The 57671-nt window shown below is 70.5% G+C and carries 41 protein-coding genes (2 of these 41 cut by a window edge); 17 read left to right on the top strand and 24 right to left on the bottom strand.

Annotated elements, in window-relative coordinates; genetic code table 11:
• The 5 genes from OM076_RS05670 to OM076_RS05650 form a co-directional block, all read right to left on the bottom strand.
• Positions 1–294, bottom strand: partial view of an ABC transporter ATP-binding protein gene (locus OM076_RS05670; protein ID WP_270038515.1) — the start only. 774 nt of this gene lie to the left of the window's left edge; the window shows 294 of its 1068 coding nt (coding positions 1–294); it begins with the start codon at positions 292–294; its stop codon lies beyond the left edge, outside the window.
• Positions 291–1352, bottom strand: a complete 1062-nt coding sequence (locus OM076_RS05665) for an ABC transporter ATP-binding protein (protein WP_270038514.1) — start codon at positions 1350–1352, stop codon at positions 291–293. Before OM076_RS05665 ends, OM076_RS05670 begins: the two co-directional genes overlap by 4 nt.
• A complete protein-coding gene (locus tag OM076_RS05660) occupies positions 1352–2263 on the bottom strand; it encodes a carbohydrate ABC transporter permease (RefSeq protein ID WP_270038513.1) in 912 nt (303 codons plus the stop codon). Before OM076_RS05660 ends, OM076_RS05665 begins: the two co-directional genes overlap by 1 nt.
• Before the next feature lie 2 nt (positions 2264–2265).
• Complete coding sequence (locus OM076_RS05655) at positions 2266–3219, bottom strand: carbohydrate ABC transporter permease (RefSeq protein ID WP_270038512.1); 954 nt, start codon at positions 3217–3219, stop codon at positions 2266–2268.
• Positions 3220–3301: 82 nt separating this feature from the next.
• Positions 3302–4531: an extracellular solute-binding protein gene (locus tag OM076_RS05650; protein WP_270038511.1), complete on the bottom strand. Its 1230-nt coding sequence runs from the start codon at positions 4529–4531 to the stop codon at positions 3302–3304.
• Positions 4532–4833: 302 nt separating this feature from the next.
• Here OM076_RS05650 and OM076_RS05645 point away from each other — a divergent pair, with 302 nt between their 5' ends.
• From OM076_RS05645 to OM076_RS05630, 4 genes are read left to right on the top strand one after another with little or no spacing between them, the layout of a single operon-like run.
• Positions 4834–6228 carry an NAD-dependent succinate-semialdehyde dehydrogenase gene (locus tag OM076_RS05645; protein ID WP_270038510.1) on the top strand — a complete coding sequence of 465 codons (1395 nt, stop codon included), beginning with the start codon at positions 4834–4836 and terminating at the stop codon, positions 6226–6228.
• Positions 6229–6272: 44 nt separating this feature from the next.
• Entirely contained in the window at positions 6273–6842 is a 570-nt protein-coding gene (locus tag OM076_RS05640; RefSeq protein ID WP_270038509.1) for a DJ-1/PfpI/YhbO family deglycase/protease, read from the top strand.
• Positions 6843–6852: 10 nt separating this feature from the next.
• Positions 6853–7596, top strand: coding sequence for an alpha/beta fold hydrolase (locus tag OM076_RS05635; protein WP_270038508.1), 744 nt, complete (start codon positions 6853–6855; stop codon positions 7594–7596).
• Complete coding sequence (locus tag OM076_RS05630; protein ID WP_270038507.1) at positions 7593–8795, top strand: iron-containing alcohol dehydrogenase; 1203 nt, start codon at positions 7593–7595, stop codon at positions 8793–8795. Before OM076_RS05635 ends, OM076_RS05630 begins: the two co-directional genes overlap by 4 nt.
• Positions 8796–8899: 104 nt before the next feature.
• On the opposite strand, the gene OM076_RS05625 is transcribed toward OM076_RS05630, so the two are convergent.
• Together OM076_RS05625 and OM076_RS05620 are read right to left on the bottom strand one after the other, a co-directional pair.
• Positions 8900–9547 carry a GntR family transcriptional regulator gene (locus OM076_RS05625; protein WP_270038506.1) on the bottom strand — a complete coding sequence of 216 codons (648 nt, stop codon included), beginning with the start codon at positions 9545–9547 and terminating at the stop codon, positions 8900–8902.
• Positions 9547–10125 carry an HAD family hydrolase gene (locus OM076_RS05620; protein WP_270038505.1) on the bottom strand — a complete coding sequence of 193 codons (579 nt, stop codon included), beginning with the start codon at positions 10123–10125 and terminating at the stop codon, positions 9547–9549. Before OM076_RS05620 ends, OM076_RS05625 begins: the two co-directional genes overlap by 1 nt.
• 202 nt (positions 10126–10327) lie before the next feature.
• On the opposite strand from OM076_RS05620, the gene OM076_RS05615 reads away from it, so the two are divergent.
• The 5 genes from OM076_RS05615 (at position 10328) to OM076_RS05595 (ending at position 22722) form a co-directional block, all read left to right on the top strand.
• Positions 10328–10972 carry an AAA family ATPase gene (locus tag OM076_RS05615; protein WP_270038504.1) on the top strand — a complete coding sequence of 215 codons (645 nt, stop codon included), beginning with the start codon at positions 10328–10330 and terminating at the stop codon, positions 10970–10972.
• Positions 10973–11092: 120 nt separating this feature from the next.
• Positions 11093–13738, top strand: coding sequence for a CocE/NonD family hydrolase (locus OM076_RS05610; RefSeq protein ID WP_270038503.1), 2646 nt, complete (start codon positions 11093–11095; stop codon positions 13736–13738).
• A gap of 240 nt (positions 13739–13978) precedes the next feature.
• Positions 13979–16540 carry a CocE/NonD family hydrolase gene (locus OM076_RS05605; protein WP_270038502.1) on the top strand — a complete coding sequence of 854 codons (2562 nt, stop codon included), beginning with the start codon at positions 13979–13981 and terminating at the stop codon, positions 16538–16540.
• Between the two features lie 134 nt (positions 16541–16674).
• Positions 16675–21822 carry an Ig-like domain-containing protein gene (locus OM076_RS05600; protein ID WP_270038501.1) on the top strand — a complete coding sequence of 1716 codons (5148 nt, stop codon included), beginning with the start codon at positions 16675–16677 and terminating at the stop codon, positions 21820–21822.
• Positions 21823–21939: 117 nt separating this feature from the next.
• Complete coding sequence (locus OM076_RS05595; RefSeq protein WP_270038500.1) at positions 21940–22722, top strand: phosphatase PAP2 family protein; 783 nt, start codon at positions 21940–21942, stop codon at positions 22720–22722.
• On the opposite strand, the gene OM076_RS05590 is transcribed toward OM076_RS05595, so the two are convergent.
• The 4 genes from OM076_RS05590 to OM076_RS05575 form a co-directional block, all read right to left on the bottom strand.
• Positions 22635–23582, bottom strand: coding sequence for a lysylphosphatidylglycerol synthase transmembrane domain-containing protein (locus OM076_RS05590; protein WP_270038499.1), 948 nt, complete (start codon positions 23580–23582; stop codon positions 22635–22637). The two genes, OM076_RS05595 and OM076_RS05590, sit on opposite strands and share 88 nt — an antisense overlap.
• Positions 23583–23607: 25 nt before the next feature.
• Positions 23608–24189, bottom strand: coding sequence for a class I SAM-dependent methyltransferase (locus OM076_RS05585; RefSeq protein WP_270038498.1), 582 nt, complete (start codon positions 24187–24189; stop codon positions 23608–23610).
• A 71-nt stretch (positions 24190–24260) separates the two neighbouring features.
• Positions 24261–25805: a peroxidase family protein gene (locus OM076_RS05580; RefSeq protein WP_270038497.1), complete on the bottom strand. Its 1545-nt coding sequence runs from the start codon at positions 25803–25805 to the stop codon at positions 24261–24263.
• The gene (locus tag OM076_RS05575) at positions 25802–28273 is read right to left on the bottom strand and encodes a hypothetical protein (protein ID WP_270038496.1); all 2472 of its coding nucleotides are present in this window, start codon (positions 28271–28273) and stop codon (positions 25802–25804) included. The genes OM076_RS05580 and OM076_RS05575 overlap by 4 nt, the downstream gene beginning before the upstream one ends.
• 133 nt (positions 28274–28406) lie before the next feature.
• Between OM076_RS05575 and OM076_RS05570 the strand changes: the two genes are divergently transcribed.
• Both OM076_RS05570 and OM076_RS05565 read left to right on the top strand, forming a co-directional pair.
• On the top strand, positions 28407–28568 hold the full coding sequence (locus OM076_RS05570; protein ID WP_270038495.1) for a hypothetical protein: 162 nt from the start codon (positions 28407–28409) through the stop codon (positions 28566–28568).
• 69 nt (positions 28569–28637) lie between these two features.
• Positions 28638–30137: an APC family permease gene (locus OM076_RS05565; protein ID WP_270038494.1), complete on the top strand. Its 1500-nt coding sequence runs from the start codon at positions 28638–28640 to the stop codon at positions 30135–30137.
• On the opposite strand, the gene OM076_RS05560 is transcribed toward OM076_RS05565, so the two are convergent.
• The 5 genes from OM076_RS05560 to OM076_RS05540 form a co-directional block, all read right to left on the bottom strand.
• On the bottom strand, positions 30087–31022 hold the full coding sequence (locus OM076_RS05560) for a S1 family peptidase (protein WP_270038493.1): 936 nt from the start codon (positions 31020–31022) through the stop codon (positions 30087–30089). The genes OM076_RS05565 and OM076_RS05560 overlap by 51 nt on opposite strands.
• Before the next feature lie 92 nt (positions 31023–31114).
• Positions 31115–32599: a PucR family transcriptional regulator gene (locus OM076_RS05555; RefSeq protein ID WP_270038492.1), complete on the bottom strand. Its 1485-nt coding sequence runs from the start codon at positions 32597–32599 to the stop codon at positions 31115–31117.
• Positions 32565–33524, bottom strand: coding sequence for a C45 family autoproteolytic acyltransferase/hydrolase (locus tag OM076_RS05550; protein WP_270038491.1), 960 nt, complete (start codon positions 33522–33524; stop codon positions 32565–32567). Before OM076_RS05550 ends, OM076_RS05555 begins: the two co-directional genes overlap by 35 nt.
• 13 nt (positions 33525–33537) lie before the next feature.
• Positions 33538–34965: a biotin carboxylase gene (locus tag OM076_RS05545; protein ID WP_270038490.1), complete on the bottom strand. Its 1428-nt coding sequence runs from the start codon at positions 34963–34965 to the stop codon at positions 33538–33540.
• Positions 34946–36310, bottom strand: coding sequence for an amidase (locus OM076_RS05540; RefSeq protein ID WP_270038489.1), 1365 nt, complete (start codon positions 36308–36310; stop codon positions 34946–34948). The genes OM076_RS05545 and OM076_RS05540 overlap by 20 nt, the downstream gene beginning before the upstream one ends.
• A gap of 118 nt (positions 36311–36428) precedes the next feature.
• Between OM076_RS05540 and OM076_RS05535 the strand changes: the two genes are divergently transcribed.
• From OM076_RS05535 to OM076_RS05520, 4 genes are all read left to right on the top strand, one after another.
• Positions 36429–37706: an aspartate aminotransferase family protein gene (locus OM076_RS05535; protein ID WP_270038488.1), complete on the top strand. Its 1278-nt coding sequence runs from the start codon at positions 36429–36431 to the stop codon at positions 37704–37706.
• A gap of 10 nt (positions 37707–37716) precedes the next feature.
• A complete protein-coding gene (locus OM076_RS05530) occupies positions 37717–39576 on the top strand; it encodes a primary-amine oxidase (RefSeq protein WP_270038487.1) in 1860 nt (619 codons plus the stop codon).
• A gap of 70 nt (positions 39577–39646) precedes the next feature.
• On the top strand, positions 39647–41614 hold the full coding sequence (locus tag OM076_RS05525; protein ID WP_270038486.1) for an acyltransferase family protein: 1968 nt from the start codon (positions 39647–39649) through the stop codon (positions 41612–41614).
• A 132-nt stretch (positions 41615–41746) separates the two neighbouring features.
• A complete protein-coding gene (locus OM076_RS05520; protein ID WP_270038485.1) occupies positions 41747–42529 on the top strand; it encodes an SGNH hydrolase domain-containing protein in 783 nt (260 codons plus the stop codon).
• Here the strand turns inward: OM076_RS05520 and OM076_RS05515 are convergent.
• From OM076_RS05515 to OM076_RS05505, 3 genes are all read right to left on the bottom strand, one after another.
• Entirely contained in the window at positions 42516–49457 is a 6942-nt protein-coding gene (locus tag OM076_RS05515; RefSeq protein ID WP_270038484.1) for a M36 family metallopeptidase, read from the bottom strand. The two genes, OM076_RS05520 and OM076_RS05515, sit on opposite strands and share 14 nt — an antisense overlap.
• A 136-nt stretch (positions 49458–49593) precedes the next feature.
• Positions 49594–50208, bottom strand: coding sequence for a glutathione S-transferase family protein (locus tag OM076_RS45870; RefSeq protein ID WP_270038483.1), 615 nt, complete (start codon positions 50206–50208; stop codon positions 49594–49596).
• Positions 50205–50924: a dienelactone hydrolase family protein gene (locus OM076_RS05505; RefSeq protein WP_270038482.1), complete on the bottom strand. Its 720-nt coding sequence runs from the start codon at positions 50922–50924 to the stop codon at positions 50205–50207. The genes OM076_RS45870 and OM076_RS05505 overlap by 4 nt, the downstream gene beginning before the upstream one ends.
• A 71-nt stretch (positions 50925–50995) precedes the next feature.
• Between OM076_RS05505 and OM076_RS05500 the strand changes: the two genes are divergently transcribed.
• Together OM076_RS05500 and OM076_RS05495 are read left to right on the top strand one after the other, a co-directional pair.
• Positions 50996–52363, top strand: coding sequence for a gamma-aminobutyraldehyde dehydrogenase (locus tag OM076_RS05500; RefSeq protein WP_270038481.1), 1368 nt, complete (start codon positions 50996–50998; stop codon positions 52361–52363).
• A 1-nt stretch (position 52364) separates the two neighbouring features.
• Positions 52365–53840: an aminotransferase class I/II-fold pyridoxal phosphate-dependent enzyme gene (locus OM076_RS05495; RefSeq protein ID WP_270038480.1), complete on the top strand. Its 1476-nt coding sequence runs from the start codon at positions 52365–52367 to the stop codon at positions 53838–53840.
• Here OM076_RS05495 and OM076_RS05490 read toward each other — a convergent pair.
• The 5 genes in view from OM076_RS05490 to OM076_RS05470 are tightly spaced (at most 50 nt apart) and all read right to left on the bottom strand, a layout consistent with a single transcriptional unit that may run on beyond the window.
• A complete protein-coding gene (locus tag OM076_RS05490) occupies positions 53834–54286 on the bottom strand; it encodes a DUF4396 domain-containing protein (protein WP_270038479.1) in 453 nt (150 codons plus the stop codon). The genes OM076_RS05495 and OM076_RS05490 overlap by 7 nt on opposite strands.
• A 14-nt stretch (positions 54287–54300) precedes the next feature.
• On the bottom strand, positions 54301–54987 hold the full coding sequence (locus OM076_RS05485) for a hypothetical protein (protein WP_270038478.1): 687 nt from the start codon (positions 54985–54987) through the stop codon (positions 54301–54303).
• A gap of 10 nt (positions 54988–54997) precedes the next feature.
• Positions 54998–55744, bottom strand: a complete 747-nt coding sequence (locus OM076_RS05480; RefSeq protein ID WP_270038477.1) for a class I SAM-dependent methyltransferase — start codon at positions 55742–55744, stop codon at positions 54998–55000.
• A gap of 50 nt (positions 55745–55794) precedes the next feature.
• A complete protein-coding gene (locus OM076_RS45865) occupies positions 55795–57342 on the bottom strand; it encodes a LuxR C-terminal-related transcriptional regulator (protein WP_270038476.1) in 1548 nt (515 codons plus the stop codon).
• 8 nt (positions 57343–57350) lie between these two features.
• Positions 57351–57671, bottom strand: the end of a protein-coding gene (locus OM076_RS05470; protein ID WP_270038475.1) for a magnesium and cobalt transport protein CorA. Its footprint extends 654 nt past the window's final position; the window shows 321 of its 975 coding nt (coding positions 655–975); its start codon lies beyond the right edge, outside the window; its stop codon occupies positions 57351–57353.

Raw genomic sequence — 57671 nt, 5'->3', positions numbered from 1 at the left:
CGCGATGTTCTCGGCCGCCGTCTGCTTCGGATACAGCGCGTAGGACTGGAACACCATCGCCAGATCGCGCTCGGCCGGGGTGGCCTTGGTCGCGTCGATCCCGGTCAGGTGCACGGTGCCCGTGTCAGGCGTCTCGAGCCCGGCGATGACCCGCAGCGTGGTCGTCTTCCCGGCACCGGACGGGCCGAGGAGCACGAAGAACGCGCCCTCCGGGATGTCCAGTTCAAGCGCCTTGAGGGCCTCGACGTCGCCGAACGACTTCGAGATCCCGGTCGCGACGATCGCGGAGGTCATCGGCTTACCACCTGCTCGGTCTGGGGGTCATACGCCGGCGGTGCCGCGCCGATGTGACGCACCGACACCGCCTGCTCCTCGGCGAAACGGGCGGTCGGCGGCATGCGCACGTTGAGCAGCCCCGCCTCCGTGTCGACCACGAAGATCGTCTCGTCGCCGAGCATCTCGCGGGACACGACACGCCCGCGGGCGCCGTCGCCGTCCGCCGCCACGGTGAGCCGCTCGGGCCGCACGCCCGCGATCACCTTCTGGCCACGCTTGAGCCCTTCCGGCGCGAGCAACTGCATCCCGCCCGCGGCCGTCAGGTGTCCGTTGGTCACCTCGGCCTCGATCAGGTTCATCGGCGGCGAGCCGATGAAGCGCGCGGCGAACAGGGACGCCGGCCGCTCGTAGACCTCCATCGGGGCGCCGAGTTGCTCGAGCTTGCCCTTGTTGAGGATCGCGATCCGGTGACCCAGTGCCATCGCCTCGGTCTGATCGTGCGTGACGTAGATCATCGTGGTGTTCAGGCGCTGCTGGACGTGCTTGACCTCCGCGCGCATGTCGGCGCGCAGCTCGGCGTCGAGGTTGGTCAGCGGCTCGTCCATCAGGAACGCCTTGGGGTGGCGCACCATCGCGCGGCCCAGGGCGACGCGCTGCTGCTCGCCGCCGGAGAGCTTGCTCGGCTTGCGCGTCAGGTACGGCTCGAGCTGCAGCATCTTCGCCGCCTCGAGGACCCGCTCGTTGATCTCGGCCTCCGGCGCCTTCGCCGCACGCAGCGGGAACGCCATGTTGTCGCGCACGCTCAGGTGCGGATACAGCGCGTAGAACTGGAACACCATCGCGATGTCGCGCTGCGACGGGCGCAGGCCGGAGACGACCTCGTCGCCGATCGTCACCGTGCCGGAGGTCTCTTCCTCCAGGCCGGCGATGATCCGCAGCGTCGTCGTCTTGCCGCAGCCCGACGGGCCGAGCATCACGAACAGCTCGCCGTCGCGGATCTCGAGGTCGAGATGCTCGACGGCGACGGTCCCGTCGGGGAACGTCTTGTTGAGGCTCTTGACGTTGACTTGAGCCATTAGCGGCGCACCGCCCCGAGCGTGACGCCGGCGACGAGGTGCTTGCGCACCAGGAAGGCGAAGAGCAGCACCGGGATGGCGAACACCATCGCCGAGGCGGCCACCAGCCCCCAGTCGATCGTCGTGCCGCCGATCAGGCCCGCGATCGCGGACGGCGCCGTGCGCGTGTCCGGATCGGTGATCAGGAAGATCGAGAACACGAACTCGTTCCAGCTGAAGATCAGCGCGAACACGGCCGTGGCGGCGATGCCCGGGATCAGCAGCGGCATCGTCACGCGCCAGAAGGCCTCAAAGCGCGAGAAGCCGTCGAGCATCGCGGCCTCCTCGTACTCGGCCGGCACGTCGTCGATGAAGCCCTTCATCATCCAGATCGTGAACGGCAGGTTGAAGGCCGCGTACACGAGGATCAGGCCCTGCAGCGTGTCCAGCAGGTTGAGGTCGCGGAACATCAGGAAGATCGGGATGACCACGACGACCGGCGGCATGAAGCGCGTCGACAGGATGAAGAACAGCTGGTCCTTCTTGCCCGGGATCTTGAAGCGCGAGTAGGCCCACGCGGCGGGGACGCCGAGCACGGTCGCGACGATCGTGGACGCGCTGGCGACGATCACCGAGTTCTTGAAGCCCTTGAAGACCGGCGAGTCCGAGCTGAAGACGTCCTTGAGGTGGTCCAGCGTCGGCGTCCAGCCGGTGATCACCTTCGCCGGGGTGGCGTAGATGTCCTTGGTCTCCTTCAGCGCCGTCTCGAGCATCCAGAGGACGGGGAAGAGCATCACGACGGCAAAGAGCGCGAGCAGCACGATCTCGATGCCGGAGCCGAGTTTGCGTTGGCGGCGGGCCGGCGGCGGGCCGGCGGTCTCGCCCGCGATCCCGGCGTCGGCGACGCCGGCGGGCTGGATGTGCGCGGCCATCGCTAGCGCTCCTGGAGATTGTTGAGGTAACGCAGGTAGAACTGCGCGGCAAGGGTGACCACGATCACCATCAAGAGCCCGTACGCGGAAGCGCGGCCGGTGTCGAAGCCGAAGAAGGCGACCTTGTAGACGTTGTAGGACAGCGTCTCGGTCGTACCGCCGGGGCCGCCGCCGGTGAGGATGTAGACCAGGTCGAAGAGCCGGAAGGCCTCGATCGCGCGGAACATCACCGCGATCAGCAGCAGCGGCCAGACGAGCGGGAACGTGATCCGCCGGAACTTGAACCACTCCGAGGCGCGGTCGATCTCCGCCGCCTCATACAAGTATTTGGGCACCGCCGTCAGCCCCGCGAGCGCGATCAGCATGACGAACGGCGTCCACTGCCACGTGTCGACGATGACCAGCGAGAACAGCGCCAATCGCTGTTTCGTCAGCCATTCGACCGTGCCGAGCCCGAGGCTGTTCAGGAACGAGTTCACGACGCCGAACTGCACGTCGAGCATGAACTTCCAGAACAGGCCCACGACGATCGGCGACAGCATCATCGGGATCAGGAAGAGCGTGGTGAGCGCGCCGCGGCCCTTGACGCGTCGCGAGATCAGGAACGCGATCGCGAAGCCGAGGATCGTCTGGAGGCCGACCGCACCGATGACGAAGATCAGCGTCGTGATCGCGCGCTTGTGGACCACTGGGTCCGTGAGCACGTCGGTGTAGTTGTCGAACCCGATGAAGCTGGCGGGTACGTCGCGCGTCACCGAGTAGTCGGTGAACGACAGCCACACCAACCTGATCAGTGGCCAAATCGAGAGGAACAGCAGCAGCGCGAGCGCGGGCGCGATGAACAGCCCGGAGAGCCAGCGGTCAGTGAGGAAGCTGAAGCGCTTCGCCGCGGGCGGAGCTTCGAGCTTCTCGACGCGAGGCGGCGCTTTGGGTGGGGTTTGGAGCGTGTCGGCCATGAGGTGGTTGTGTGGCGAGAGAGGGTCAGGAGGCCGGGCGGGCGGGGGTCTGTCCGCCCGCCCGGCCGTCCTAGATCGCTAGTTAGTGGCCCCCGTCGAGGATGGCCTGCTCTTCGGAAGCGAGCTTGTCCAGTGCCGCATCGGGCTTCTGGGTACCGGAGATGGCCGCGTTGACCTGCGTCGAGTGGACGTTCAGGAGCTTCGCGTACTCGGGCAGGTTCCAGAAGTCCTTCAGACGCGGGACGGACTCCGTGAACACGTGGTTGTACGGCAGCACGTCGGTGAACGCCGGCGAGTTGAGCACGTCGTTACGCGCCGGGACGCCGCCGAGCTCGGCCCACTTGGTCTGGGCCTCCTTGGTCTCGAACCACTTGATGAAGTTCAGCGCCTCAGCCTGGTGATCGGCCGGGATGTACTTCGACACGTGGAGACCCATGCCGCCGAGCGGCACCTTGTCCGTGACCTGCTTGGGCAGGGCCGCGAAGTCGAGCTTCTTGAGGATCTCTTCCTTGGTCTTGCCGAGCTTGGAGCTGGCCGGGTCAAGGAGACCGCCGCTGGCGGCCATCCACTGGAAGCCGACGCAGACCTTGCCCTGCGAGATCGCGGCGTTGACCTCGTCGATGAACCAGTTGCTCGAGCCCTTGGGCGTGAGCGGGACCATCTGATTGACGAGGACGTCCATCGCCTTCTTGCCGGCGGCGTCGTTGATGACGCCGTCGATCTTGCGGTCCTTGGCGTCCCACAGCTGGCCGCCGTAGAGGGCGTTCATGACGTTGTAGGTCACGGCCGCGGCGTCGCTGGTGCCCGCCTGATGGAACGCGAGGCCGCTCATGCCCGGGTTGTCGTCCTGGCACTTCTTGGCGGCGGCGATCATGTCCTCCCACGTGGCGGGAGGCGTGTCGCCCATGAGGTCCTTGCGCCAGACCATCTGCCACGTGTCGCCCAGGAGCGGCAGGCCGTAGGTCTTGGCGTCGGGGTTGGCCTCACCCGTCTGGTTCTGCGGGTACTGGCCGTACGCCGCGAGGAAGTACGGGTCGTACTGCGACGTGTCGATGTTCTTCTTGACGAAGTCCGAGATGTCGAGGATCGACCCGTTCTCGACGGCCTCGCCGATGTTCTGCGAGTCAAGGATCGGCAAGTCGAAGTTCGTCTTGCGTGCGGCGAACTGCGTGAAGATCGCGTCATGCCACTGCGCGTTCGGCACGACGTTGACCTTGACGGTCACGTTCGGGCGCGTCTTCGTGTACTCCTTGCCCAGTTCCTCGAGGGCCTTGGCCGGCGGCCAATCGAACCACAGGAACGTGAGCGTCATGGGCTTATCTGAAAGCTTGCTCGTGGCGTCGACGGCCGCCTTCGTGGCTCCGCCTCCCCCACTGCTGTCACTACCACCGCAGGCGGCAACCGTAAATGCCGCCGCGGCTGCGACGAGCGCTGCCGAGACCTGAAGTCTCCCCTTCATTGCTCCTCCTCCAAGAGGGTTGGTCCTACTCCGATAACCGGCGGCACTGCAAACCTTGCACGAGGCTTGCAAAAACCTACGCCCTCTTTGCATTCTTTGTCAACACCTTTGGCAATTTCTTGCATTGCCTATCACCGCCGCGCTACTGTCCGGCCATGGTCATCGCCACCGAGCGACGTCGCTTTCCCGTGCTCGATCCCGCCGACGGTTCGGTCATCGACTCCCTGGAGTCGGCCGGTCCGGACGACGCGATCGCGGCCGTCGACGCTGCCGCGGAGGCCGCTGAGGACTGGGCCTCACGCGCACCGCGCGAGCGCGCGGAGATTCTCCGTCGCGCCTTCGAGCTGATGACCGAGCGCAACGAGGACATCGCGCGGCTGATCGTCCGCGAGATGGGCAAGCCGCTGGCCGAGGCCCGCGGCGAGGCGTCCTACGCCGCCGAGTTCCTGCGCTGGTTCTCCGAGGAGGCCGTGCGCGCCAACGGCGACTTCGCGGTCGCGCCCGCGGGCACCAACCGCATGCTCGTCACGCACGCGCCGATCGGCATCGCGCTGCTCATCACGCCCTGGAACTTCCCGGCCGCGATGGCCACGCGCAAGATCGGCCCGGCGCTCGCCGCCGGCTGCACGGTCGTCCTCAAGCCGGCCGAGGAGACGCCGCTGACGGCGCTCGCGATCGCCGGCCTGCTCACCGAGGCGGGCGTGCCCGAGGGCGTCGTGAACGTGGTCTGCACGGACGATCCGGCGCCCGTCGCCGAGGCCGTGCTCAGTGACCCGCGCGTGCGGAAGCTCTCGTTCACGGGCTCGACCGGTGTCGGCCGCCGGCTGCTGGAGCTGTGCGCGCCGCAGGTCATCAGCGCGTCGATGGAGCTCGGCGGGAACTCACCGTTCCTGGTCCTCCAGGACGCCGACATCGATGTCGCGGTCGCCGGGGCCATGGCCGCCAAGATGCGCAACGGCGGCGAGGCGTGCACCGCGGCCAACCGGTTCCTCGTGCACGACTCGGTCGCCGAGAGCTTCACGTCCCGGCTGACCGCCGCGATGTCCGCCGTCCGCGTGGGCAACGGCTTCGACAGGACCGCGCAACTCGGGCCGCTGATCAACGCGGCCGCGCGCGACAAGGTCGAGCGGCTCGTCGCCGACGCGATCGAGCGCGGCGCGCGCGTGCGCACCGGCGCGCAGCGCATCCCCGGGCCCGGGTACTTCTACGCGCCGACGGTCCTGGACCGCGTGCAGCCGGGCAGCCAGATCCTCTCCGAGGAGGTCTTCGGCCCGGTCGCGCCGATCATGACCTTCAGCGACGAGGACGAGGCGATCGCGCTCGCCAACGAGACCGAGTACGGCCTCGTGGCGTTCGTGTTCAGCCGCGACCTGCGGCGGGCGATGGCGATCGGCGAGGAGATCGAGACCGGCATGGTCGGCCTCAACCGCGGCGTCGTCTCCGACCCCGCGGCGCCGTTCGGCGGTACCAAGCAGAGCGGCATCGGGCGCGAGGGCGGCCATCACGGCCTGCTCGAGTTCCTCGAGCCCAAGTACTTCGCCTTCGATTAGCCGAAGCTTTCAGGTTCTTACAGAGACAACAGGAGGGAGGTTCCGTGTCGCAACAGAAAGTGCTGGTGCTGGTCGGCGATGCCGCCGAAGAGCTCGACGTGATGTACCCGGTCTATCGCATTCGCGAGGCGGGATACATCGCTGACGTGGCGGCGCTGACGCGCCGCGAGGTCCAGTTGGTGATCCACGACTTCGACCCCAACTCGGACGCCTACACCGAGAAGAACGGTCGCAAGCTGCCGGTCGACATCACGTTCGCCGAAGTCGACCCGACGGAGTACGTCGCGCTCGTCATTCCCGGCGGCCGCGCCCCCGAGTACATCCGCCTCGACGCCGACGTGCGCCGGATCACGGAGTACTTCTTCGAGAAGGACCTCCCGGTCGGCACGATCTGCCACGGGCCGCAGGTTCCCGCCGTCTACGGCCTGCTGCGCGGGCGCAAGACCGCGGCCTTCCCGCCGCTGTGGGGCGACATGGAGAACGCCGGCGCGATCCTCGTCGACGCGCCCGACGTCGTCGACGGGAACATGGTCTCGTGCCGTGGCTGGCCGGACATGCCCGAGTGGTCGCGCGCGTTCATGAACGTGCTCGAGAGCGCCACCGTCCCGGCCTGAGCGTCCTCCGATGCTTGCCGAAGGCTCCGGGCCGCCCGTGCTGCTGCTGCACGGCTCCGGCCCGGGGACGACGGCCGCGGCGTGGGCGCCGCTGATCGCCGCCCTGGCTCCGCACCACCGGGTGATCGCGCCTGATCTGCTCGGCTTCGGGTCCAGTCCGAAGCCCGAGCCGGGACGGTCGCTGCGGTCAGCGTGGACCGAGCAGGTGCTGGAGCTGGTGGACTCGCTCTCGATCGAGTCGTTCGCGGTCGTCGGCAACTCCGCCGGCGGGGCGATCGCGCTCTCGCTCGCGTGCGCGCGCCCGGGAACCGTGACCAGGGTGGTCGCCGTGGGCTCGATGGGCGTTGCGATGCCGCTGCCCGCGGGCCTCGACGCGCTGTGGAACGCGGAGTCCGCGCAGGCCGTCGCGAACCTGATCACGTTCTTGGCGCCGTCGGACGCGTCCGTGGTCGCCCGCGAGGCGGCGATGCGCGCTCAGCCCTGGTACTCCGAGCTCTTCCCGGCGCCGCGCCAGCGCTGGGTCGACGACCTCGCACTCACACGGGAGGAGCTCGCGGGCATCGCGGCGCCCGTGCTGCTGGTGCACGGCGCACAGGACCGCATCGTGCCCATGCGCGACAGCTTCCTCAGCCTGATCGAGGCACTGCCCGACGTACGCGGCCACGTGTTCGGCCGCTGCGGCCACGCCTCGCCGCTGGAACACACCGACGAATTCAACCGACTGCTGACGACTTTCCTGGAGACCGACCGATGACCGACTTCGCCATCCTACGCGCGCCTTCCGAGGTGCTGTTCGGGGCCGGGATGGCCGCGGCCGCCGGCCGTGTAGCCGCGAGCCACGGGCATCGCGTCCTCGTCATCACCGACCCGGTCATCGCCTCGACGCCCGGCTTCGCCACCGTCACCGACTCGCTCTCCGCGCTCGAGGTCACGATCTTCAGCGACGCGGTGGTCGACGTCCCGCGCTCCGCCGTCGACGCCGCGGTCGCGCTCGGCGAATCGGTCAAGCCCGACGTGATCGTCGCCGTCGGCGGCGGCAGCGTGATCGACCTGGCGAAGGTCACGGCGCTCCTGCTCGCCCACGGCGGGCCGCTGGAGAACTACTACGCCGTGCAGTCCGTGCCGGGCCCGGTCGTCCCGCTGATCGCGCTGCCGACGACCGCCGGCACCGGCTCGGAGGCGACCCCGGTCTCGGTCATCACCGACCCGGCGACCGAGATGAAGATCGGCGTCGCCAGCCCGCATCTGATCCCCCGCCACGCGATCTGCGACCCGCTGCTGACGATCGGCGCGCCGCCGATCGTGACCGCGCACTCCGGCATCGACGCGCTGTCGCATGCCGTCGAGGCGTACATGGCCGCGCGCGAGGAGCCGACGGTCGATCTCGTCCTCGGCCGCCCGCAGGTCGGCAAGAACCTGCTGTCGGACACGCTCGCGCTGACCGCCGCCGGCCACATCGCCCGCAACCTGGCCCGCGCGGTCGAGGACGGCTCCGACCTCGAGGCGCGCACTGGGATGCTCTACGGCTCGCTGCTGGCCGGCATCGCGTTCGGCAACTCCGGCGTGAGCGCCGCGCACGCGCTGCAGTTCGCCGTCGGCGCCGCGACGCACACCTCGCACGGCCTCGGCACCGGTCTGCTCCTCCCCTACGTGATGGAGTTCAACCGCCCGGCCCGCACCGCCGAGATCGCCGAGCTCTCGGCGCTGATGGGCGGCGACGCGATCGAGCAGGTCCACGCGCTGGGCCTGCAGATCGGGCTTCCGGCCTCGCTCGCGGAGATCGGCGTCGACCAGGGCGACCTGCGCCCGATGGCCGAGGCCAGCGTCGGCATCAAGCGGCTGATCGACAACAACCCGCGGCCGCTCGACGTCGACGCGCTGGAGGCGATCCTGGACGCCGCGTGGCACGGCGACCCGGAGCGCCTGCGCGCGGTCGGGCTCGCGACGGCCTGACCTGACCGACGACAACCGCGAGGGTCGACTTTCTCGAGCTGTACTCGAGAAACTCGACCCTCGTCGTTTTGAAGGCGCGGTGCGGGGCAGCGCCCCGCACCGCGTCAGCCCTTCGGGTGGGTGAGGTCGCGCACCGCGCGCTCGAGGTGCGCGGTCATCCGCGACTCGGCGGCGGCGACGTCACCCGACTCGAGCACCTCGAGCACCTCGCGGTGCTCGATGCCGATCTCGGCCGGAGACGCCCAGCTCGGGCGCAACTGGGCGACGCAGAGGCGGATCTCGCCACTCAGCGAGCCGTAGAGCTTCTCGAGGCGCGGCGAGCCTACGGCGACGACCAGCGCTTGGTGAAACGCGCCGTCGCCGGCCACGACTTCGCTCCAGCCGGCGTCGTTGGGGAGGGCTTCAAGGCGCGAGATCGCCTCGCGTGCCGGCGCGAGAGGAGCGCTGCGCTCGAGCACTGCGCGCACCACGAGGCACTCCAGAGGGATGCGCACCGAAAACAGATCGAGGATTTCGTCACGGGTCAGAACCGGGATGTGGGCGCTGCGGTTGGGCTCGCGCACGAGGAGGCCTTCGTGGCAGAGCGTCTGGATGGCCGCGCGGACGGTCGGGCGGGCGACGCCGAACTCCGCCGCCAGCTCGAGCTCCGGGAGGCGCACGCCGGCCTCGATCTTGCCGTCGAGGATGCGCGCGCGCAGCGAGACGACAACCGCCTCGGTGGTGGAGATGGGTCGAACGGCGAGCCCACTCATCAGGCCGCCATTATCGTGTGCCGCGGCGTGCGGACAGCCGCTAGCGCTCGCGGGGCCAGAGCCAACCCCAGCTCGTCGGGAGCCACCGCGCGCATGCCGCGCCGGCGGGCCTCCGCTCGGCGCCAGTCGGCCGCGCTCACGTAGAGGATCGACTCCAGCGGCACCGCGATCTCGCGGGGGTCGGAGACGACCGCCTCGAACGCGCCGCCGAACAGATACAGGGCGCCGGGGTTCTCGGCCCGGGAAACGGCGACCAACCGTTTCCCGGACCGGACCGCGTGCGCGACGATTTCGCGCGCGCCTCGGAGGGGGCGCGCCAGTGCGACCACGCGGGCCAGCGATTCCTCGCCGCTCTCTTCCCCGCGATATCCACGTTCCCGGGCCAGGCGTTCGAACCCCCGTGCCAGCCCGTGACCGTCGGCCAGCGTTTCCACACGCCGGCGTAGGGCGGCGCCACGGTCGAGCGGGCTCTCGCCGTTGCAGCGAGCCAACTCGTACGCCACCGCCTCGATCGCGCCTGACCAATCGAGCAGGGTGCCGCGGCAGGCGAACGCGACGACCTCGATCTCCTCCTCCATGGCGCGCAACCTACATTGTCTGACAGTCACACACAAGGGTTGTCAGACAGTCTTACATTGGGGTAGGCTCATGCGACGGTCACGGACGGCCTCCGCCGGTCGCTCGTGATCCTGGGCAAGCGGTCTCGGAGCGCCGGTCTGCAGACCGGCGCTCCGCCGTTTTAAACCGGCGGGCGCGGGCGCTTCTGCCATCGTGATGGCCATGGCCTCCTCGGAACCGCGCAGCGTCAAGATCTCCGATAACGAGCGGACCGGGTGGTCCTCAGACCGGCCGGGTCGCCCCGGCGAGGCCGAACGGCCGCCACGCAAGCTCGACGTGAGCGTGCGCGGGCGCGTGCTCGCCCCCTCCTTCCGGATGCGCTACTCGCCCGGGAGCCTCGTGGTCATCGCGTGCGCGGACGCGCAACTGCGCGCGCGGTTCGTTGCGCGCGTGATCGATGAGCAGAGCGCGGTGCTGTCGCTCGACAAGGTCCGCGCACTGCTGGCCGGCAAGGTCGCCGAGGCCGACCTGGACGCCAAGGCCAACGCGCTGCTCGACGCCGCCGCGTCCAAGCGCTTCGCCGCCGGGCAGACGGTCGTGGTCCCGGTTCAGACGCTGTCGCCCGAGGAGCGCGAGCGCTTCGTGCGCCTCGCCGCCGCGCACCGGCGGGCGCGGCACCTCGTGCTCGTCGAGGCGAGCAAGGACAAGGTCTCAGACGCCGACCGGGAACCGCTCGGCGACCTGCGCACCGCGCTCAACGCGGGCGAGCTCGGCCAGGAGGGCTTCATGACCTCGCTGCGCCTCGGCGGCAACACGATCGAGGAGCTCAAGAAGATCATCTTCGCCCCGCCCCCGGCGGACGACTAGCCCCCGTTTAGCCATCTGCACGGGAAATGAGAGGCATCTGATCCTCATCTGCACCTAAGGTTCCGTTAAGGCTGCCGTCACTGGACGACGTGGAGCCGCAAGCAACGGAGGGTCAGGGTTATGAGGATTGGGTCGAGAGGGCTCGCGGCCGGTGCACTGGCACTGGCGGCGCTGGCTCTGGGGGGCGGCAGCGTCGCACAGGCGCAGAGCGGTCCGGTGCTGGAGAACGGCAAGACGAAGGCCGTTTACAACTACAAGACGGCGATCCGCGAGCGCGTGTTCATCCCGCAGCCGGGGATCGACCAGGACCGCAACGGTCAGATGGACTGGGTCACCGCGGACATCATCCGCCCGGCCGAGGGAACCGCCGCGAACAAGATCCCGGCGATCATCGATCCTTCGCCGTACTACACGACGGTCTGCCGCGGCAACGAGACGCAGTGCATGGCCGACTGGGACAACGACGGCCTCAACGATCGCTGGCCGCTGTTCCTGGACAACTACTTCATCCCGCGCGGCTACGCGTACGTCCTCGGCCAGATGAACGGCACGGGCTACACGACCAACGGCTGCCCGATGCACGGCGGCCCCGGCGACATCGCCGGCGAGAAGTCGATCGTCGACTGGCTCAACGGCCGCGTGAAGGCCTACAAGGCCGCCGACCTGACGTCGCCCGAGGTCGTCGCCGACTGGCACAACGGCTCGTCCGCGATGATCGGCAAGTCCTACGACGGCACGCTCTCCAACGGCGTCGCCGCGACGGGCGTCGAGGGCCTGAAGACGATCGTGCCGGTCTCGGCCATCTCCTCCTGGTACCTGTACTCGCGCACCGGCGGCATCCGCAACAACACCAACTACCCCGGCGGGAGCCTGAACCCGACCGTCACGACGGCCGGCGGCACCAACAACCCGCCCGGCGTGAACCTGCCGGAGCGCCGCACGCTCTGCGCCCCGGTCAACGCCGACATCTCCAACGACGCCAACGTCGACACCGGAGACGGTGACGCCCACGGCGACATCAACACCTTCTGGAACGACCGCGACTACGTCAAGGACGCCTCCAAGGTCAAGGCCGCCGTCTTCGCCACCCATGGCTTCCAGGACGACAACGTCCGCATGGACCACGAGTGGAACTGGCAGCAGGCGCTGAAGGCCAACGGCGTCAAGACGAAGCTCTGGCTGCTGCGCGCGGGTCACACCGACCCGTTCGAGTCACGCCGCGCGGAGTGGGTCAACACGCTGCATCGCTGGTTCGACCACTACCTCTACGGCGTCAACAACGGCATCGAGAACGAGCCGTCGGTGACCATCGAGGACGAGAAGGACGTCTGGAAGGACTACACGAGCTGGCCGATCCCGGGCACCGAGAACGTCAACGTCTTCCTGCGCGGCACGGGCGACAACGCTGCGGCCGGCTCGCTGGGCGGCTCCTCGGGCGGCGCGGCCGACACGGTGAACTTCACCGGCACCGCGGGCTTCGCCAACGAGACGACGATCATGAACACGCCGACGGGCACGCAGGCCAACCGCCGCACGTTCCTCTCGCGCCCGCTGACGAAGGACGTCCGGCTCTCCGGCCAGGCCAGCTTCGACATCGTCGCCTCGGTTCCGGGCACCCAGGAGAACTACGGCGCGCTGCTGGTCGACTATGGCGCCGGCACCCAGGTCACGCGCAGCGGCGAGGGCATCTCCAACACGACCACCCGCACCTGCTGGGGCGACACCAGCACGGGCGGCCCCGACTGCACCGTCGGCCAGCCGTGCACGGCCTCGGTGCGTGAGATCGACACCGCCTGCTACCTCGAGGTGACCAAGCCGACGCAGTCCGTCACGCAGTGGCGCGTCACCCGCGGCACGCTGGACTCGTCCAACCGCAACTCGCTGTTCTACACGGCGGCGACCCCGCTGACGCCGAACGCGATGACGCGGATCACGTTCCCGACGTTCGCGACCGAGCACATCTTCAAGGCCGGTCACCAGATCGGCATCGTGATCGTCGGCAACCTGTTCGGCGCGAACGCCTCCGGCACCGCGGCCACCTCGGCCTCGCCCGCGCAGCCGATCACGATCGACACGAAGCTGTCGAAGGTGATCCTGCCGATCCAGGGCGGCTACGCGGCCCTCGCCTCGGCCCAGGGCACCGACGCGGAGACGGTCGCCCCGGTCATCGGCGCCGCCCCCAACGTGTCGGCGCACACCGCTGACCCGACGGGCACGGTCGTCAACTACACGCTGCCGACCGCCACCGACAACGAGGACCCGAACCCGACGGTGACCTGCACGCCGGCCTCGGGCACCAAGTTCACCGTCGGCTCCACGGTCGTCACCTGCACGGCCAAGGACACCAACGGCAACACCTCGACGAAGTCGTTCAACGTCGTCGTCGGCATCGACTCCACGGTCGGCGGCGCCGTGCCGGCCACGCTGAGCCTGACGCTCGGCGCTCCGGTGCAGTTCGGCGCGTTCACGCCGGGCGTCGCCAAGAACTACACGGCGGGGACCACCGCGAGCGTCATCTCCACGGCGGGCGACGCGACGCTGAGCGTCGCCGATCCCAGCTCCGTGGCCACCGGCCGCCTGGTGAACGGGTCGTTCGCCCTGGCCACGGCGCTGCAGGGCCTGGGCACGATCAAGACCTGGTCTGCCCCGACCTCCAACGAGTCGGTGCCGATCACGTTCACGCAGTCGATCGCGGCCAACGAGCCGCTGCGCACGGGCACGTACAGCAAGACGCTGACGTTCACCCTGAGCACGACGACCCCGTAGTTCACCTGCAAACCAGCTGATTCTCACCCGCGATGCACCGGCTTCTCATAGTCGGTGCATCGCGTGGATTCTCATCCACACCCTGTGGACGAATGATGGTTGCCGGGACCTCCGAACCGCCCATATCGTTGCACGCGCAAGGCCGTCGCGTGGGCCGCGGCGGCTGGGTCTGCTGCATACGGAGGTTCAATGAGGAATGGGGCAAGAGGGCTTGCCGCGGGCGCGTTCGCGTTCGCAGCAATGGCTCTCGGCACCGGTGGCGTGGCACACGCCGCCGATCCCGTCATCACGGTCGGCGCGGACGGGAAGACCGCGCCGGTCTTCAGTTACGCCGACGCCAAGCGTGAGCGGGTCTGGGTGCCCAACACCGGCGTCGACCAGAACAACGACGGGGTCATCGATCGCATCGCGATCGACATCATCCGCCCGAAGGAGTCCGGCCCGAACCTGAAGGTTCCGGCCATCATCGACGACAGCCCGTACTACACGTCGGTCGGGCGGGGCAACGAGACGCAGTTCATCCACACGACCGCGGATGGCGTGCTGGACAAGTTCCCGCTGTTCTACGACAACTACTTCGTCCCGCGCGGGTACGCGGTCATCCTCGCGCACGCGGACGGCACCGCCTTCTCGACGGGCTGCCCGCTTCATGGCGGCCCGGGCGACGTCAACGGCTTCAAGTCGGTCATCGACTGGCTCGAGGGCCGCATCCCGGGTTACACGTCCTCGACGGGTGACACGCTCGCCGTGGCCGACTGGGCCAACGGCAAGAACGCGATGATCGGCAAGTCCTACGACGGCACGTTCGCCAACGGCGTCGCCGCCACGGGTGTCGACGGTCTCACGACCATCGTCCCGATCAGTGCCATCTCCGACTGGTACGACTACTCGCGCATGGGCGGCATCCGGGAGAACACCCACTACCCGCACAGCCTGGACAACAGCATCACCGCGACGCAGTCGCTGGCGACGCTGGGTGTGCTGCCGCCCGATCACCGGACGTCGTGCACGACGGTGTTCAACAACCTGGACCTGATCGACGGTGACGCCACAGGCGACATCAATCCGTTCTGGAACGATCGCGACTACGCCAAGGACGTCAGCAAGGTCAAGGCCGCCGTCTTCGAGTCGCACGGCATCAACGACGACAACGTCCGCCCGGATCAGATGTACCGCTGGTGGACCGGCCTCGCCGCCAACAACGTCCCGCGCAAGCTGTGGCTCTCGCTCGAGGGTCACGTCGATCCGTTCGACTACCGCCGTGACGCGTTCGTCGACACCCTGAACCGCTGGTTCGACTACTGGCTCCAGGGCGTCCAGAACGGCATCATGGACCAGCCGCGGGTCGACATCGAGACGTCCGCCGACACGTTCACGCAGTTCGCCGACTGGCCGCTGCCGAACACCTCGCCGACGAACATCTACCTCGGCGGCCGCGGCGCCGGCAAGTCCGGCTCGCTGCTGCTCAGCTCGGGTGGGGACTCCGACAGCCTCGCGTTCACCGACAACTCGCTGTCCGAGACCAACGCGATCAACACGCCGAACGGTTCGCAGGCCAACCGCCTGTCGTTCCTGACGCCGAAGCTCAAGACCGACCTGCACCTCTCGGGGCAGCCGATCATCGACATCCAGGCGTCGCTCAGCACCACGCAGAGCAACCTGGCGGCGCTGCTCGTCGACTACGGCCCCGGCTCCCACGTGGGTCGCGGCGGCAGCGACGGCGTCACCAACACCACCACCCGCACCTGCGTCGGTGATTCCACCGCCGCAGACAGCGCGTGCTACCTCACGGTCACCAAGCCCGTGCAGACGGTCACGTCGTGGCGCATCTCCAAGGGCATCCTGGATTCCTCGAACCGCGACTCGCTGATCGACGGGCAGGCCAGTCCGGTCGTCGCCGGTCAGAAGTACGAGTTCAAGTTCCCGGTCCTGCCGACGGAGTACACGATCCCCGCCGGTCACCAGCTCGGCGTGATCCTGCTCGCCAACTACTCGATGGGCGTCGCCGGCACCCGTGGTGCCGTCGTCACCGTCGACACGAAGGCGTCGAAGGTCATCCTGCCGGTCACGGGCGGTTCCGCCGCCGCGACCGCGACGGGCGCGTTCGTCGCCGACACCACGGCGCCGACGCTCGCGCCGATCGCCGACGTCACGGCCAACACGACGGACCTGACCGGGACCAACGTCTCGTTCTCGACTGCCGCGACCGACACGCAGGACGCGGCTCCGACCGTGACCTGCGACAAGACGAGCGGCTCGAAGTTCCCGATCGGCGCCACGACGGTCACCTGCACGGCGACCGACGCCAACGGCAACGCCTCGGCGCCGCAGTCGTTCAAGGTGACGGTGTTCGACGTCACCACCGCCAACGGCGACACGACCGGCACGGTGCCGGCCACCCTGTCGCTGACCCTCGGCACGTCCGCCGCGTTCGGGTTCTTCACGCCCGGCGTCACGAAGACCTACGAGTCCTCGATGTCCGCCAACGTGATCTCGACCGCCGGCGACGCGCTGCTGAGCGTCGCCGACCCGAGCTCGGACAACACCGGGCATCTGGTCAACGGCGCGTTCGCCCTGCCGCAGCCGCTGCAGGCCCGCGCCCGCAATGCCGCCAACACCGGCACCCCGTACAACAACGTCGGTTCCTCGGCCTCGCCGCTGAACCTGCTGACCTATAGCGGCCCCGCGTCCAACGACGCGGTGACGCTCGGCTTCAGCCAGCTCGTGAACTCCTCGGACCCGCTCCGCACGGGTACGTACAGCAAGACGCTGACGTTCACGCTCTCGACGACCACGCCGTAGTGGCCTGAGCCGCGGCGGTCCAACGACCGCCGCGGCTCATCTGTTTTGCCTCTTATGGGGCAAAAGGTCGTTGACTTGCGCTTCCCTTCATCATAAGGTTCGGGATCCGGGTCCTGGGCTTCTGAGGGGGAGTAATGAGGAAGACGTTCTTGCCATGGTTGGCGTGCGCCGTGATCGCGGTCGTCGTGATCCCGGCGCTGGCTTGGGGCGCGCCCGCGCGCGACGGCCAGCCCGTCGCCGACGCGGCGTTCACCACCAGGGACAACGCCTTCCAGGACGCCGGCGGCAGCAGCCCTGACGACAACGAGGTCACGATCCCGGTCGGCGGAACGGTGACGTTCACCTCGACCGACGGCGAGACCAATCGCGCGTCGCACAACGTCGACTTCGACTTCGAGACGCAGCCGTCGGTGTGCAACCAGACCGACGGGTCCAACCCCGACGTCGAGCTCGATGTGGACGGCAAGGCGCCGATGCCGGGGTACCCGCAGCCCGCGGACTGGGAGGGGTACTGCACCTTCAACACCCCCGGCACCTATCACTTCTTCTGCCAGGCGCACACGGCCGAGATGACGGGAACGATCGTGGTCACCGGAACCGCGACGCCGACGCCGACCGCGACCGCCACTCCGACCGCGACAGCGACGCCGACCGCGACCGCCACGGCCACGCCACCCCCCACCGCGGCCAAGTTCGACGCACACGACGGACTGCCCAACTACTGGCAGGACGCGGCCACCCCGGGCTCGGGTGATCACAGCGTGACGATCACCGTCGGCCAGCGGGTCACGTTCGGGTACCCGAGCGGCGGCAGCGTCCACAACGTGACGTTCAACGGAACGCTGAAGCCGACCTACTGCCCGCAGACCAAGGCCTCGCCGCTTGGCGGCGGCATCGATCCCGACGATGCGCCGCCGCTGCCCCAGAACTTCCTACCGGCGGGCTGGGAGGGCTTCTGCCAGTTCGACGCGGCAGGGACATATGCGTTCGTCTGCGGCGTCCATCCCGAGATGACCGGAACAGTGGTGGTCGAACCGGTGGCCACACCGACGCCCACCGCCACACCCACGGCCACCGCCACGCCCACTGCGACGGCCACGCCTACCGCCACGCCGACACCGCCGGACACGACGATCACCGGCGGGCCAAGCGGATTGACCAATACGACCTCGGCATCCTTCACCTTCACGTCGACCGCGCCGGCCGCGACGTTCGAGTGCAAGCTCGACACCCCGTCCGGCGCGGGGACGTACGCGTCCTGCACCTCGCCGCAGGCGTACGCGACGACCGCGAACGGGACCTACACGTTCTCGGTCCGATCGACCTTCCCGGCCGGGTACCCCGACCTGAGCCCGGCGACGAGATCGTTCACCGTGGACTCCGCCCCACCGGACACGACGATCACGAGCGGCCCGACGGGCACGACCGCCTCGACATCCCCGTCGTTCGCGTTCACCAGCACCGAGGCCGGCTCGACGTTCGAGTGCAAGCTCGACACCCCGTCCGGCGCCGGCACGTACGGCAGCTGCACCTCGCCGCGGGCCTACACGACGACCGCCAACGGCGCGTACACGTTCTCCGTCCGCGCGACCGATAGCGTCGGCAACGTCGATCCCAGCCCGGCCACACGGTCGTTCACGGTCGACACCGTCGCTCCGGACACGACGATCAACACCGGCCCCACCGGCGCGACGAACAGCAACACGCCGTCGTACACGTTCTCCGCGAACGAGGCCGGCTCGACGTTCGAGTGCAAGCTCGACGGCCCGGGTGCCACGACGGGGACGTTCGCGCTGTGCACCTCGCCGCGGGCGCTCGGCCCGCTCGCCGACGGCGCCTACACGCTCTCGGTCCGCGCGATCGATGGCGTGGGCAACGTCGACGCCAGCCCGGCGACCCGCACGTTCACCGTGGACACGGCCGCGCCGGACACGACGATCACCAGCGGCCCGACCGGTTCGACCAACGTCGCTTCGCCGTCGTTCGCCTTCACGGGCAGCGAGGCCGGCTCGACGTTCGAGTGCAAGCTTGACGGACCCGGCGCCACGACCGGCACCTACGTCAGCTGCACCTCGCCGCGGACCGTCGGCCCGCTCGCCGACGGCGCCTACACGTTCTCGGTGCGCGCGACCGACGGCGCCGGCAACGTCGACCCCAGTCCGGCCACGCGCTCGTTCACGGTCGAGACGTCCGCGCCGGACACCGCGATCACCAGCGGCCCGACGGGCCTGACCAACGTCGCCTCGCCGTCGTTCGCGTTCACGTCCACCAAGGCCGGCTCCACCTTCGAGTGCAAGCTCGACGGCCCGGGCGCCGCCACGGGGACGTTCGCGGCCTGCACCTCGCCGCGGGTCCTCGGCCCGCTGACCGACGGCGCCTACACCCTCACGGTGCGCGCCACCGACAGCCTCGGGACGCCGGACGCGACCCCGGCCACGCGGTCCTTCACGGTCGACGCGACCGCGCCGGACACCACGATCACCGGCGGGCCGACCGGCGTCACGAACGCCAACAGCCCGCAGATGACGTTCTCCGCGACCGAGGCGGGCTCGACGTTCGAGTGCCGGCTCGACGGTCCCGGCGCGGCGGTCGGCTCGTTCTCGCCGTGCACCTCACCGCGCATCCTCGGCTCACTGACCGACGGCGCGTACACGTTCATGGTCCGCGCGACGGATGCCGCGGGCAACGTCGACGCGACCTCGGCGTCGCGCTCGTTCACGGTTGACACCACCGCGCCGGACACGACCATCACGGGCGGCCCGACGGGCACGACGTCCGGCACGGCGCCGTCGTTCACGTTCACCGCGACCGAGGCGGGCTCGACGTTCGAGTGCAAGCTCGACACGCCCGCCGGCGCCGGCACGTACGCCACCTGCACCTCGCCGCGGGCGTACACGACGACCGCCAACGGCGCGTACACGTTCTCCGTGCGCGCCACGGACGGCGCCGGCAACGTCGACGGCACCCCGGCGACCCGCTCGTTCACCGTTGACACCGCGGCGCCGGACACCACGATCACGGGCGGCCCGACGGGCACGACGTCCGCGACTGCGCCGTCGTTCACGTTCACCGCGACGGAGGCGGGCTCGACGTTCGAGTGCAAGCTCGACACGCCTGCCGGCGCCGGCACGTACGCCGCCTGTACCTCACCGCAGGCCTACGCCACCACCGCCAACGGCGCGTACACGTTCTCCGTGCGCGCGACCGACGGCGCCGGCAACGTCGATCCAAGCCCGGCCACACGGTCGTTCACGGTCGACACCGCCGCGCCCGATACGACGATCACGAGCGGTCCGACCGGGACCACGAACGTCGCCTCGCCCTCGTTCGGCTTCAGCAGCAGCGAGGCCGGTTCGACGTTCGAGTGCAAGCTCGACGGCCCCGGCGCGGCCACCGGCACGTTCGTGAGCTGCACCTCGCCGCGGGTCGTCGGCCCGCTCACCGACGGCGCCTACACGTTCTCCGTCCGCGCCACCGACGGCGCCGGCAACGTCGACGCCAGCCCCGCCACCCGGTCATTCACCGTCGAGACGACGGTCCCCGACACCACCATCACCAGCGGCCCGACCGGAACCACCAACGTCGCCTCACCGACGTTCGCGTTCACCTCCACCAAGGCCGGATCGACCTTCGAGTGCAAGCTCGACGGCCCCGGCGCCACCACCGGCACCTACGCCAGCTGCACCACGCCGCGCACCGTCGGCCCCTTGGCTGACGGCAGCTACACGTTCTCTGTCCGCGCCACCGACAGCGCCGGCAACCCCGACGCCAGCCCCGCCACGCGGACCTTCACGGTCGACACCGCCGCACCCGACACCACGATCACCAGCGGCCCGACCGGGACCACCAACGTCGCCTCGCCCTCGTTCGGCTTTACCAGCACCGAGGCTGGGTCGACGTTCGAGTGCAAGCTCGACGGCCCCGGCGCGATCACCGGCACGTTCGTGAGCTGCACCTCGCCGCGGGTCGTCGGCCCGCTCACCGACGGCGCCTACACGTTCTCCGTCCGCGCCACCGACGGCGCCGGCAACGTCGACGCCAGCCCCGCCACCCGGTCATTCACCGTCGAGACGACGGTCCCCGACACCACCATCACCAGCGGCCCGACCGGAACCACCAACGTCGCCTCACCGACGTTCGCGTTCACCTCCACCAAGGCCGGATCGACCTTCGAGTGCAAGCTCGACGGCCCCGGCGCCACCACCGGCACCTACGCCAGCTGCACCACGCCGCGGGTCGTCGGCCCGCTCACCGACGGCGCCTACACGCTGTCCGTCCGCGCGACCGACAGCCTCGGCACCCCGGACCCGACCCCCGCCACACGCGCGTTCACGGTCGACACGGCGGCGCCCGACACCACGATCACGGGCGGCCCGAGCGGCACGACGACCGCGACCTCGCAGTCGTTCACGTTCACCGGCACCGAGCCGGGCTCCACGTTCCAGTGCAAGCTCGACACGCCCTCCGGGGCCGGGACATACACGGCGTGCACCTCGCCGCAGGCCTACACGACCACCACGCTGGGGGCGTACACGTTCTCGGTGCGCGCGACCGACGGTGCAGGCAACGTCGACGCCACCCCGGCGACGCGGGCGTTCACCGTCGAGGCGGTGGCCACACCCACGCCGACGGCAACCCCGACGGTCACGGCCACGCCGACGGCAACCCCGACGGTCACGGCCACGCCGACCGCAACCCCGACGGTCACGGCCACGCCGACGGCAACCCCGACGGTCACGGCCACGCCGACGGCAACCCCGACCGCCACGGCCACGCCGACCGCCACGGCGACCCCGACCGCCACACCCACCGTGACGGCCACGCCGACCCCGACGGCGACGAGCACGACGGGCACCGTGTCCGGCAACGTCTCCCCGACGCTGTCGCTCACCCTCGGCAACCCGCCGGTCCTCGGCCCGCTGCGTCCCGGCATCGCCGCGGACTACACGGGCTCGATGACCGCCCAGATCACCAGCACCGCCGGCGACGCGACGCTCACCGTCGCCGACCCGAGCGATCAGGCCCCGGGTCACCTGGTCAACGGCACCCGCGCCCTCGCGAACCCGCTCCAGGCGTTCGCGACCAACGCGGCCCAGCCCACATCGGCGTTCGCGCCCATCGCCGGCAGCGCCACCCCGCTGGTGCTGCTCACGTACCCGGCGGCGATCGCCAGCGACCCCGTGTCGGTCATGTTCAAGCAGACCATCAGCGCCACCGAAGGCCTGCGATCCGGCACCTACGGCAAGACGCTGACGTTCACGCTGTCGACGACGAACCCATAGCCGGAACCTAAGCGCCCATCGGGGGTTACCCACACCCCCGATGGGTTCTTACCCTCACCAGCACCTGGGGTGCCTGCCTCGTGGTTCGAGGAGGGTGGCGAGCGTAATTTGCTGTCCATGATCGCCGCCACGCCCCTCCCCCGTCCGACGAGCGCGATCCGGCTGCCGTTCTCGCCCCGGGCCCGCCTCCAGATCGGGCTGTTCCTCTTCGCGTACCTCGTCTACAGCGCCGCGCGCTTCGTGACGGTCGGCGACCTCCCGTCTGCCCGCGATCACGCGGAGTGGATCGTCAACCTCGAGCGCTCGACCGGCACCGGCGTCGAGGCCTCGGTGCAGCACGCGTTCGCCGGCACGTGGATGATCTGGGTCCTCAACCACCTGTACCTGATCGCCCAGCTCGGCGTGATCCCGGCGGTGCTGGTGTTCCTCTACAAGCGCAACCCGGCGATCTACGCGACGCTGCGCAACACGATCCTCGCGACGTGGCTGATCTCGGTGCCGGTGTACGGCCTCTTCCCGGTCGCCCCGCCGCGGCTGGCCGACATGGGCATCAGCGACACGATCACCCAGGGCACGAGCTTCGCGATGAACTCGAACTTCACGACCTCGTTCTACAACGAGCTCGCGGCGGTGCCGAGCCTGCACGTCGGCTTCGCGGTCGCCGTCGGCTTCGCGCTCTTCGCGGCCCTCGAGCACCCCGCGCTGAAGTTCCTCGCCCTGCTGTGGGGCCCGGTCATCGGCCTGGCCGTGGTCGCCACCGGCAACCACTTCGTGTTCGACATGGTCGCCGGCGTCTTCGCCAGCGCGGCGGGCTACGGCCTGGGCGCCGTGGCCGGGCGCATCCGCATCAAGCGGCCGAGCACGGTCAGCGGGTTCGGCCCGGCCTTCGCCGACGCCTGAGCGCAGATCACCAGCGCCAACACGGTGCCGATCACGGTCAGCACCGTGCTGGTGCCGACGAAGAACGCGGCGACGTGTGAGGCGGAGACCGTGTCGCCCGTGATCGGGCCGAAGGTCGCGGCGAGAATCGCGGCGCCGGCGCCGACGCTCGCGGGCGAGAACGGCACCAGCCGCCCGCTGGACTGCGCGAACACGACGAGCAGCACCGCCGCGGGCGTCGCGGGCAGCCCGAACGCCGCGAGGAAGCAACCGAGCGCGACGAGCCGGAGGACCCGGCTGAGCAGCTGCCACGGCAGCACCTGGCGCGAGTAGGCCTTCGGGCAGCGCAGCAGCGCGCAGCCGTGGGCCGCTTTGGCGAGGAACCGCCGGACCCGGACCGAGCGGCGCGCGAGCAGGTACGCGCCGACGGCGACGAGCAGCACGGCGGGCACGTAGAAGAGGGTCGAGGTCGACAAGCCGAAGCTCGGCCCGAGGCCGACCGCCAGGCCGAACGCGAGCAGCGCCCCGCCGATCGCGGTCTCCCCCACGCACTCGGCGACCAGCGTGCCGGTCAGCAGCGCTCCGCCGGCTTCAGGCGTCCGCCGGTTGAGCACGAGCACTCGCACGGCGTCACCGCCACGGGCGGAGACGACGCCGCCGGCGCCGGCGCCCGCCACCCACGCGGCGACCGAATGGCGCTTGCGTGGCGCGGTGCCGTCCTCGCACGCCGCCTCGACGACCGCGTGCCAGCCGATCCCACGCGCGACCTGGTTGAGCAGGTGGAAGACCACGCCCAGCACCAGCCACGCCGGTGCAACACCGGCGACGGCGTCGACCAGGCCGGCGATGGCGTGCTCGAAAGCCTCGGCCACGGCGTCCATTCGCTTCATAGCCTACCCGCGCCGCCTAAGGAAAAGCCGCGGTGACCAGGTAGCGTTCAGCTTCTGGGGTGTGCGTGCTCTCTCGCGGCTCGAGGCCTGCGGCGCGGAGGTCATCCCGGAGTTCATCGGCCGTGAACGGCCAGACCGTGAGGCGCTCGGTGACCGCGCCGACGGTCACTTCGAGCGTGGTGGGCGTGCCGGGCGACCAGACGCGGGTCACGCGGACACGGCGACCGCCGCGCTCGACCTCCTCGGCTCCCCCCGCCTGCTCGCGCTCCCAGTTGCGGGAGGTGAGGATCAGCGTTCCGCCGGGGCGCAGCGCGCCCGCCATCGCCGACAGCGCGGCGCGGCGGTCCCGCGCGTGGCTGATCGAGTTGCCGACGCACAGGACCGTGTCGAAGTCCCCGGTCGGCGGCAGGTCCTCCCAGCCGCACACGCGGGCGTCGACACCGAGCGCGCGGGTGCGCCGGACCATGTCGGGCGAGAGGTCGGAGGCGTGGGTGTCGTAGCCGGCGCGCGCCAGGCCGGCCGCCAGGAGCCCGATGCCGCACGCGCAGTCGAGCACCCGCGCCGGCGCCGCCGGCAGCCACGGCGCGAACGCGGCCACGTTGCCCTCAGGCGTGAGCAGCGGCTCGGGCGTGAGGAACTCGTAGACGTCCGCGAGCGAGCCGTACTCGGTCAGATGCGCTGCCAGCCTTCGCGCGTCATGGTCACGAGGTACTCGCCGGGTGCCTCGGGCACGTTGCGTCCGACGATGTCCGCCAGCCGCCCGGTGCCGCCGATGATCTCCATTCCGGCCGCCGAGAACGTGCGCTCGTTGAACACGTGCGGAGAGAGCAGCGGGTTCGTCAGCGCCTGCGAGAAGGCGTCGACGCCGACCATCCGGCCGATCAGCGACGGCAGCACCGAGTTCGGGCGCGCGTCCTCCGCGAACAGGCCCGGGAAGAACTCGATCCGGTCGACGTGGCCGTAGAGGTCCTTCAGCGCCGACTGCGTCGCCTCGTCGCCCGTGATCTGGTCGAAGTCGGTGACCCGCGGGAACGAGGCCAGCGCGCGGTAGTCGTTGTAGGGCGCGAGCTGCACGGCGCGCGCCTCGCGGATCGAGGCGAGCTCGACCGGCCGCAGCGCCGGATCGGTGTTGAACACGCCGACGCGGTTGGCGCGGTGGCGCGAAGCGTCGTCGATCAGCGGCCCGACGCCGCGCTCGACCACCAGCGCGGGGTTGAAGATCGTCTTCCACACCGGCTCGCCGTGCAGCGTGGGTGGGATCAGCCCATGCCAGCGATAGAGCAGGTTGAACTCGATCGCCATCCAGTTGGGGCGGATCCAGGCCTCCCGCTTGAACGGGACCGGGTCGGCCTGCAACCGGAAGTGATAGGGCGTGATGTGGTTGATGTACTCCTCGATCACGATCTTTATCAGGAGCACGATCATGATGTTGCGCGCCGTCTGGAACAGCCGCTCGTCGTCCCAGCCGGGGTACGCGTCGGCCAGCACGCCCGCCACGCGGTTGTGCTCGCGCAGGAAGAGCGTGTTCAGCAACGTGAAGCCGACCTGCGAGTTGGTCGTGTCACTCCCCGCGGCGAAGAGCGTGTCCAGCCGGTCGGCCGGGATCTGGTCCGGCCGCACGACCGTGAGCTCGCTGAACTCGGGCTTCTTGACGCCGCCGTCGTAGAGATACGGCGGGAACTCCGCGCCGCCGATCCGCTGGGACTTCAGCCGCCCGCCGGCGTGGGCGCGCAGCTGCTCGGTCCAGGCCGGCGTGACGCCGTAGAGCGGCAGCAGGTCGATCTCGTGGCGCGAGTCGTTGCGCCGCGGATCGCGTGGCGCGTGGCGGTCGGAGCGCAGGAAGCCGTCGGTGAACCACTGCGCGAAGTAGGCGAACAGCACCGTCGACTTGGGGCACGGCGTGCCGGCCCCGGAGCGCGTGAACAGGTCCGCCACGCGCTCTTGGTCAGGAAGCCCGGAGGCCTTCACCGGCGGAAGGTGACGGCCTGAGTACGTCCGGTCGGTCAGTGAGGACCACGACGTGTAGGGCTCCAGCGTGCTGAGGGCGTTCGGCCGTGCCGGCATGGTCGACACGGCCGAGTTGATCAGCGCGTGGTTGGTGATGCGGCGTAGCCGCGGGCGTGAGTGCAGGAACCTCCAGGCCGGCTCGAAGTTCGTGAGCACTGAGAACTGCAGCTGGTTCTGCCAGCCGTCACGCTCGCGGCTGCGCGTCACTTCTTGGTCACCTTGAAGGCGATGGTCCGCGCCGCACCGCGGTTGCCGGCGGCGTCGATCGGCGTCACGACCGCGCGGTAGTCACCGGCGGCGAGCTTGCGCTTGGGAAGGGCCACGATCCCGGACCCTCCCACACCGACCTTCACGGTGGCAAGCTTCGTGATCACGGTGCACTTCTTGCCCTTGTGGGCGCCGGCCTTGCACTTCTTGCCCACCTTGCGGCCGGCGCGGACGCGCTGGAGGTCGATTGAGAGCGTGCCGCCCTCGGTCAGGCCGACCTTGAGCTTCAGCTGTGCGGTCGGCTTGAGCTTGGCCGAGACGGCGCCGAGCGACTGCAGGACCGGAGCGGTCACGTCAGACGCCGGGTTCCCGCCGCCTCCGCCGCCGCCACCGTTGCCGCCGCCGTTGTCGCCGCCACCACCGTTGCCGCCGCCGTTGTCGCCGCCCTGCGGAGTGGGATCGGGAGCCGGCGCGGGCGGGTCGGTCACGACGCCGCTGAGGTTCGTGAAGACCTCGATGCCGGCCGGGAACTTGTTCGAGCCGTTGGAGTCGGCGCCGATGCGCACCCGCAGCTTGTGGCCGAGGTCGTCGGCCTTGATGACGTAGGTCGCCGACTTCGCGCCGGAGATCGTCGAGCAGCCGGTGCCGTCGGCGTCGCACTGCTCCCACTGGCGCGTGTAGGTCGTGCCCGGGAACTTCCAGGTGCCGACGTCGGACACGAGCGTGTCACCCACGTAGGAGGAGCCGCTGAGCTTGGCGGGCGTGAGCTGCGTCGCCGTCTGCGGGAAGATCTCGTTGGAGATGCCACTGCAGCCGAGGGTCGTGCTGCCGCCCGCGTTGGTGCCCGTCACGGTGACGCAGAAGCGATGCGTGACATCGGCGTCGGTGAGCGTGTAGGTCTGCGCCGTCGCGCCGGCGACCGGGTCGCAGTTGTTGCCGGCCGAGTCGCACGAGTACCACTGGAACGAGGTCGACGTCGCCGCCGGGTTGAAGCTCCACGCGGTGGCGGTGAGCTTGCCCCCGGACTGGGGCAGCGAGGGCTCCGGCGAGGTGACGAGGATCGACGCCGTCGAGGACTGGTTGGCGCCGGGAAGCGTCGCCGGGTTCGCGGTGGATGCGCTGGTGATGGCGCTGCTGGCCTTCGAGAGCCCGAACGTCGGGAAGTCGTTCTTGCCGGTCACGACGAGGCGGAAGGCGTACTTCGTCGCCGTCTCCGGGATCACGTAGCTGGAGGTCGTGGCATCCGGGATGTCGGTGCAGCTGGCCCCGACACAACGCTGCCACTGGTACTCGAACTCGATCGTCTGCGTGCCGGTCCAGCCCCCGTTGGAGAGGACGTGCAGCGTCTGGCCCTGCACGGGCGTGGTGTCGTCGATCGTCGGCAGCTGGCCCGCGATCGGGACCGGCGGGGTGAACGTCAGCGCGTAGCCGCCGTCGGACTGCGTGCCGGCGAGCATCGTGCCGGGGGTCGTAGTGAAGTTGGTCAGCGCCCAGAAGATCGTGTTGTTGCCGAGGCCGGTGTTGGTGACCTTGCGCCAGTTGACGGCGCCGGGGATCGGGCCGTTGCCGGTGGTGCCGGCGAACATGCCGTTGGCGGTGCCGACGTACAGGCGCGTCTCGTTGACGCCGGCGAACTGATGCATCGCGCGGACGGTGTAGTCGCCGAGCTGGTGGGAGCCGATGCCATTGATCGCCGACCAGGTGATGCCCGCGTTGATCGAGCGGAAGACGCCGCTGCCGGGCGTCGCGGCGTAGAAGATGTTCGGGTTGTGATCGTCGGCGAAGACGCGCAGCGTCGTGCCCGAGATGCCGTCGCTGGCCAGCGTCCAGTGCGAGCCGAAGTCGATCGAGCGGTAGATGCCACTGCCGGTGGCGGCGAAGATCACGCCCGGGATGAGCGTGCCCATGCTCCACACCGACTCCGAGCGCGCCATCCCGTTGTCCGGGGCCGGCGGCTGCCAGGTCGCGCCGCCGTCGGAGCTCTTGTAGACGCCGCCGCTGGCCACGCCCGCCAGCATCTGGCCGCCGAGGCCGGTCAGGACCGTCTGCACCGGGACATTGAGCTTCGTCGGATGCTTCGGATCGTCCTCCGGGCCCTGCGCGACCGGCTGCCAGCTGCCACCGGCGACCGACTTGAAGAGACCGGCGGTCGTGCCCGCGTAGGCGGTCGTCCCGCTCGTGAACACCGTGCGGACGTTCATCGCGCCGGGTACGGTCTCCAGGCCGCTCGAGAACTTCGACCAAGTGGCACCGTCGGTGAGCGAGCGATAGACACCATCGTCCTCGGTCGCGGCGTAGATCGTCGTCGGAGGCGTGCCGGTCGCGTATTCGCGGACCCAGCTGGCGCCGGAAGCGTCGTTGAGGCCGGGCAGGCCGTTCCAAGTGCCGAGGCCCGCTTGCGCGGGCGCGGCGCCGATCGTGGCGATCAGGAGAGGTACTGCGAGGACAAGGAGTCGGGGCAAACGCATGGTGGCGGCAAGCTATTCCCGGAGCCCGTGGTTTATTCGTGAGCCAGCATGTGTCCAGGTGGCGGTTAACCGCCGTAATGGCCCCAAGCACGCGTCAAGGTTCCGCCAAGAATGCGTTGACAATCTGCAGCCAATGAGCACGACAGCCAAGACGGCCGGCCGCGGTCTGGCCTCCAACTGGGACCTTGCCCTGACCTCCTCCGCCCTGCTGCTGATCGTGGGCGGCCTCGTCGCACCCCGCATCCGGCGCCTGCTCGCCGGTGAGCCCGACAACGCAGCGCCCGCAGTGTCGTAGGAACTCCAAAGGCGCGCCCGCGGGCACGGCCTTAGCTTCGCTCCCGAGTCGTCTGAGGGAGAGAGAGCCATGCAGGAGAACGCGCCCCTGAAGCGCAATGCGATCGGGTACGCGTCGAGCGTCGTCATCGGCGTCGCGTCGACCGCCCCGGGTTACAGCCTGGCCGCCGTGCTGGGCTTGATCGTCGCCGTCGCCGGCGTCGGCGTGCACGCCCCGGGCGTGCTGATCGTCTCGTTCGTGCCGATGCTGCTGGTCGCGCTCGGCTACAAGTACCTCAACAAGGCCGATCCTGACGCGGGCACCACGTTCGCGTGGGCGACCCGTGCCTTCGGCCCGATGACGGGCTGGCTGGGCGGGTGGGCGATCATCGTCGCCGACCTGATCGTGATGGCCAACCTGGCCCAGATCGCCGGCCTGTACTCGTTCCTGCTGTTCGGCGTCGAGGCGCCGTCGACGCTTGCCGTGACCGCGGTTGGCGTGGTCTGGATCGCGATCATGACCGCGGTCTGTGTCATCGGCGTCGAGGTCAACGCGCGCACGCAGCGGTGGCTGCTGGCCGCCGAGATCGTGACGCTGGCGGCATTCGCGGTCGTCGCGCTCGTGCGTGTCGGGCTCGGCGACGGCGCCCTGACACCGCAGCTGGACTGGTTCTCGCCGTTCGCGGTCGGCTCCGTGGGCGCCCTGACGTCCGGCCTGCTGGTCGCGGTCTTCATCTACTGGGGCTGGGACTCGCTCGTGTGCGTCAACGAGGAGACTGAGGACGCCGAGACCGTTCCTGGCAAGGCCGCCGTGATGTCAGTCCTGATCCTGGTCGGCATCTATGTCATCGTCGCCACGGCGGCGATCGCGTTCGGCGGCGTGGAGCGGCTGGCGGGGGATTCCTCCGGCGACGTCCTCGGCCTGCTCGCGGGTGACGTGTTCGGCAGCGCGGTGCTCGGCAAGGTGATGATCGTGGCCGTCCTGACGTCGGCGGCGGCCTCGACCCAGACGACGATCCTGCCCACCAGCCGCACCGCGCTCTCGATGGCGCGCGCGAAGGCCGCGCCCGCCGCTCTGGCCGCGGTCCACCCGCGCTACCTGACCCCGCACGTCGCGACCTGGATCATGGGCGGTCTGTCGATCGCCTGGTACGTCGGCCTGACCGCCGTCTCGACCAACATCCTCTTCGACTCGATCGCCGCCCTGGGCCTAATGATCGCCTTCTACTACGGACTGACCGGGTTCGCGTGCACGTGGTACTACCGGCGGGCGCTGACGAAGAGCGTCTCCGGCTTCTTCCTCGCCGGCGTCGCGCCGTTCGTGGGCGGGGCGATCCTCGCCTTCGTCTTCGTGCGGTCCTGCTTCGACCTCGGCCGCGCCGACGCGGGCTCGACGACCTACTTCGGTCTGGGCTCGCCGCTGGTCATCGGGATCGGGTTCCTGCTGCTGGGCGTGGTGCTGATGGGCATCTGGCGGGCCGCGGGGCATGCCGAGTTCTTCCGCCGCCGCCCCGAGGCCGCCGCTCCCGACGCGCTGGGCTCAACCCCGCTGCGTGTCGGTGCCCACGAGGAGTTGCCCGCCGTCGTTTGAGGCGTAGGCGTTGCAGGTCACGCGGTGCCCGCGCCGCGTGATCGTGTAACTGAGCTTGGTCCCGGGCTCGCGCGTGGCCGCGTGGCAGCGCTTGCCGGTGAGCGTCACCGTCGTGCGCTGCGACGGCCCCCAGGTCGGGTTCGGGTCGAGGATGAAGTCGCGGTAGCGAGCGACCTCGGCGAACACGCTCGGTGAGTGATCCGCGCCGCACTTGTCGCCGCCCCAGCTGACGACCCCGAGCTGCGTCGTTCCTTCGATCAGCGGGCCGCCGCTGTCGCCGAAGCAGCCGGAGCTGAGCGGCTGCTTGCCGTCCGGGTCGCCGGCGCAGAGCATGCGGGCGGGGTTGAAGCGCTCGCCGGTGCCGGGGTGGTTGCGCGCGTAGACCTTGGCGCAGTCGCTGTCACTGACCTGGCGCAGCGTGGCCTGGCGCAGGCCGCCGCTGAGCATCTCGGCCTCGCTGTGGTGGGTGCCCGGGGCGAACGGGCGGCCGGACCCGATGATGCGCGCGAGGCCGGTGGTGGGCTTGTCGGCGAGCGTGACCGGCGTGACGGATGTGACCGGTGCGTCGAGCTGAACGATCGCGACATCGTCCAGGTAGTTCTCGCCGTTGCGATGGCGCCAGCCGGGATGGAGCGCGACCTTGGTGACGGTGCGCAGCTCGCCATTGACCGCGACCTGGCCCATGTCAGATGCCGTGTGGCCGGTGGCGCAGTGCGCGGCGGTGAGCAGCCGGTCGGGTTGCACGAGCGTGCCGCCGCAACCGCTGACGTAGGTGAACCACGGGACGTCTTTCGGGTCGAGCTTCTCGCCGCCGACGACGGCCTGGGCGGGTACCGCCGCCACCAGGCTGATCGCCAGTGCGGCGAGCGTTGAACATCGGAGCATGTGCATGGGTTTCATGGTCCCGGGGCGGACCGTCCGGTTCGCGGGAGAGAACCCTCCTCGTGTGGTGCGCGTGCGGAACGCGCGACGTGCGGTTATCCGCCGGGCGCGTGCAGCGCGAGGGTCAGCTCGGCGATCGTCGCCGGTTGCCGGAGGCTGCGGCCGAGCAGCTTCTCGACGCGTCCGAGGCGGTAGCGCAACGTGTTCGGGTGCACGTGCATCGCCTCGGCGGTGGCGTTGACGTCCATGTCGCGCGCGAAGTACTCGACCAGCGCCTCGAGCAGCGGCGGGTTGGCCTTCAGCGGCGCGAGCAGCTCCTCCACCCGCGGCCGGATGTGTTCGGGCGCGACCTCGGCCAGCAGCAGCGTGGCGAGGTCGAAGTCCTCGTACGCGAGTTGCCCGTCGGTGACCCGCTCGACGGCGAGCAGCGCGTCGCGGAACGACCGCGGCACGTCGGCGACATCGCAGACCGGCCGCCCGATCCCGGCCCGCAACCCGGGCAGCGCGACCGCCCCCTGGAGGAGCGCGACCGCACGGTCGCCGCGCGTGGTCACGAGGTGCGCGACGCCCGCATCGGCGGCCGCGCGCTCGAGCAGGTCCGCCCGCGCGCCGCCGCCGCCCGCCACGCCACCGCCCGCCGCCACGCCACCGCCCGCGCTCCCGCGCGTCTCTCCCACCACCACGACTCTCGCCGCGGTCGTGAAGTCGAGCCCGAACGACCCGGCTCGGGCCGCCAGCGCTCGCACGTCGCGCGTTCCCTCCAGCGCCTCGTCGAGCAGCGCCGAGCGGATCGCGCGTTCCTGGTCGCGCGCGAGGTCGCCCAGCCGCTCAGTCGCCGCCAGCAGCGGCACCGCTGCCTGAGCCGCCGGCCGCGCCAGCCGCGCCGCCAGCACCCGGCCGCGGCTCGCGACCGCCAGCCAGCCCGTCTCGCCGATCGGGACGCTCACGACGTGCCAGCCCTCGTGCTCGAACTCGCGCTCCTCGACCCGCGCAGCGAGATCGGCGTCCGGGACCGGTCCGCTCGCCGCCTCGACGCGCCCGTCGGCGCCGAGGATCAGCACGCCCGCGTCGAGCATGCGCGCCAGTCGCTCGACCATCACCTCGCGCGGACGCGGCTCCTGCAGCGCGTCGACGAGGTGGCGCTGGATGGCATTCAGGCGCTGGTAGGTGTGGAGGTCGCTGGAGAGCAGCGAGCGGTTGATGAAGCCGACGATGTCCCGGAACGGGGTGCCGAGCGGCACCGCGAGGACCGGGAACGAGCGCTCGCGGGCCTCGTCGAGCAGCGCGCTCGGCACGCGCTTGAAGACGAGATCGATCCCGATGCCCAGCGCGGCCATCCCGCCCTCGTCGAGCTCGCGCACCAGCGCCTTCTGCGCGGCGACGCTGCCCTTCAGCCGCAACCCCGCCGTGAGCATGATCCAGTGGCGCTCGAGGAAGCGGCTCGGTTCCTCGACGTCGATGCTGTGCGCGCCCGCGACCTCGCGGTCGAGCGCACCCGCGCCCCCACTCAGCAGTGTGAGCCCGAGGTCCTCCTGGGCGACGAGATCACCGAGGACCAGCGCCGACGTGGCGGTCTGCACCCTCGGAGAGTCTGACGGTCCGGCTACCGGGCGTAAAGGCGGCGAGCGACTGGTCCCACCGCTCTCCCGGCCAGCGGTAGCTCACGGCACGTGCCAAGGGCTGATAGACCGCCGTGTAGAGCGTGCCAAAGCCGCGGGAGAACTCGGTCGCGTAGAGCGGTGGCGCGAGGAAGGCGTCCTCAGTGGCGCGGTGCAGCGCCGCGAGGCGCTCGACGCTGCGGGTCGCCGCCGCGTGCTCGGGCCAGTCGACGTGCTCCTGATGGTTCGTCGCGATGGCCGGGAACACGACGCTCGCCGCACGGTCGGGCCCCACGTGCACGGTGGCGGCGCTCGTCTCGTCCGCCAGCGTGAGGTTGTACGGCGCGTGGACCGGGAGCCGCGCGACGGTCGCGCACGCCTGTTGGACCGTGTCGCAGGTCTCCAGCAGGTAGCGGACGACGAGCGTGATGCCGAAGCCGTCGCTGCGGACCTGGCGCCCACCGAACGCCAGCGCCACCGCCAGCCCCGCGTCGTTGACGCCGTCGAGCAGCCCCCACAGGCAGTCGCTCATCCCGAGCACCGGGCGGGTGATCGCGCTCTTGAACACGACGCCTTCGATGCGATCCGGGTGGTAGTCGTAGTTGCGCACCAGCGCACCGTCGATCACCGCCTGCGAGCACCCGGCCAGCAGTGCGGGCGGGTCGTAGAGCGACAGGACCCGCGCGGCGAGGTCTCCCCCGCCCGCGGCGACGACCAGCTCTTCCCACGTCGGCACCAGTTCCGGCATGTGCTCCAAGAGCGCCCGTCGCGACTGGACGAAGGTCGGCCGCGCGGCGTCGCCGTCGCGCAGGTACCACTCGATCAGGGCCGGCAGCAGCGCGTGGATGCGCGCGGCGCTCGGGAGCGGCTCGTCGATGGCGGTGAAGGTCAGCGAGGCCGCGTCCATGCGGCCTCTGAGGTTAGGCCTTGAAGGCCAGGGCGTCGTGCGGGCGATCGACGACGGCCGCCGGAGCGAGCGGGATTCCCTCGAACTGCGCCCGGATCGCCTCGATCCACTGACGCGCCTTGGGCGTCAGTTCGTTGTCGTCGGTCTGCATCCGTGAGCGGGCGACCAGCAGGCCGAGGTCGGCGCCGGGGTAGCGGTACTCGCCCTCGCCCAGCACCTGCAGGTAGAAGGCCTCGGCCTCTTCGTGGATCGCGTGCCAGTCGTTGCCGCGGCCGCGGAAGGTCGCGCTGCCGTCCTCGTTCAGGCGCCAGATGCCGGTCTGCGGCGCGGCGGTCAGCAGCTCGACGTCGGCGCGCGTCTCCTTGATGATCAGCTGGCTCCACTCGTCGGCGGCGGCCGAGCGCGCCCAGCGGGCGTTGAGCTCGGCGACGTCGAGCTCGTAGTCGAGGTCGAGGTACTCGGCGAGGTGCAGGAGCACGAGCGGCATGTCGGCGTAGGCGCCGGCGCTCACGCTCGTCATCGACGTCACGCCGCTCAGGCGCGGGTTGAGCTCGCCGAGGTAGAGCTCGCCGGTGTCGACGTCGAGCAGGTAGTCGACCTCGAAGAAGCCGCGGTAGCCCTCGGCCGCGAGCCGGTCGCCGAGCTGCTCGGTGAGCACGCGGGCGCGGTCGCGCTGCTCGGGCGCGAGCGCGTCGTCGTAGATGTCGTTCCCGCACCAGCCGCCGCGGTAGGGCGTCAGCTCGGGATAGCCGGTGAGGTCGCGCATGACGGGCCCGACCACGGTCCCGTGACGGGTGATGACCGCCTCGACCGCCGCGGCGCGGCAGTTGATGCGCTTCATGACCTTCAGTTCCTCGTCGACCAGGTCCTCCGCGTGCGCATCCCAGTCGCGTTGCCCCTTGATGAAGAACGTGGTCTTGCCGGAGTCGCCGTAGGGGGTCTGGACGACGAGGTCGTCGCCGAGTCCGTCGGCGAGCGTCAGCAGCTCGTCGTAGTTGCTCGCCCGCCCGAGCCGGTTGGGCACCGACGGCACACCCGCCTCGTTGCCGAGCTGCGTCGTGACGATCTTCGAGTCCAGCCGATGGCGCAGCTCCGCGCTGGGCAGCGCGATCTTCAGGCCGATCTCCTCACACAGCTTCTCCGTCTCCTCGTCGAAGAAGACGAAGAGCGCAAGGCCGCCCGCGACGTGATCGAGCACCTCCTTGTGCGACAGCAGGTAGTTATTGATGTCCTCGATCGACGTGAACTCACGGTACGGGCGCTCCTGGGGGACGAAGACCTGCGGGTGCGCGCCCGCGAAGCTGTCGAAGTAGTTGACGTAGGAGAAGCCGCGGACCCACCGGTCGATGCCGAGCAGGTTGAACGCGGTGGGCGAGATGAAGTAGATCGGGGTCCGGTTGGTCCGGAAGTACCCGCGTAGGTCAGACGTACCGCGCAACATGGAGCAACTCCTCGATGTGCTCTGCCGCCGCGAGGACAGCGCCGTCGGCGCCCCGCGGACCGGTGATCTGTAGGGAAATGGGCAAGCCGTCGCGGCCGCGGCCCATGGGGATCGCGCAGGCCGGCAGCCCCGCGAGGTTGGCGTCGAACAGGTAGGCGCCCCAGTCGGGGACCGTGGGCGGGGCGGCGAGGCTCGCGTCGAACGCCTCGCAGCCGACGGTGGGTGTGAGCAGCAGGCCCGACCGCTCGAACAGCTGCGCGTACGCGCGATGGATCTCCTCGCGGTACATCTGCGCCCGGATGTAGGCCTCGGCCGTCACCGCATCACCCGCCTCCAGGAACGACCGGGCGTACCGGCCGAGCTCCGGGCTCGCGAACGCCTCCGCGTCCGCCCACCGCGCCTCCGCCGTGGCGATCGCCGCCCACGTGGCCGCATTGTTGGGCAGGTTCGGCGCGTCGTCGTTCGCCCCCACCTCCGCGCACACGTTGCGGAACGCGGCCCGCACCTCGTCGTCGAGCGTCCCGAGCGTGTCGCACGCCGCGAACCTAAAGGGGACAGTCCCCTTTAGGTTTCCGTCGCCCGAGATGGGGCCGTCCGCGCCCGCGGCGAAGGTAAAGGGGACAGTCCCCTTTAGGTTGACGTCGACGCTGTGGCGGTCGTAGGGGTCCTCGCCGGCGAGCGTCTCGAACATCAGGCGGGCGTCGGCGACGCAGCGGGCGAGCGGGCCGTAGGCGACGAGGGTCTTCCACCCCTGCGAGCTCGGTTCGCGTGGGACGGCGCCGAAGGTGGGCTTGAAGCCGACGATGCCGCAGAACGCGGCGGGGATGCGGATCGAGCCGCCGCCGTCGCCGCCGAGCGCCAGCGGGCCCACGTGCGCGGCGACGGCCACCGCCGCGCCGCCCGAGGAGCCGCCCGGCGTGCGGGTCGGGTCGTGCGGGTTGTGGGTGCCGGGCGTCGTCCCCGCGTAACAGAATTCCGGTGTGGCGGTCTTGGCGAAGATCACGGCGCCCGCCGCCTCGAGCCGGCGCACCGCGGTCACGGTCTCGGCGGGCACGTACGGCGGGACGGCGCGGGTGCCGTGGCTGGTGGGCACGCCGGCCATGTAATGGGAGTCCTTGACGGTAAGCGGCACGCCGCAGAGCGGGCCGCCCTCGCCAGCCGCGAGCTGCGCGTCGGCGTCGATCGCGGACGCGAGGGCACGCTCGTCGAGCCGGAGCGCGAACGGATTGAGGTCCGCGACGGCCTCCGCACGTTCCAGGACGGCGGCGAGCGCCTCGACCGCGGAGCACTCCCGCGCTCGCAGCGCGGCGGCCAGTTCGACGGCACCCAGCTCCCAGATCTCCATGGCTCGGCAGACTCCTGGTCGCAGGGTCCCACCGGAATGGTGGGAAGTCCAAAGCGGGCGACGGGCTTTGTCGGCGCCACAGTGCGTCTGATCGCGCGAGGCGGGGAGACTGGTCGACATGACCGCATCGCAGATCCAGCCCGAGACGCTGCTGGCCGACCGCGAGCGCTGGGTCGCGCGCGGCGTCAGCGCGCCCGCCATCGTCGCCGTGTCCGCCGAGGGCGCTCACGTCCAGGGCGCCGACGGCGTCCGCTATCTCGACTTCGCCGGCGGCATCGGCTGCCAGAACCTCGGCCACAACCCCGAGGCGGTCGTCGAGGCGATCCACGCGCAGGTCGACCAGTACCTGCACCAATGCTTCATGGTCGCCGCGTACGAGCCCTACGTCGACGTCTGCCGCAAGCTCGGCGAGCTCTCCCCCTGCCGCGGCACCGACCAGAAGTCGATCCTCTTCAACTCCGGCGCCGAGGCCGTCGAGAACGCGGTCAAGATCGCCCGCGCCGCGACCGGCCGCCCCGCGATCGTCAGCTTCGACCGCGGCTTCCACGGCCGCACGCTGATGACGATGACGCTGACCTCCAAGGTCAAGCCCTACAAGAAGGGCTTCGGGCCGTTCGCCCCGGAGGTCTATCGCGCGCCCGCCCCGTACCCGTACCGGGGCATCACCTCCGACGACAGCATCGCGGCGCTCGAGCAGCTCTTCCTCGCCCACGTCGACCCGGCGAGCGTCGCCGCGGTGATCCTCGAGCCCGTCCAGGGCGAGGGCGGCTTCATCGAGATGCCCGCCGACTTCCCCGCCCGCCTGCGTGAGCTCTGCGACCGTCACGGGATCCTGTGGATCGACGACGAGGTCCAGGCCGGCGTCGGCCGCACGGGCCCCGTGTGGGCGATCGAGCACTACGAGGACGCGCAGCCGGACCTGCTCGTGAGCGGCAAGTCGCTCGGCGGCGGGCTGCCACTCGCGGCCGTGACCGGGCCGGCGTCGGTGATGGACGCCGTCGACCCGGGCGGCCTCGGCGGCACCTTCGGCGGCAACCCGGTCTCCTGCGCGGCGGCCAACGTCGTGCTCGACGCCGTTCCCGCCATGCGGGCGCAGTCCGAGGCGCTCGGCGTCAAGCTCCGCGCCGCGCTGGAGGACATGGCGACGCGCGTCGAAGCGATCGGCGAGGTGCGCGGCCTCGGGCCGATGCTCGCGCTCGAGATCGTCCGCGACCGCACCACCAAGACCCCGGCGCCGGACGTCGTCGGCGCGGCGGTCGCGGCGGCCCGCAAGGAAGGTCTCCTGCTGCTCGCTTGCGGCCTGCACGGCAACGTGATCCGCCTGCTGCCGCCGCTCACGATCACCGACGAGGAGCTCGATCGCGGGCTGAAGATCCTCGAAGCCGCGTTGGTGTGAGGATTCGCTCATGCACGCCCTCGATCCCCTCTCCGCGGACGAGTTCCGCCAGGCCGCCGCGATCCTGCGGCGCGACCACGGCGTCAGCGACCGCTGGCGGTTCGCGTCGATCGAACTGAAGGAGCCGGAGAAGGGCGTCGCGAGCGCTGCGCGCGAGGCGATCGTGGTGTGCTGGAACCGGGACGGCGGCGCCGCCTACCGCGCGGTCGTATCGCTCACCGACGACGCCGTGGTCTCGTGGGAGGACCTGCTGGGCATCCAGCCGAACCTCACGCCGGACGAGTGGCACGAGTGCGATGAGGCGATGCGCGCGGAGCCGCGGCTGATCGAGGCGCTGCGCAAGCGCGGGATCACCGACATGGACAAGGTCCTGTTCGACGTCTGGGGCTACCGCGGGTTCCTCGTGCCGGAGCAGTACGCCGGGCGGCGGGTCGGCTGGACGGACACGTGGTTCCGCAGCGCGCCCGGCTCCAACCCGTACGCGAACCCCGTCAACGGGCTGCACTGCGTCGTCGACCTCAACACGATGGAACTGCTCGAGATCGAGGACACCTTCGTCGTCGACAAGCCGGACGGCGTGATGGGCGAGTACGTGCCGCGCCACGTGCCGAACCTCAAGCAGCGCGATGACCTCAAGCCGGTCGAGATCACCCAGCCCGAGGGTGTCTCGTTCACGCTGGACGGGCACGCGCTGACGTGGCAGAACTGGTCGCTGCGGCTCGGCTTCAACCACCGCGAGGGCCTGGTGCTGCACACGCTCGGCTTCGCGGGGCGGTCGATCGCGCACCGGATCTCGCTCGCCGAGATGGTCGTCCCCTACCGCGACCCCTCGCCCGACCACTACCGCCGCACCGCGTACGACATCGGCGAGTGGGGCCTCGGCTTCATGACGCAGTCGCTCGAGCTCGGCTGCGACTGCCTCGGCGAGATCCGCTACGTCGACGCGGTGCTGCACGACACGGCGGGCGAGCCGTACGAGATTCGCAACGCGGTCTGCATCCACGAGGAGGACGACGGCGTGCTCTGGAAGCACGTCGACCACGAGGAGGGCGCCGAGGTCCGTCGCTCGCGCCGGCTGGTGATCTCCGTCCACGTGACCGTCGCCAACTACGAGTACCTCGTCTACTGGCGGCTGTACCAGGACGGCTCGATCGAGTGCCACGTGCGCGCGACCGGGATCATGGTCGTCGGGCACCTGGATCCGGGCGCGCCCGCCGAGCACGGCACGATGGTCGACGAACGCACCTACGCGCCGTTTCACCAGCACTTCCTGATCGCGCGGATGGACCTGGACGTCGACGGACCCGACAACACGGTCCACATGGTCGAAACGTCCGCGGCGGGCTACAGCTCCTCCGACCCGCACGGGCTGGGCCTGAAGCAGGTCTCGGAGCCGCTGCGCGTGGAGGGCTTCCAGGACTACAAGTGGGAGACGCAGCGGGGGTGGAAGGTCGTCAATCCGTCGTCGCTGAACCACGTCGGCACGCCGGTCGCCTACAAGCTCGTCCCGGGCGCGACGCTGCCGCACATGCTGCCCGACGACTCCCCCGTGCTGCGCACCGCCGAGGCGCTGCGCCACACGCTGTGGGTGACGCCGTATTCCTCCGAGGAGCGCTGGCCGTGCGGGCCGTTCCCGAATCAGTCCTCCGTCGACGAGGGCTTGCCCGCGTGGACCGCCGCCGGCCGCTCGATCGAGGACACCGACGTCGTGCTCTGGTACGTCTTCGGCATCCACCACATCACCCGCATGGAGGACTGGCCGATCATGCCGGTGGACACGGTCTCGTTCTGGCTGAAGCCGTTCGGCTTCTTCGATCGCAACCCGACCCTCGACGTCCCGCCCCAGCCCGCGCACTGCGAACACGAATAGGGCGTCCGCCGCAGCGAAGATCGAGCGTTCACCCGATGTGAGGGGTGCAGCGCGACCGTAGCGTCGCGCCATGGCGACAGACGGCGTCCGGCCGGATATCCAGGCGTTGCGAGCACTCGCCGTCGTCCTGGTCGTCCTCTTCCACTGGTGGCCCTCCGCGCTGCCCGGCGGGTACATCGGCGTCGACGTCTTCTTCGTCATCTCGGGCTTCTTGATCACCTCGCTGCTGCTGCGCGAGATCGACCGCAGCGGCCGGGTGTCGCTCACCCGCTTCTGGGCCCGGCGGGCACGGCGCATCCTTCCCGCAGCGCTCCTGACCCTGCTGGTCTGCGCGCTCGCGACGGTCCTCGTCGTCCCGATCGGCTTGTGGCCGCAGTTCCTCGCCGAGTTGCGCGCAAGCACGGTGTACGTGCAGAACTGGCAGCTCGCGGCGGACGCGAGCGACTACTTCGCGGTTGCCGAACACGTCCGCTCGCCGGTCCAGCACTTCTGGTCGCTCTCCGTGGAAGAGCAGTTCTACGTGCTCTGGCCGGCGGTGCTCGCCGTGGCGGCCGGGCGGCGGCGGACGCTGGTCGCCGCGATCGCCGCCCTGACGGCGGTGAGCCTCGCCTACTCGCTGTATGAGACCGGCGGCGATCCGGCGGCCGCGTACTTCGTCACCCCGGCGCGGGCGTGGGAGTTCGGCGCGGGCGGTCTGCTGGCCGCGGCCGGCCCCGCGTCCCGGCCGTCGGCGGCGCTGTGCTGCGCGGGTCTGGGGGCGATTCTGGTGGGGGCGGTGCGCTTCTCGCCCGCCACGCCGTTCCCGGGCGTCGCGGCGCTGGTTCCGGTACTCGGCGCGGCCGCCGTGATTCACGCCGGCCCGTCGGTGCGCGCCCTCGCCGTCCGTCCCGTGCAGTTCCTCGGCAACCACTCGTACTCGATCTACCTGTGGCACTGGCCGTTGCTGGTCCTCGCACCGTTCGTGCTCGCCCACGAGCTCGACCCCGGCGTCAAGGTCGTGCTGCTCGCCGTCACGCTCGTGCTCGCCTGGCTGTCGAAGCGGTTGGTCGAGGACCCGGTGCGCACGTCGGTGCGGCTCACGCCGTGGTGGACGTTCTCCGCGGCGGGCGCGGCGACGCTCGGCGTGCTCGCCGTCGTCGCGGGCGCGACCGCGAGCGTCGACGATCAGCTCCGCCAAGCCCGTCATGCTTCGCAGACCGTGCTCGCCGCCGCGCCGAAGTGCTTCGGCGCGGCCGCGCACGATCGCGAGCACCCGTGCCGGAATCCGGCGCTGCGGCTCTCCGTGGTTCCGACTCCGCTGGAGGCGCACGCGTTGCCCAACCTGCCCTGTCCGGTCGTCGAGCGTCGCGGACCGCTGCAGGTGTGCACGTTCGGTGCGCGGACCGGGACCGCCGTCGCGCTGCTCGGGGACAGCCACGCCTCGCACTGGCGGGCGGCACTCGACGTCGCGGCGCGCTCATCGGGGTGGCACGGGCTGTCGATGACCCATACCGGCTGTCCGCTGTCGATCGCGGCGCCGGCTCTGCAGGAGCCCGAGCGCTCGCTGTGCGAGGACTGGCGCCGGCACGTCTTCGCGTGGTTCCCGCACCATCCGGAGGTGTCGACGGTCTTCGTCTCGGCGATCTCGGCTCCGCGCGAGGACTTCGAGGCCGAGGTGCGCGGCTACCTCGGCGCCTGGGAACGGCTCCCCGCGACCGTGCAGCGGATCGTGGTCCTGCGCGACACGCCGCGGGTGCGGGGGAACACCGACGTCTGCGTCGAGCGCGAGCTCGCGCGTCACCACGAGGCGGGACCCGCGTGCGCGGTGCCGCGTTCGGGCGCGGTCGCGCGCGACGCCGAGGCGGTTGCGGCGTCGCGGCTGCGGACGGGGCGGGTGCGGGTCGTCGACCTGACCGACTTCCTCTGCGACCCGCGGCGGTGTCAGCCGGTCATCGGCGGCGCGCTCGTCTACAAGGACAACAACCACCTCACGACGGTCTTCTCGAGATCGCTCGGACCGTATCTGCGCCTGGCGATCGAGCGAGCGGGTACACCTTGATGACTGTTCGCGCGCTGGACATCGATGCTCGTCGCGGCGGTGGCGGCCGTAGTACTGACACCCGGGCACTCTGCGGTGGCGCAGAGCCAACCCTGCTTCGGTGCGGCGTCGCGCGACCCGGAGACCCCGTGCGTGGATGACGCGCTGTCGAAGACCGTGACGCCGCGGCCCTCGAGCGCTCGTACGTTGCCCAACAGCCCGTGCCGGTCGATCTCGCGCGGGTCGCCGGCGGTGTGCCGGTTCGGCGCGGATGTGCCCGCGTCGTTCGCGCTCGTCGGCGACAGCCACGCGGGGCACTGGCGGGCGGCGTTCGAGCACTTGGCGCTGGCCAAGGGCTGGGGCGGCGTCTCGATCACCCGCACGAGCTGTCCGCTCCAGCAGGCGCTGCGCGACCTGCCCGAGCCGCGGCGGACGCAGTGCGGGCGCTGGAAGAACGACGTCTTCGCGTGGTTCGCGGCGCATCCGGAGATCGGGACGGTGTTCGTCGCCGGGCTGTCGGGTGGGTCGGGGGTCGTGCCGCGGCGGGAGCAGTCGCGTTACTCCGCCGGCGTCGACGGCTATCTCGACGCGTGGCGCGCGTTGGGCGCGCGACGCGTCGTCGCGTTGCGGGACACGCCACGGTTCCGCGGCGACACGGATACGTGCATCGAGCGGGCGCTGCGGCGCCGGCAGGAGGCGGGAACGCGGTGCGCGGTCCCGCGCGCCTTCGGGCTCTCGCGCGATCCAATCGTCGGGGCGGCCGCTCGCGCCGGCGCGCCAGTGCTCGACCTCACGCCCTTCTTCTGCGACTCGCGGTGCTACCCGGTGGTCGGCGGCGCGCTCGTGGTGCGCGACGCCAACCACATGACCGGCGTGTTTTCCTCGACGCTGGGGCCCTACGTGCTGCGGGCGTTCGACCGGCTCACGGGGTCGTGACGGCGAGCGTGAAGGTCAGCGACTTGGTGTAGGCGCCGGGCGTGAGCACCTCGCTCGCGCCGATCGACTGCTGGAACGTCATCGTCGCCGGAACGACCACGGGGGCCGTCAGCGGCGTCAGCGCGCCGCTCGCGGCGAGCACCTGCAGTGGCTGGGCGAGCGCGCCGGCGGGGCCGACCAGGTGGCCGGGAGCCGTCCCGCTCGCGTCGCTCACCGAGAGCGTGCCGTTGCCGGTCGTGGCCGCCGTCAGCGTCGCCGAGTAGTCGCGCGCGACGCCGGGGACGAACGTGCCGAGGCTGAGCGTCGATGCGCTGAGCGTGAGCGAGAGCGGCGTCTCGACCGGGGGCGGCGGGGGCGGGACGTCCGCCTGCGGCGTCGTGACGGTCACGTCGGCGGTGGCGGTCGCCGTCGCGCGGCCGTCGTCGACGGTGAGCTTGAGCGTGTAGACGCCCGGCGTGTCGTAGCGATGGCCGACGAGCGAGACCGGGAGCGTGCCGGTCGCGATCTGGCCGTCGCCGAAGTCGAGCTTGTAGGTCAGACGGTCGTGGTCGGGATCGGCGCCGGTGATCGTCGGGCGCACGGCCAACGGGGCGACGCCGCTCGTGCCGTCGAGCGCGAGCGTCGCGGTCGGAGCCGCGTTGACCACCGTGAACGTGTACTCGACGGGGGCTGAGATGTTGCCCGCGGCATCCTGCGCGCGGGCGCGGAAGACGTGGACGCCCGCCGCGAGCGTGCTCGCTTGGATGATCGGCGCGCAACTTCCGTACTCGCCGTCGTCGAGCGCGCACGCGAGCGTCCCTTCGGTGGAGAGCAGGTCGAAGGCGAGCGGGCCGGAATGCGCCGGTGAGGCGGGTCCGGACTGCAGCGTCACCTCAGGAGCCTTGGTGTCGACCGTGAACGTCCGGACGTACGGGGTCGCGTCGGTGTTGCCGGCGTCGTCGGTCGCGACGACCTCGAGCGTATGCGTGCCGTCTGCCTGCGGAGGCAACGGGAGCAGCGTCGGACACGGCACGATCGGCCGGCCGTCCAGCGTGCACGTGAACGTCGCGCCGGGCGGCGAGGATGCGAGCAGGAACACGGGGCTGGCGTCGTTGGTCAGGCCCTCAGGGCCGCTGGTGATCCCGGTCACGGGTGCAGTGGTGAAGAGCGTGTAGCTGAACGTCGACGGCGTTCCGTAGTTCCCGGCCGGGTCCTGCGCGCGAACCGTGAACGTGTAACGGGCGTCGTCGGCGAGCGGCCCGTACTCCTTCGGGGATTCGCACGGCGCGAACTCGGCCGTGAGATCCGGCGACGTGAGCTTGCACTCGAACTTGGAGTCCGGCTCGGCGGAGGCGAACGTGAACGTCGGCGTCTTGTCGTTGCTGCGATTCGGCGGGCCGGAGACGGTCGCGACAGCCGGTCCGGTGCGGTCGACGACGAACGTCTGACTCGCCGGCGTCTGATCCGTGTTCCCGGCCGCGTCCGTCGCTCGGACGTCGAACGTGTGCGTCCCCTCGGGGAGCGTCCCGAGATCCTTCGGCGACGTGCACGTCGCGAACGCCGCGCCGTCGAGTCGGCACTCGAACGTGGAATTGGCCTCGCTCGACGAGAACCGGAACGGGCTCGGACCTGCATCGACCGTCGTCTGCGGCGCGGTCGTGTCGATCGTGAACGTCCTGCTCTCGGGCGTCTGGTCCGTGTTGCCCACCGAGTCCGTCGCCCGCACCAGGAAGACGTGATCGCCGTCCTGGAGCGCCCCGACGTCGCGTGGCGAGGTGCACGCCTCATACGGTCCCGCATCGACCTTGCACTCGAACGTCGAGCCGGCCTCGCTGGAAGAGAACCGGAACGGCGGCCCACCCGCCTGGAGCGTGGTCTCCGGCGCCGTGGTGTCAACCGTGAACGTCCTTGAGGCGGGCGTGGCGTCGGGGTTCCCCGCGGCGTCGGTCGCCCGCACCTCGAACGTGTACGTCCCGTCGAGAAGAGGCCCGAGCTCACGAGGCGAGGTGCAGGACTCAAACGGCGCGCCATTGACCCGGCACTCGAACGTCGACCCGGGCTCGCTCGAAGAGAACAGGAACTGCGGCGTCGTATCCCGCGTGGTCCCGCTGACGCCGCTGTCGATCGTCGTCTGCGGGGCGGTGTTGTCGACGTCGAAGGTCTTCGCCGCGGGTGTGGGATCGACATTCCCCGCGACGTCCTTGGCGCGCACCGAGAAGGTGTGGGTGCCGGCGGCGAATGTCCGCGCGTCGGGCGAGGTGCAGGCCGCGAAGTCGCCGTCGTCGAGCTTGCACTCGAAGGTCGAGCCGGCCTCGTTGGAGGAGAACACGAACGGGCTCGGACCCGAATCGATCGTCGTCTCCGGCGGGGTCGTGTCGACCGTGAAGGTCTTCGTCGCCGGCGTCGGGTCGACGTTCCCGGCCGCATCCTTCGCCCGCACCGTGAACGTGTGCGTGCCGTCCGCGAACGTCCGCGCGTCGGGCGAGGTGCAGGCCGCGAAGTCGCCGTCGTCGACCTTGCACTCGAACGTCGCGCTCGCGTCGTTCGACGAGAACACAAACGGCGACGGACCCGAATCGATCGTCGTCTCCGGCGGGGTCGTGTCGACCGTGAAGGTCTTGCTCGCCGGCGTCGAGTCGACGTTCCCGGCCGCATCCTTGGCGCGCACCGAGAAGGTGTGGGTGCCGTCGGCGAACGTCCGCGCGTCCGGCGAGGTGCACGCGGCGTAGTCGCCGTCGTCGACCTTGCATTCGAACGTCGCGCTCGCGTCGTTCGACGAGAACACGAACGGACTCGGACCCGAATCGATCGTCGTCTCCGGCGCAGTCGTATCCACCGTGAAGGTCTTCGTGGCGGGCGTCGGGTCGACGTTGCCGGCCGCATCCTTGGCCCGCACCAAGAACGTGTGCGGACCGTCCGCGAATGTCCGCGCGTCCGGCGACGTGCACGCCGCGAAGTCGCCGTCGTCGACCTTGCACTCAAACGTCGCGGACGCGTCGTTAGAGGAGAACACAAACGGCGACGGACCCGAATCGATCGTCGTCTCCGGCGCAGTCGTATCCACCGTGAACGTCTTCGTCGCCGGCGTCGGGTCGACGTTCCCGGCCGCATCCTTCGCCCGCACCGAGAAGGTGTGGGTGCCGTCGGCGAACGTGCGCGCGTCGGGCGAGCTACACGCCGCGAAGTCGCCGTCATCGAGCTTGCACTCGAACGTCGCGCCAGCGTCGTTGGAGGAGAACACGAACGGGCCCGGACCCGAATCGATCGTCGTCTCCGGCGCAGTCGTGTCGACCGTGAAGGTCTTGCTCGCCGGCGTCGAGTCGACGTTCCCGGCCGCATCCTTCGCCCGCACCGAGAACGTGTGCGTGCCGTCCGCGAACGTGCGCGCGTCGGGCGAGGTACACGCGGCGAACTCGCCGTCATCGACCTTGCACTCGAACGTCGCGCCAGCGTCGTTCGACGAGAACACGAACGGGCCCGGACCCGAATCGATCGTCGTCTCCGGCGCCGTCGTATCCACCGTGAACGTCTTGCTCGCCGGCGTCTGATCGACGTTGCCGGCCGCATCCTTGGCGCGCACCGAGAAGGTGTGCGTGCCGTCCGCGAATGTCCGCGCGTCGGGCGAGGTGCACGCGGCGAAGTCGCCGTCGTCGACCTTGCACTCGAACGTCGCGCTCGCGTCGTTCGACGAGAACACAAACGGGCCCGGACCCGAATCGATCGTCGTCTCCGGCGCAGTCGTATCCACCGTGAACGTCTTCGTCGCCGGCGTCGGGTCGACGTTCCCGGCCGCATCCTTCGCCCGCACCGAGAACGTGTGCGTGCCGTCCGCGAATGTCCGCGCGTCCGGCGAGGTGCACGCCGCGAACTCGCCGTCATCGACCTTGCACTCAAACGTCGAACCCGCTTCGGACGACGAGAACACAAACGGCGACGGACCCGAATCGATCGTCGTCTCGGGCGGGGTCGTGTCGACCGTGAAGGTCTTCGTCGCCGGCGTCGGGTCGACATTGCCCGCCGCATCCTTCGCGCGCACCGAGAAGGTGTGCGTGCCGTCGGTGAACGCACGAGCGTCCGGCGAGGTGCAGGCCGCGAAGGCGCCGTCGTCGACCTTGCACTCGAACGTCGCGCTCGCGTCGTTCGACGAGAACACAAACGGCGACGGACCCGAATCGATCGTCGTCTCCGGCGCCGTCGTGTCGACCGTGAACGTGCGTGTGGCCGGGGTCGGGTCGCCGACCGCGCGGACGGAGAAGACGTGGTCGCCGTCGGACAATGCGCCCGGCGTGAACGGGGACACGCATCCGGCGAACGCACCCGCGTCGATCGCACACTCGAAGGTGCTGCCGGGCAGGGTCGACGTGAAGGTGAAGGGCGGGCCGCCCGGGGCGATCGTCGTGTCGGGCACGGGCGCGACCGGGGTGGTCGGGGTGCCGTAGACGGCGAACTCGGAGAGGTCGCGGAAGGACGCACTCGCCCCGCCTTGCGAGCTCAGAAGCGTGACGCGGGCGTAGCGCACACCCGACGCACCCGCCGTCGGCGGCAACACGTTCAGCGTGTGGCGGTCGGCGGAAACGAACGTGCCGGTCCGCGCGACGGTCCAGGCTGCGCCGTCCGGTGAGGTCTCGACGCGATATCCACCCGTTGCGTCGGCGGCTGAGTCGCCGCATGTCTCGGTCGGGTCGATCGCGAACGAGGTCACGTCGACCGCGTTCGGCAACTGCACGATCAGGTACTTCTCGCTGCCCGCGGCGGTGGACCAGCCGAGCGACTGGGATTGGTCGAGCGCCGCGTTCGGCCCGCAGCCGTACTCGACGTACTCGCGCCCGTTGGAACCCGTGACCGTCGCGCCGCCCTTCGTCGCTGACCAGTCACGCCGGACCGTCGGGCTAAAAGTGATCGTGGTGCCGCCGGTGACCGAGAGCGAGGTCGAGGACCCCTCCCACCCACCACCACCCGCAAGCACCTTCAAGTACGCCCCGGCCGGGACGTCGGCGATGGTGTAGCGGCCGTCGGCGCCGGTCACGGCGCTCACGCTGCTCACCCCACCCGCGAGACCCACGGTCACGCCGGAGACGCCCGCGCCGCCGATCGCGTTCGTGACCTGCCCGGAGATCGTGCCCCGCGGCGCGTCACCCGCGGGCGGCAGAGCGAAGCTCTCCGCGGGCGCGGTGTCGTCGCCGCCGACGGCCGCCGCGAAGAAGCCCATCCCCCGCACCGCGAACACACCCCAGATCACGCCCGCGTCCGCCCCGCCGAACAGCGTCTGGTCCGCGAGCAGGATCCCGTTGCGACCGTCCAAGAACGTCGGCTCAGGCGGCAGCAACGACATCCCCGTCGTCACCAGCGCCCGAGCCTTTGCGGACCCCACCGCAGTGCGCAGGTCCCAGAGGGTCTGCGCCCAAATCTCCCCGTCGGCGTGCACCTCGGCGCCGCCGGCCACCCGCCCGAAGTCGCCGTAGGTGAACCCGCCGGACCCCAAGGCGGGACGCCCGGGACAGGCGATCGCGTCCGCGCCCGTCACCGGGCAGTCCAGCGGCGAGTAACGCAGCTTCGAGGACGAGCCGGAGAGGTCCGTGTACGCGCCCATCGCGACCTCGCCCACGGCGCCCGTGTCGAGCCCCGGGAACTGGTCGACGATGAAGTCCTGCGCGTACCAGTCGCTCCACGCCTCCCCCATCGCCCCCGCTTGCGCCGAGTTCAGCGCGCCGTAGCCGTCGGCGTCGACCACCAGCCGGTTGGAGAGACCGTGCGTGTACTCGTGGTAGAGGACCGACGCGTCGCTGCCACTCGACACCCGCCTGAACGGCGAGCTCCACAGGTACATCTGCATCCGCGGATGCGACCCGTCCGGCGGCGTGAACATGTTGGCGTTGTTGAGGTGGTTGCCGTCCGGCCCGGTCGAGGCGCCGTCCATCGTCTCCAGCAGCAGGTCGTCGGCGCCCTCGAAGGCGCCCTTGGCGGCCGTGAAGCCGATCGGCGCCGCCGCCAAATGGTCATGGAAGCGGTTGGCGAAATAGAACGCCTGCACCGCGTCCTGCTGGCGGTTCAAGACGCGATCAGCCGTGCCGCTCCACGAGCACAGATGCGCCGCGTCACAGCCCGTCCCCGCCACCGGCTGCAGCGGGAACGAGAACCCGCCGCCCACCCGCGCGACCTCCTCGGACGTCGCCGCGACCCCGTTGTCGTCGAGATCGCTGTAGACGTGGGCGTTCGGCCCGTTCAAGTTCGTCGCGCTCGCGCTCAGCCAGCCGCTCTGCTCGAGGTTCACGGTCGCCGCGGTCCCACCCACGCCACTGCCGGGGAACCGCTCCCAGACCAAGGCGGGCGTCTCGGACTTGACCATGTTCACGCGCCGCAGGACCTTGCCGGTGCGGGCGTCGACGGTCGCGTCGTAGACCGCGTCGTCATCCGCGCGGTAGCGCACCCGCCACGCCAGGCGGTCGCCGGACGTCACGAGCGAGGCGGCGGTGTCGTGGCCGTAGTCGGTCGTGCGCTGCGCACCCGAGGGCCCGCGCCGGCGCACCAGGCTCCGGTAGGCGCCGACGTCGTCCTGCACCGCCCGCACCGCCTCGCCCGCGTCCAGGACGGGCACGGCAGACGAGACGTCCAACCCGTGCTCGGGCGCGCCGAGCACGCTGAGCACTCGGCCGTCTGAACCCACGTTCACCCGCAGCACCCCATCCGACGACGGAATCCCGTCGACCGACTGCCGCCACGTGACCGACGTGACACCGCCGGGGAGAGCGGACACCTCCGGGGCGCCCGAGACGTCACCAGAGGCGAGCCCCAGCACCGCCAGGTTCGCGCCCAGGTACGACGAGGCGATCGACTCCGGCGAGCGCGCCGACGGACCCGTCAGCGTCCCGTCCAGGCGCGCGAGCACCCGCGGGGTGCCGGTGCGCCGATCGAGATCGACGACGCCCTGGCGGCCCAGGCGGTGTTGCAAAGTGGATCGATCGGCTCGCTCCTTGGCCTGCGCTACCCCCGTCAGCGGGAAGGCCAAAAGGGCGAGCGCGACCCCTAGCGCGCAGCGTCCTCCCATTCGAGCCACGAATAATCGACCTTCCAGGGGGAAAGGGCGATCAGCTATCCGTCCAAGTGATCGGCTCGAGGTCGTTCACGAACCCCGGCGTCGCCTCGACGCGCCCCAGCCACGCTGTGATCCGCGGGTATTCGCTCGGTTCGGCACCCGCCTCGGACGCGCAGTGCACATAGCCGTACAGCGCCGTATCGGCGACGGTGTACGACGCGCCCGCGACGAACGGATCGACCAGACCCCGCTCCAAAGACTCCAGCGAGCGCCGCCCCTGGCGCAGCCGGTCCGCGAACACCTCGGGGTGCTTCCCCACCCGCCCGACCAGCGCCATGAACCGCGCCACCGCCAATCCCGGCTCGACCTGGTTCTGCTCGAAGAAGAGCCACTGATGCACGCGGGCGCGCTCCAGCGGAGCAGAAGGCAGGAACGGCGTCCCCTCGGCCAGGTACAACAGGATCGCCGCCGACTCCGGGAGCACGTCGCCCGAGTCGAGCTCCAGCACCGGCACCCGCCCGTCCGGGTTGCGCGCGAGGTGCTCCGGCCGCCGCGTCTCGCCGCTGAACAAGTCGACGGTCACCCGCTCGAACGAAAGCCCCAGCTGCCGCAGGAGGATTCGCACCTTCAGGCAGTTCGCGGATGCGGGATGGTCGTAGAGGATCACAGGACGCGCCGGAAGAACGCGATGGTCTCGGCGAACGCCTGGTCGGTCGCTTCGGGGTCGAAGCGCGGGCCGATGTCGCGCCCGAACGCATGCTCAGCCTCGAACTCCAGCCAGCGGAACGTCGGCCCGCCTTCCAGACCGGCGCGCACCACCTCGCGCGCAGGCGCCGGCGTATGGGGATCGAGGGAGCCGAAGATCAGCAGCAGCTCACCGTCGATGTCGGCCACCCGCTCCAGCGCGTCGGAGCGATCCTTGCCGAGCTTGCCGTCGTGCAGCCCGGTCGGGTACCAGCAGGCGGTCCCCCGCACCCGTGAATCGAACGCCGCCCGGAACGCGAGATGCCCACCGGTGCAATGCCCCGCCGCGCCGACCGTCGGACACGCAGCACCGAACCAATCCAGCGCCGCCGCGATGTCCTCGTCGAACTCGGCGGTCGTGATCGCCTCGGCGTCCGCCTGCCCGCGGACCTTCCCCGGGTCGTCGAACCCGAGCACGGTGCCCGCCGGCTCGACGCGGTGATAGATCTCGGGCACGGCGACGAGGAACCCGTAGCCGGCCAGCCGCACCGCCCAGCGCAGACTGGACTCGGTGAGCTGGAAGATGTCGGTGTAGAAGACGACGCCCGGGTACGAGCCGGGTGCGGCGGGCTTGGCCACGAAGGTGCGCATCGCCCGCTCGCCCACCGGCACGTCGACGTATTCACGTGTCAGGACCACGGCGCGCATCCTCGCATGTTGGAGATCTCACACTCCCCCAGCCGCCCGCGGACCCAATAGCTTCCGCAGCCATGCTGAACGTGCTCAACCCCGCCACCGGCGAGACGATCGCCGAAGTCCCGGTGTCGACGCCGGAGGACGTCGATCGCGCCGTCGCCGCCGCCCGCGCCGCGTTCGGCGGCTGGTCGACCGTGACGCCGTACGAGCGCCAGCAGGCGCTGCTGAAGCTCGCCGACGCCGTCGAGCAGCACTCCGACGAGCTGGCGGAGCTCGAGGCGCGCAACGCCGGCAAGCCCGTGCACGCGATGAAGGCCGACGAGATGCCGGTCTGCGTCGACAACCTGCGCTTCTTCGCGGGCGCGGCGCGCTGCCTGGAAGGCAAGTCCGCGGGCGAGTACATGACCGGCCGCACATCCTTCATCCGCCGCGAGGCCGTCGGCGTCGTCGCCCAGATCACGCCCTGGAACTACCCACTGATGATGGCGATCTGGAAGATCGGGCCCGCGCTGGCGACCGGCAACACGATCGTGCTCAAGCCGGCCGAGACGACGCCGCTCTCGACGCTGCGGCTGGTCGAGCTGGCGAACGAGATCCTGCCGCCCGGCGTGCTCAACGTCGTCACCGGCGCGGGCGAGGTCGGCCAGCGCATGGTCACCCACCCCGACGTCGACATGGTCTCGCTGACCGGCTCCGTGAACACCGGCAAGTGGATCGCCAAGGCCGCCGCCGACACGCTCAAGCGCGTGCATCTCGAGCTCGGTGGCAAGGCGCCGGTCGTGGTCTTCGACGACGCCGACCTCGACGCGCTGGCGGAGACCGTCACGGGCGCCGCCTACTACAACGCCGGCCAGGACTGCACCGCGGCCACCCGCGTGCTGGCGTCCGACCGCATGCACGACGACGTCGTCGAGGCACTCGCCGAGCACGCGAGGACGTTCAAGCTCGGCGACACGTTCGACCCCGAGACCACGCTCGGCCCGGTCAACTCCGCCCGCCAGCTCGGCAACATCACCGGCTTCCTGGACCGCCGCCCCGACCACGCGCGGATCGTCACCGGCGGCCGGCGCCCGGACTCGCCCGGGTTCTTCCTGGAGCCGACGATCGTCGACGGCCTGCGCCAGGACGACGAGATGGTGCAGAAGGAGATCTTCGGCCCGGTCATCGCCGTCCAGCGCTTCGACGACGAGGCGAAGGCGATCGAGTGGGCCAACGGCACGCCGTACGGGCTCGCCGGGAGCGTGTGGACGCGCGATGTCGGCCGCGCGCTGCGGGTGGCGAACGCCATGCGCTTCGGGTGCGTCTGGATCAACGACCACCTGCCGTTCGTCTCGGAGATGCCGCACGGCGGCTTCAAGCAGTCCGGCTATGGCAAGGACCTCTCGATGTACGGCGTCGAGGACTACACGGTCGTCAAGCACGTCATGGCAAGCTTGAGCTGACATGGCCTCTCCCGATCAGCCCCAGGCGCCGTACCTGAACGCCGTCGTCGCGTACGGGTTCCGCGGCTCCACCCGCTTCCACGTGCCCGGCCACAAGGCGGGCAACGGCGCCGACCTCGGCGTGCGCACCGCGATCGGCTGGCAGACGCTGAAGCTGGACATCCCGCAGGACATCCACGGGGTCGATCTCGGCGAGTCGCCGACGCCCTACGAGCGCGCCGAGCAGCTCGCCGCCGAGGCGTACGGCGCGGCCCGCTCGTGGTTCCTGACCAACGGGGCCACGCAGGGCAACCACGCGCTCTGCCTCGCGCTGGCGCCGCTCGGCGCGCCGGTCGTGGTGCAGCGCAACGCGCACGCGTCGGTGATCGACGGCCTGGTCCTGTCGGGCGGGTTGCCGACGTGGGTCCCGCCGGAGTACGAGCCCGAGCTCGGCATGGCGCACGGCGTCACGCCGCAGTCGCTGAAAGCCGCCCTCGACGCCACGCCGGGCGCGCACGCCGCGTTCATCGTCTCCCCCACGTACTACGGGATGGCCGCGGACGTCGAGGGCTGCGCCGAGGTCGCGCACGCCGCCGGCGTGCCGCTCGTGGTCGACCAGTCGTGGGGCCCGCACTTCGGCTTCCACCGCGATCTGCCGCCCAACGCGCTGCACGTGGGCGCCGACGCGATGCTCACGTCGGTGCACAAGATCGCGGGCTCTCTCACGCAGTCCGCGCTCCTGCATGTCTCAGACAGCGGCCGGATCGATCCCGACGCGGTCGCGCGCACGCTGCGGTTGATGCGCTCGACGTCGCCCTCTTCGCTGCTGATGCTCTCGCTCGACGGCGCGCGCCGACAGCTCGTGCTGCACGGCGAGGCGTTGCTGAGCGGCACGATCGCCGCGTCGCGCCGCACGGCCGAGGCGATCGACCAGATCCCCGGCTGCCGCGTGGTCGGCGACGAGGAGATCGGGCGGCCGGGAGTCGCCGCCCGTGACCCGCTGCGGATCGTGATCGACGTCCGCGGCACGGGCGCGACCGGGTACGAGATGGCCGCCGCGCTGCGCTCGAACTTCGACACGCAGGTCGAGCTCGCCACGCAGGCCACGATCGTGCTCGTGCTCGGCCTGGACGAGCTCGTGCGCGAGCTCGAGCGCTTCGTCCACGACCTCACGTCGATCGTCGAGCACATGGAGCGCCCAGGCGAGATCGAGGAGGTCACGCTGGCCTCGGGCACGTTTGAGAACGAGGTCGTCGTCGCGCCGCGGGAGGCGTTCCTCGGCCCGTCGGACGTCGTCGCCGTCGACGACTCGATCGGCCGCGTCAGCGCCGAGGCGATCGCCGGCTACCCGCCCGGGATCCCGGTCCTGCTGCCGGGCGAGCGGATCACCGACGACGTGATCGCGTACCTGCGTTCGCTCAAGAGCGTCGGCGCGCGGCTGCACGGCGCGAGCGATCCGGACTTCAACACGATCTGCGTTATGCCTGACGTTCAGTGATGCGCGTGAACCACGGCGTGGCCCTTGCCGCGGGCGATCAGCCAGCGGTTGACGGGGTACGCCGCGGTGCCCGCGATCAGCAGCGCGAGCGCCAGGAACGCGTAGAACTTCAGCTCGTCCAGGCCGGCGTCCATCGCGCCCGGAATCGCGACCATGATCGTGTTGTCGACGATCTCCATGATCGTGATCGAGATCGTGTCGCTCGCCAGTGCCAGCGGGACGACCGCGCTCAGGGCCATCCCTGAGCGCAGCAGCGGCAGCGACGTGAACGCGTAGCCGAAGAGGAACGCCAGCGCGATCGAGAGCACCACGGTCGCGCCGGTCGACAGATCGAGGGCGTTGCCGATGATCATGCCCAGGATCTCGCCGATGGCGCAGCCCGTCAGGCAGTGCACGGTCGCGCTGAACGCGACCCGGTTCAGGGATTGCCCGTGATCGTGCTGCATACCCCCTAAGGGTATCAGCGGTCGGTCACCAACCCCACCTCGCCGTCCTCCTTCCAGAGCCGCTCGAGCACCTTCGCGGGCATCCGCGTGAGGTGGGGATAGCTGCGGCCCCACGAGTTGAGGACGTCGACGTAGTCCAGGCCGCCGTAGCCGAGCGTGGTCAGGACGTCGTCCACCGAGCGGGCCCAGCGGTTGGCCTTGATGCCTTCGCCGAGTGCCTCGAGGCCCGTCTTGCCGTCCTTGACCACACAGTGGCCGCGCTTGCGCAGGATGTCCAGCCCGGCGCGGACCGACGTGCCGTCGTAGTCCTCCCCCGGCCACTCGTCGACCTTCTGCGCCTCGTGGTAGAGCCAGAACCCGTCATAGGTCTTGCGGTTGAGCTGGCTCGTCAAGCGACTGATGCCGAATCCGACGCAGGCGCCCTCCTCGCCCTGGTTGTAGAAGTCCCACCAGGCGTCCGGATCGTTGGAGCCCTTCGGTTTCAGGCACACGCAGTGCCCGCCGCGCACCTTCGTCAGCTTCGCGTCGCGGGCGATCCAGTAGTGGCCTTCGGCGTCCTTCTCGGGCTCGTCGAACTCGACGTACCAATTGACGCCGATGACCACGGGCGTCGGCTTGGCGGGCGCCGTGCTCGCCGTCAGCGGGTACTTGTCGACGTGCTTCCAGTCGCTCGGGGGGCGACGTCCAAGTGGTCCGGGCATGAGAGCGACACTACGCCGGTGGGAGGTGCGCGAGCAAGCGCAGGTACTCGAAGCGCAACTCGGCGTCGCTCTCGCCCTCGTCGGCGCGCTCGGCGAACGCGAGCAGGTCGCGGGCGAATTGCGGGTCGGTGATCGCCGCGGCGGGCCCGAACGTCTCGCGGTAGAAGTCGGCGAACCCCTGCGGCCCGCCCGCCACGCGCTCGACGTAGTCGCGGCGCACGAGGTCGAGCTCGCAGCCGCCGAACAGCTGGCGCACATACGGCTCGCTCCCCCACAGCGTGGGTGAAGGGCCGGCGGGGACGTACGGCGCGAAGATGGTGAAGAAGTCCGCAGCAAGACCTTCCGGGGTGAAGTTGATCATGCCGATCGTGCCGCGGGGGCGGGTGACGCGCCGCAGCTCGCGCGCGACGGCCTGATGGTCGGGGGCGAAGATCGCACCGGCCGCGGAGGTGACGACGTCGAAGGCGTCGTCGTCGAACGGGAGGGCTTGCGCGTCCGCCTCGACCCACTCGATGTCGAGGCCGCGAGCCTCGGCTTCGCGGCGCCCGATGGCGAGTTGCTCGGGCGTGATGTCGGTCGCGGTGACGAGCGCGCCCGTCTCCGCGGCGCGGAGCGCGACGTTGCCGGTGCCGGCGGCGACGTCGAGCACCTTCATGCCGCGTTCGATGCCGGTGTCCGCGACCAGCTCGGGCCCGAAGTGCCAGATCAGCTCGGTGGCGAAGCGGTGGTAGTCCCCTTGGGCCCAGACGGTGCTCATGCCGCTCGACGCTACGCCTGCCGCCGCGCCTTCCGCATCGCCCGATCTGGCTATATCAGCCCGTGGCGCGCGGCGAGCGCGGCCGCCGCGGCGCGCGACGGCGCGTCGAGCTTGCGCAGGATGTTCGTCACGTGCCGGTGGACGGTGTGCTCGCTGACGACGAGGCGCTCCGCCAGCTCCCGGTTCGTCAGCCCTTGCGCGAGCAGCGTCAGGACCTCCCGCTCGCGCGGCGTGAGCTCGGGGAGCGGCGGCGCCGCCTCGGCGGCACCGAGGGCGCGCAGCGCGTCTCGGCCGGCGGCCCGTTCGCGGACGGCCGCATCGCCGCGCCCGCCGGCGTCGAGCACGTCCGCGAGATCGAGCCGCGCCTCAGCCGCCTCGTAGGGCGCGCGGGCGGCCTCGAAGCCGTCCACCGCGTCCTCGAGCAGCGCGGGATCGGAGCGCAGCACGCCCTCCGCCCGGTCGGCCACCGCCCGCAGCGCCCCCGTCCCACCCGCCTCCGCCAGCCCACGCAAATCCCTCAAGTAACCCTCGACCTTCCTAAATGGGGTCAGACCCCCTTTAGGTTTCGCGCGGATCAGGAGGTCGAGCAGTTCGACGCGGGCGAGGCGGCGTTCCGGCGGGGTGTGGCGGAGCAGGCGTTCGGCGAGCTCGGAGGCGGTGCGCGCGTCGCCGCGGTCGAGCGCGATGCGGGCGTGGCAGAGGTGGGTGCTCGCGCCCGCCCGCTCGAGCAGGGCGAGCGCCTCGGCGGTGCGGCCCTGGCGACGGCGCAGCTCGGCGAGGCCGGCGAGCGGGCCGGGCGCCCACGCGGGGCGCGAATGCGCGAAGTCCTCGACGGCGGCTTCGAGCAGGGTCTCCGCTTGAAGCCATTGCCCGCGCCAGCGGTGCACGGCGCCGTACTCCGCCCGGCAGAAGGCGAGCATCCAGCGGCTGCCGTAGCGGTCAGCGAAGGCGGCGATGCGATCGCTCCAGGCGAACGCGCGCTCGAAGTCGTAGACGGCGAGGCAGGAGGAGACGAGAAAGCAGCACGTCCAGGCTTGTGAGATCGGGATCTCGGCGCGGCCTTCCAGCGCGGTCACCGTCGCCTCGTCCAGACGCCGCATGCCTTCCTGCACCCGCGCGCCCGCGACGAGCGAGGAGCCCTCCAGCGCGAGGCCGAGCATCTCGAGGTCGGCGACGCCGAAGCGGCGCCCGAGGTTCGCCGCCTCGAGTGCCAGCGCGCGTGCCCGCGCATCTTCTCCCGCCCGGCTGAGCACGTAGCCCTCGTGGAACGCGAGCCACCCGTGCGCGGGGCCGGGCGCGAGCGGTTCGAGCAGCCGCCGCGCCCGCTCGAGCCACCCACCCGCCACCGCCGCCGCGCCGTGGAAGTCGTTGTGGTCGGAACCGATCCACGTCGCCATCCGCGCGGCCGCGGCCGGATCACCGCGCTCCCGATAGAGCCGGTAGGCGCGCTCGCGAGCGGAGAACACCGTCTCCGCGTCGTCGAGCCACCACGCCGCCCAGCTCAGCCCCTCGAAGGCCTCGGCAGAGTCCGCGGCCGCAAACGACTCCCGCGCGAGCTCCCACTTCCCCTCGCGCAGTCGCTCCCAGCCGGTGTCCACGATCTCGGCTAGAGCCAGTGCGCGCGCTTGAAGCCGCGCCAGAGCACCACGCCGGAGAGCACCATGACGAGGATCACCGCCGGGTAGGAGAAGCGCCAGTGCAGCTCCGGCATGTGGTCGAAGTTCATGCCGTAGAAGGAGGCGACGAAGGTCGGGACGGTGATGATCGCCGCCCACGCGGAGATCCGGCGCACGACCTCGTTCTGCTCCGCCGAGACCACCGCCATGTTGGCCTGCAGGATGGTGCTCAAGAGATCCCGTTGGGCGATGATCTCCTCGTTGACGAGCTTGAGGTGGTCGTCGACGTCACGGAAGTACTGGCGCAGGCC

The sequence above is a fragment of the Solirubrobacter ginsenosidimutans genome (assembly GCF_027587205.1).
Note: the sequence above shows the minus strand (reverse complement) of the source record. Positions and strands in the feature narration are given on the sequence as shown.

What these genes read in the sequence shown, in the direction of transcription:
- OM076_RS05665 (WP_270038514.1), bottom strand. Translation starts at nt 1,352, where the DNA reads ATGGCTCAAGTCAACGTCAAGAGCCTCAACAAGACGTTCCCCGACGGG.
- OM076_RS05660 (WP_270038513.1), bottom strand. Translation starts at nt 2,263, where the DNA reads ATGGCCGCGCACATCCAGCCCGCCGGCGTCGCCGACGCCGGGATCGCG.
- OM076_RS05655 (WP_270038512.1), bottom strand. Translation starts at nt 3,219, where the DNA reads ATGGCCGACACGCTCCAAACCCCACCCAAAGCGCCGCCTCGCGTCGAG.
- OM076_RS05650 (WP_270038511.1), bottom strand. Translation starts at nt 4,531, where the DNA reads ATGACGCTCACGTTCCTGTGGTTCGATTGGCCGCCGGCCAAGGCCCTC.
- OM076_RS05645 (WP_270038510.1), top strand. Translation starts at nt 4,834, where the DNA reads ATGGTCATCGCCACCGAGCGACGTCGCTTTCCCGTGCTCGATCCCGCC.
- OM076_RS05635 (WP_270038508.1), top strand. Translation starts at nt 6,853, where the DNA reads ATGCTTGCCGAAGGCTCCGGGCCGCCCGTGCTGCTGCTGCACGGCTCC.
- OM076_RS05630 (WP_270038507.1), top strand. Translation starts at nt 7,593, where the DNA reads ATGACCGACTTCGCCATCCTACGCGCGCCTTCCGAGGTGCTGTTCGGG.
- OM076_RS05625 (WP_270038506.1), bottom strand. Translation starts at nt 9,547, where the DNA reads ATGAGTGGGCTCGCCGTTCGACCCATCTCCACCACCGAGGCGGTTGTC.
- OM076_RS05620 (WP_270038505.1), bottom strand. Translation starts at nt 10,125, where the DNA reads ATGGAGGAGGAGATCGAGGTCGTCGCGTTCGCCTGCCGCGGCACCCTG.
- OM076_RS05615 (WP_270038504.1), top strand. Translation starts at nt 10,328, where the DNA reads ATGGCCTCCTCGGAACCGCGCAGCGTCAAGATCTCCGATAACGAGCGG.
- OM076_RS05610 (WP_270038503.1), top strand. Translation starts at nt 11,093, where the DNA reads ATGAGGATTGGGTCGAGAGGGCTCGCGGCCGGTGCACTGGCACTGGCG.
- OM076_RS05605 (WP_270038502.1), top strand. Translation starts at nt 13,979, where the DNA reads ATGGCTCTCGGCACCGGTGGCGTGGCACACGCCGCCGATCCCGTCATC.
- OM076_RS05600 (WP_270038501.1), top strand. Translation starts at nt 16,675, where the DNA reads ATGAGGAAGACGTTCTTGCCATGGTTGGCGTGCGCCGTGATCGCGGTC.
- OM076_RS05595 (WP_270038500.1), top strand. Translation starts at nt 21,940, where the DNA reads ATGATCGCCGCCACGCCCCTCCCCCGTCCGACGAGCGCGATCCGGCTG.
- OM076_RS05590 (WP_270038499.1), bottom strand. Translation starts at nt 23,582, where the DNA reads ATGGACGCCGTGGCCGAGGCTTTCGAGCACGCCATCGCCGGCCTGGTC.
- OM076_RS05575 (WP_270038496.1), bottom strand. Translation starts at nt 28,273, where the DNA reads ATGCGTTTGCCCCGACTCCTTGTCCTCGCAGTACCTCTCCTGATCGCC.
- OM076_RS05570 (WP_270038495.1), top strand. Translation starts at nt 28,407, where the DNA reads ATGAGCACGACAGCCAAGACGGCCGGCCGCGGTCTGGCCTCCAACTGG.
- OM076_RS05565 (WP_270038494.1), top strand. Translation starts at nt 28,638, where the DNA reads ATGCAGGAGAACGCGCCCCTGAAGCGCAATGCGATCGGGTACGCGTCG.
- OM076_RS05560 (WP_270038493.1), bottom strand. Translation starts at nt 31,022, where the DNA reads ATGCTCCGATGTTCAACGCTCGCCGCACTGGCGATCAGCCTGGTGGCG.
- OM076_RS05550 (WP_270038491.1), bottom strand. Translation starts at nt 33,524, where the DNA reads ATGGACGCGGCCTCGCTGACCTTCACCGCCATCGACGAGCCGCTCCCG.
- OM076_RS05545 (WP_270038490.1), bottom strand. Translation starts at nt 34,965, where the DNA reads ATGTTGCGCGGTACGTCTGACCTACGCGGGTACTTCCGGACCAACCGG.
- OM076_RS05540 (WP_270038489.1), bottom strand. Translation starts at nt 36,310, where the DNA reads ATGGAGATCTGGGAGCTGGGTGCCGTCGAACTGGCCGCCGCGCTGCGA.
- OM076_RS05535 (WP_270038488.1), top strand. Translation starts at nt 36,429, where the DNA reads ATGACCGCATCGCAGATCCAGCCCGAGACGCTGCTGGCCGACCGCGAG.
- OM076_RS05530 (WP_270038487.1), top strand. Translation starts at nt 37,717, where the DNA reads ATGCACGCCCTCGATCCCCTCTCCGCGGACGAGTTCCGCCAGGCCGCC.
- OM076_RS05525 (WP_270038486.1), top strand. Translation starts at nt 39,647, where the DNA reads ATGGCGACAGACGGCGTCCGGCCGGATATCCAGGCGTTGCGAGCACTC.
- OM076_RS05500 (WP_270038481.1), top strand. Translation starts at nt 50,996, where the DNA reads ATGCTGAACGTGCTCAACCCCGCCACCGGCGAGACGATCGCCGAAGTC.
- OM076_RS05495 (WP_270038480.1), top strand. Translation starts at nt 52,365, where the DNA reads ATGGCCTCTCCCGATCAGCCCCAGGCGCCGTACCTGAACGCCGTCGTC.
- OM076_RS05490 (WP_270038479.1), bottom strand. Translation starts at nt 54,286, where the DNA reads ATGCAGCACGATCACGGGCAATCCCTGAACCGGGTCGCGTTCAGCGCG.
- OM076_RS05485 (WP_270038478.1), bottom strand. Translation starts at nt 54,987, where the DNA reads ATGCCCGGACCACTTGGACGTCGCCCCCCGAGCGACTGGAAGCACGTC.
- OM076_RS05480 (WP_270038477.1), bottom strand. Translation starts at nt 55,744, where the DNA reads ATGAGCACCGTCTGGGCCCAAGGGGACTACCACCGCTTCGCCACCGAG.